The 40,735-nt window shown below is 60.6% G+C and carries 23 protein-coding genes, 1 tRNA gene and 1 pseudogene; 6 read left to right on the top strand and 19 right to left on the bottom strand.

Translation table 11 applies throughout. The annotated features are described in order from the left end of the window. Positions 1-196 precede the first annotated feature (196 nt). On the bottom strand, positions 197-1,642 hold the full coding sequence (locus R3C19_25705; GenBank protein MEZ6063758.1) for a DUF1501 domain-containing protein: 1,446 nt from the start codon (positions 1,640-1,642) through the stop codon (positions 197-199). 48 nt (positions 1,643-1,690) lie between these two features. Next, a complete protein-coding gene (locus tag R3C19_25700; GenBank protein ID MEZ6063757.1) occupies positions 1,691-4,231 on the bottom strand; it encodes a peptidase MA family metallohydrolase in 2,541 nt (846 codons plus the stop codon). 411 nt (positions 4,232-4,642) lie between these two features. On the opposite strand from R3C19_25700, the gene R3C19_25695 reads away from it, so the two are divergent. Next, positions 4,643-5,158 carry a CBS domain-containing protein gene (locus R3C19_25695; protein ID MEZ6063756.1) on the top strand — a complete coding sequence of 172 codons (516 nt, stop codon included), beginning with the start codon at positions 4,643-4,645 and terminating at the stop codon, positions 5,156-5,158. A 489-nt stretch (positions 5,159-5,647) separates the two neighbouring features. Here R3C19_25695 and R3C19_25690 read toward each other — a convergent pair whose 3' ends face one another. Continuing rightward, a complete protein-coding gene (locus R3C19_25690; GenBank protein ID MEZ6063755.1) occupies positions 5,648-6,511 on the bottom strand; it encodes a uracil-DNA glycosylase in 864 nt (287 codons plus the stop codon). Positions 6,512-7,039: 528 nt separating this feature from the next. On the opposite strand from R3C19_25690, the gene R3C19_25685 reads away from it, so the two are divergent. Then, the gene (locus tag R3C19_25685; GenBank protein ID MEZ6063754.1) at positions 7,040-8,473 is read left to right on the top strand and encodes an outer membrane beta-barrel protein; all 1,434 of its coding nucleotides are present in this window, start codon (positions 7,040-7,042) and stop codon (positions 8,471-8,473) included. A gap of 248 nt (positions 8,474-8,721) precedes the next feature. Here the strand turns inward: R3C19_25685 and R3C19_25680 are convergent, their stop codons facing one another. Further along, on the bottom strand, positions 8,722-17,253 hold the full coding sequence (locus R3C19_25680; protein MEZ6063753.1) for a hypothetical protein: 8,532 nt from the start codon (positions 17,251-17,253) through the stop codon (positions 8,722-8,724). A 170-nt stretch (positions 17,254-17,423) separates the two neighbouring features. Here R3C19_25680 and R3C19_25675 point away from each other — a divergent pair, with 170 nt between their 5' ends. Next, complete coding sequence (locus R3C19_25675) at positions 17,424-18,128, top strand: sigma-70 family RNA polymerase sigma factor (GenBank protein ID MEZ6063752.1); 705 nt, start codon at positions 17,424-17,426, stop codon at positions 18,126-18,128. A 15-nt stretch (positions 18,129-18,143) separates the two neighbouring features. Further along, positions 18,144-21,716 (top strand): serine/threonine-protein kinase, encoded by a 3,573-nt coding sequence (locus R3C19_25670; GenBank protein ID MEZ6063751.1) that lies wholly within the window; start codon positions 18,144-18,146, stop codon positions 21,714-21,716. Positions 21,717-21,925: 209 nt separating this feature from the next. Here the strand turns inward: R3C19_25670 and R3C19_25665 are convergent, their stop codons facing one another. The 4 genes from R3C19_25665 to R3C19_25650 form a co-directional block, all read right to left on the bottom strand. After that, complete coding sequence (locus R3C19_25665) at positions 21,926-24,970, bottom strand: PD-(D/E)XK nuclease family protein (GenBank protein ID MEZ6063750.1); 3,045 nt, start codon at positions 24,968-24,970, stop codon at positions 21,926-21,928. A 46-nt stretch (positions 24,971-25,016) separates the two neighbouring features. Next, positions 25,017-26,294, bottom strand: coding sequence for an MFS transporter (locus tag R3C19_25660; GenBank protein MEZ6063749.1), 1,278 nt, complete (start codon positions 26,292-26,294; stop codon positions 25,017-25,019). Between the two features lie 266 nt (positions 26,295-26,560). Next, positions 26,561-28,102 carry a hypothetical protein gene (locus tag R3C19_25655; protein ID MEZ6063748.1) on the bottom strand — a complete coding sequence of 514 codons (1,542 nt, stop codon included), beginning with the start codon at positions 28,100-28,102 and terminating at the stop codon, positions 26,561-26,563. Between the two features lie 34 nt (positions 28,103-28,136). Further along, positions 28,137-29,159, bottom strand: coding sequence for a zinc-binding dehydrogenase (locus R3C19_25650; GenBank protein ID MEZ6063747.1), 1,023 nt, complete (start codon positions 29,157-29,159; stop codon positions 28,137-28,139). Between the two features lie 228 nt (positions 29,160-29,387). Here R3C19_25650 and R3C19_25645 point away from each other — a divergent pair. Both R3C19_25645 and R3C19_25640 read left to right on the top strand, forming a co-directional pair. Continuing rightward, a tRNA-Val gene (locus R3C19_25645) sits at positions 29,388-29,462 on the top strand. Positions 29,463-29,647: 185 nt separating this feature from the next. Then, positions 29,648-30,652, top strand: a complete 1,005-nt coding sequence (locus R3C19_25640; GenBank protein MEZ6063746.1) for a site-specific integrase — start codon at positions 29,648-29,650, stop codon at positions 30,650-30,652. Positions 30,653-31,051: 399 nt separating this feature from the next. Here R3C19_25640 and R3C19_25635 read toward each other — a convergent pair whose 3' ends face one another. The 11 genes and pseudogenes from R3C19_25635 to R3C19_25585 form a co-directional block, all read right to left on the bottom strand. Then, complete coding sequence (locus R3C19_25635; protein ID MEZ6063745.1) at positions 31,052-31,453, bottom strand: hypothetical protein; 402 nt, start codon at positions 31,451-31,453, stop codon at positions 31,052-31,054. A 6-nt stretch (positions 31,454-31,459) separates the two neighbouring features. Continuing rightward, positions 31,460-34,312 carry a MobF family relaxase gene (gene mobF, locus R3C19_25630; protein MEZ6063744.1) on the bottom strand — a complete coding sequence of 951 codons (2,853 nt, stop codon included), beginning with the start codon at positions 34,310-34,312 and terminating at the stop codon, positions 31,460-31,462. Between the two features lie 134 nt (positions 34,313-34,446). After that, a complete protein-coding gene (locus R3C19_25625; GenBank protein ID MEZ6063743.1) occupies positions 34,447-34,947 on the bottom strand; it encodes a hypothetical protein in 501 nt (166 codons plus the stop codon). A 129-nt stretch (positions 34,948-35,076) separates the two neighbouring features. Then, positions 35,077-35,328, bottom strand: coding sequence for a hypothetical protein (locus R3C19_25620; GenBank protein ID MEZ6063742.1), 252 nt, complete (start codon positions 35,326-35,328; stop codon positions 35,077-35,079). Between the two features lie 141 nt (positions 35,329-35,469). Next, the gene (locus R3C19_25615; protein ID MEZ6063741.1) at positions 35,470-35,889 is read right to left on the bottom strand and encodes a hypothetical protein; all 420 of its coding nucleotides are present in this window, start codon (positions 35,887-35,889) and stop codon (positions 35,470-35,472) included. Further along, positions 35,889-36,251 carry a hypothetical protein gene (locus R3C19_25610; GenBank protein MEZ6063740.1) on the bottom strand — a complete coding sequence of 121 codons (363 nt, stop codon included), beginning with the start codon at positions 36,249-36,251 and terminating at the stop codon, positions 35,889-35,891. Before R3C19_25610 ends, R3C19_25615 begins: the two co-directional genes overlap by 1 nt. Positions 36,252-36,305: 54 nt before the next feature. Continuing rightward, positions 36,306-36,824: pseudogene (locus R3C19_25605) on the bottom strand (type IV secretory system conjugative DNA transfer family protein). A 305-nt stretch (positions 36,825-37,129) separates the two neighbouring features. Further along, positions 37,130-37,450 carry a hypothetical protein gene (locus tag R3C19_25600; protein ID MEZ6063739.1) on the bottom strand — a complete coding sequence of 107 codons (321 nt, stop codon included), beginning with the start codon at positions 37,448-37,450 and terminating at the stop codon, positions 37,130-37,132. A gap of 25 nt (positions 37,451-37,475) precedes the next feature. Beyond that, complete coding sequence (locus R3C19_25595) at positions 37,476-37,994, bottom strand: hypothetical protein (GenBank protein MEZ6063738.1); 519 nt, start codon at positions 37,992-37,994, stop codon at positions 37,476-37,478. Between the two features lie 179 nt (positions 37,995-38,173). Beyond that, complete coding sequence (locus tag R3C19_25590) at positions 38,174-39,424, bottom strand: hypothetical protein (protein ID MEZ6063737.1); 1,251 nt, start codon at positions 39,422-39,424, stop codon at positions 38,174-38,176. A 30-nt stretch (positions 39,425-39,454) separates the two neighbouring features. Then, on the bottom strand, positions 39,455-40,597 hold the full coding sequence (locus R3C19_25585) for a hypothetical protein (protein MEZ6063736.1): 1,143 nt from the start codon (positions 40,595-40,597) through the stop codon (positions 39,455-39,457). Positions 40,598-40,735 lie beyond the last annotated feature (138 nt).

The following is a 40,735-nucleotide window of genomic DNA, read 5'->3' as shown; positions in this document are numbered from 1 at the left end:
GAATTCGAAGAGAACGCCGCGTCCACATTGCGAGGAATCGTTCGACGTTGATCCAACCGATGTCGTCTTTGAACGGTTGCCGGTTCCATCCCGGGAAGATCAGGACAATCGGTTGACGGAACGGCCTCAGGAACGTGTTGTCACGTGATTCCGGCGCCGGAACCTGTTTGATCGGCAATCCGCGTCGCCGGCACCGTCAGGCCAGAATTTTCTGCACCACGTTTCCCGCCACGTCAGTCAGACGGAAGTTGCGGCCCTGGAATCGGAACGTCAGCTTCTCGTGGTCAATTCCCAGCAGATGCAGCAGCGTGGCATGGAAATCGTTGACGTGGAAGACGTCTTCCACGGCTTCGTAGCCCAGTTCGTCGGTGGCTCCGTGAGTCATGCCGCCCCGGATGCCGCCGCCGGCCATCCACATACTGAATCCGCGAATATGGTGGTCGCGGCCGCTGCCCTGAGCCATCGGTGTGCGGCCGAATTCGCCTCCCCAGATCACCAGCGTGTCCTTCAGCATGTCTCGCTGCTTCAGGTCCTTGATGAGTGCTGCAGCACCCTGGTCGACTTCGCCGGCGGTTCCTTCGATCGCTTTCTTCACGCCGCCGTGGTGATCCCAGGCCCGGTGATACAGTTGCACAAATCGCACGCCTCGCTCGGCCAGTCGGCGAGCCAGCAGGCAATTGGACGCGAACGAACCATCGGCACCGTTTGTTCCGTACATGTCCAGCACGTGTTGCGGTTCACCGGACATGTCCATCAGTTCCGGAACACTGGATTGCATCCGGAATGCCGTCTCGTAAGCCTGAATGCGAGTCGCGATTTCGGGATCGTGAGTGATCTGTGACTGCAGTTGGTTCAGTCGCGTGACGGCGCTGATGGTCTGCTGCTGCTGGTCCTGACTGAAGCCGGGCGGATTGCGGACGTACAGCACGGGGTCTCCGGCGGAATGGAATTCGACTCCCTGAAAACGGCTGGGCAGAAATCCGCTGTGCCACTGGCGAGCGGCGATGGGCTGAGCCTGACCGAACTTCCCCAGCGACGTCAGCACCACGTATCCCGGCAGGTCATCTGATTCGGTGCCGAGCCCGTAGTTGATCCACGCTCCCATCGACGGGCGACCGGGAACGGTGCTGCCGGTGTTCATGTATGTGTGAGCGGGGTCGTGATTGATCGCTTCGGTCCGCAGCGAATTGATGATGCAGATTTCATCGGCGACGCTGCCAATGTTTGGAAACTTCGAGCAGATCATCTGGCCGGAGTCGCCGTACTTTTCGAAGGGATGCTGCGGTCCCAGGCACTTCAGCTCTTTGGCGTCCTGCAGTTGAGCGATCGGCTTGCCTTTGGTGAACGATTCGGGAATGGGCTGGCCGTCCATTTCGGCGAGTTTGGGTTTGTAATCGAGTGTTTCCAGGTGCGACGGACCTCCGGCCATGCACAGATGGATGATCCGTCGGGCCTTCGCGGGGAAGTGCAGCGGCTGGATGACTCCGTTCCACCGACCTGACTGTTCCGGTTCAGCGCTGCGGGTCGTCTGTCCGAACAGCGCTGCCAGGATTCCTGCTCCGAGTCCCAGGCCGGAGGCGTTCAGGAATGTCCGGCGCTGCAGCCGTGTGATGAATTCGTCTTGCCGATCGAAAGGAATCATGTCGGGAGTCCGTTTGGGAGGTTGGTCCTGGATTTCGTTGGGTCGGAATCAGCGCTTACTATTTCCGGGGAACTCCATTTCTCGGTCGGTCAGTTCCAGAAGCATTCGGTGTGCCTCCCGGTAGCGCGGAGCCTGCTCAAGTGCCAGCAGGATATGTCGTCGGGCGAGCTGTGGTTCATTTTGGCGCAGCAGGCCCGCCATCTGGAAGTGAGTTTTCGGAGCGTCAGCGGGTTCCAGGCTCAGAAGTCCCTGCAGGCAGCGGAGAGCCATGTCGCGATCGTCCGACGCGGAGGCTGCCGTCGCGATCAGCCGAAGGGCGACCGGCTGCATCGGGTCGATGGACATCAGCAGTCGTCCGGTTGCGACGGCTGCGGGCCAGTCTTCCTGCTTCGTCTGAATCGCCAGCAACTGCATGGCGGCGTCCAGATCGTCTCCCGAAACTTCCAGGTGCTGTTTCAGCAGGCTCGCCTGTTCCTGAACACGGTCCGTGCGACGATACAGTTCCGCCAGCAGACGTCGCGCGCTGCCGGAGCCGGCGTCTTCCGGGAACAGCTCGATCAGCCGCTGCAGATTCTGCTCCGCGTCGGAATACTCCTTTTCTCGCAGTTGCTGAGCGGCGAGGGACATTCCCAGGAAATAGTTCCGCGGATTTGTAGAGGCCGCGAGTTTCAGTTCATCGGCTGTCAGTTCCGTGACTTCGAAATCGAATTCCACGTCCGGCGCGAATGATCGGGCGAGTTCCGTCAGGTAATCGTCAAATGCGGCATCCAGTTCCGCCAGACCATCGGCGCGGCGTTCCAGGGAGTCGTTGATCAGCATTCCGTTGCTGAGATCGGAAAGGATGCCCGTCAGGGTTTCTGTTCCAAACTGCTGAACCAGAAATTCGACGACCATTGACGATTCGTAGTAGGCGAAGTTGAGATCCTCGCCCGATTCCGCGTTCAGAAAGGCACTGCTGAGTTCGCTGACCGGCGTGATGTTACCTTCCAGGATTCGGTCCCGAAATTCGTGAGACATGGACTGTCCCCAGCGGCCATCCTTCCGCCGTTCTTCGTAGACGGAAATGCCTTCGCTGAGCCATCGGGGAATTCGGTTGCCCGTCATTTGCAGCGTGATGACATGACAGAATTCGTGCCACAACACGGATTCCCAGTTTGTCGGACTTCCGCGCTGCGACGTCGGGCTGTTTGCGGTAATCACCTTTCCAAAACACACTCCCAGAAATCCGGCGACATCGGGAATCCCGAACGTCCGTACCGCAAAGTCGGCCGGGCGATCAAAGATTTCCACGACCGTTTTTTCGGCAGGTGTATAGCCGTAGCGAGCGGTCATCTCGGCGTGGACTTCGTTCAGCAACTGCAGTACGCGGTCTCCATAGACGGCGGCTTCGTCGGCATTCATGCGGACCACGAATCGGTCATTTTCCAGCGTCGCAAAGCGGTGTAGCGAATCCTTCAACTGCAGCAGGTTGAAGACAGTGGTGCTGTAGCCGTCCTGTTCGTGAGCCGCTTCGGCCAGCGTCCAGCCGGCGTCTTCCTGGCCAAGCCGCAGCAGATCCTGAGAGAGCTGAATTCGGGATGGCAGGTGATTCGGATCCCGTTGCAGTGCCTGCTGCTGATAGGCGGCTCCTTCCGCGAAGCGATACTTTCGCGAAAGCCGCTCACCGATTTGATGATCGACCTCCGGACTCTTCGGGCTGAATGCCAGTGCCAGACTGCGGCTGCGTGCTTCGTCGATGGGTCGATTCAGCAGGTGATGAATTACCGCCTGCTGGGCGTGAGCAATCGGATGCCACGGATTGAAACTCAGAACTCGCTGCAGCAGTTCTTCAGCGGCGTCGTAGTCTTCGGCGTCGATGCGCTGGTCACAGATCCGCAGCAGCGCATCGGCATGGTTCGGGTTGATTTCCAGAACAGCCTGCAGCAGTTCCGCCGAACGTTCGGCATCGGCACTTCGAACAGCCTCCGACAGCGCGAACAATACGTCGGGATTGTCGGCGAAGTCCTGAGCGGCCGGTGTCAGGATTTCCGCGGCCAGGGCAAAGTCGCCTTTCTGCAACGCAAGCCGTCCGGACGCCAGTGAGCCATCCGGTCGCGTGGCGTAGTTTCGTCGAGCGCGGTCGAAGAATCCTTCCAGGACGTCTTTCGGGTCGGCTCCCAGTGCGATGGCCGCATTTCCCAGAGCCACCAGGTCGTCGGCATCCGTGTACCGCCACGGCGCGGCCGAGACCATGCGATCGATCTCCGCCAGCGTCTGCCGAGACAGTTCCTGCTCACCGCTGCGCTGGTAGCAGTCGTGAGCTTCCATCCGCAAACGGACGCTCCACGAATAGCGAGACAGTCCGTCGACCGACGTCTGCAGAGCCTGTTCGTATTGCCCCACCGCTTTCTCCGCCTGGATTTTCAGCAGCGGCCATTCTTCTCCGTAGCTGCGGCGCTGAATCGCATCCGTCGCAAAGTCCAGGCACTGCTGGTATTCACCAATGCGCAGAAGTTCCTGGCACTCGGCGATTGTGGCGGCCGGAGTCGCATCCGTGTTGAATGCCAACGCGGTCATTGTCAGCAGCAACAGTCGAGGCGATCGAATCATGGCGAATCATCCGCTGTCTGTCGGAACTTCAGATGCGTGACACCTGTGCAGTGCCGCGCGTCATCGGCGTTGAAATCGGCAAGGTCATTTCCCGCAGGGAAGGGTACCAGCAATCGGGCCGCAGTGAACTGTGGAGCCCCGCACGAACCCGGCAAAGGCTGTCTGACCGGAGCGAATCCTACTGAAATCGCCGGGTCCGAAGGCGAGTCGGGCAATCCCGCGTGGTTGGCTTCAGACGGAAATCCCCCCAACCGATACGAACACTATACCGCCTGCGGACTGACGTTCGACGTTTCGGCTCATGGTGTGAGAAGCGATGCCGCGGCGTCATCGAAGCGTGGAAGCCATCGCCGATCGCCGACCCTGTGCGGGCTGATTTCCGCCGAAACCCTCCATTCGGAATGAAACATCATGCTGACGCTGCGTGTTGCCGACCTGATGCGACCCTGCCACGCGGCCGTCATTCCGATGTCGATGAAGCTGCGAGACGCTGCTGAAGCTCTGATCTTCAGCGAAGAACCGCTGCTGATCGCCGTTGACGATGCGAACCGGTTTGCAGGTGTCGTGGCGGAATCCGCTGTCATCCGCAGCCTTCTGGCAACGCCATCAACGGACGTGCCGATCGAATCCATTCTTTCGCGACACGTCGAGTCCGCGAGTTGTGACGCGTCGCTGAGTTCCGTGATGCCGTTTTTTCGTGACGCGTGCCACGTTGTTGTGCCGGTCATCGACAGGACCGGTTCCGTTGTCGGACTGCTGCACCGCCGGGACGTTGTCCGGCTGCTACTCAGCGATGCCGGTGAGCAAACCGGCACCGGCGACGACGCAGCCGCGCAATCGCAGATCGGTCGGCCGGAAGTTCGTGGCCCGCACTTTTTGCAGGCCGAACCACGCCACGTTCGCGACCAGGTAAACCGCCAGACGTAGCCGCACAGATCCCGCGATCGGCGTTCTGACAACTTTGTGCGATCAACGCGCGGTCTACCCCTCCCCGAACTTGCTCCGCTCGTTCGACCCCTCCCCAATGGCCTTCGGCCGGGAGGGGCGGAACGGAAGCTGCGCTTCCGGGCGCGGCGTCGCGCACCCACCTATTCCGCCGCGGCGTCTGCGCACCCACCTCTCCCAGGCGAAGCCGGCCGGGAGAGGTCGGGCGAGCGGAGCGATGCCCGGGAGAGGGGCCGATCCCGCGATCGGCGTTCTGACAACTTTGTGCGATCAACGCGTGGTTGCCCCTCCCCGAACTTGCTCCGCTCGTTCGACCCCTCCCCAATGGCCTTCGGCCGGGAGGGGAATTTTGGTGTGCCTCGGCGAGCGAAGGCCTGAACGGCGTGCATTCTGCGACCACTGCACGGGACCGTGAAGGGGCGGTTGCTCTTAGACCTTCGCAACGTTTACAAGCTGGCGTTCGTTCGACGACTAATCGAGTGTCACGCCGAGTTCTGCCATGAACAGCTTCATGTCGGCCCACACGTCCTTCTTCGCCGATGGATTGCGGAGCAGATAGGACGGGTGATACGTACACAGCACTTTCGCGCTGCGGTACGTCAGAAACTGTCCTCGCAGTTTGCCGATCGTCCGCCGTTCGTTCAGCAGGTTTTGAGCGGCCACGGTTCCCCAGCAGATGATGTACTCCGGCTGCACAATGCTGATCTGCGCGTCCAGATATTCACGGCAGTTCGCCGCTTCCTGGGGCAGGGGATTGCGATTTCCCGGCGGCCGGCATCGCAGGATGTTACAGATGTAGATGTCTTTGCGTTTCAGTTTGCTGGCTTCGATGATCTTGTCCAGAAGCTGACCGGCCCGGCCGACGAACGGTTCGCCCTGCTTGTCTTCGTCCGCGCCGGGCGCTTCTCCGACGAACATGATTCGTGCGTTCGGGTCACCGACGCCGAATACCGTCTGAGTTCGCGTGTTCGCCAGTTCCGAGCATCGGCGGCATCCGCTGACCAGTGCCGACAGTTCGCACAAAGCCGCACCTTTCTGGTCTTTCGTTTTTAGCGATTGAGCCAGAATGGCCTTTGTTTCTTCCAGCATTTCGGGAACCTGAGCGGATTCGGGAAGCAGTTCTCCGGGTGACCGCAGAGTTTTCGGCGCGGTCGGAACGGGCTGTTGCGTTGCCGGAGTTCCAGCGCTGCGGGGGGCCGCGGACCTGGAAGTCACGCCGCCGCGGCGCGCGCCGGTTTCCGCTGTCCGAGCAGGCAGCTTTACCGTCGGAATATGGCTGATTCCGGCGGATTTCAGCAGTTGCAGATACTGTCGCACCGGGCGGTCAGAAGTCATGGACCAGCAGTGATGGCAAACGTCGGGGAAGCGGTCAGCGCCGTGAAATCGGACGCCTTGCAGGTATAGCGGTTTTGACGTCGGATGCAATTCCGCGCTGAACTTCGGTGGTGTCGGACCTTCGTGATAACGCTTCCTTCGTCGCTCAGCGAACCGGCGAATTCTGCCGATCGATCCGCGGTTCTGTGCATTGTCAGCGATTGCGCAAGACAGCGGATCTGATCGCATTGCACGCGACCGTGCGATTGCCGGGATCGCAGGGAGTTTTCGACCGGGTTTGAATGGAAACAACCCGAAGTTGCTACGCAAAAGTTCGCCGACATTCGATTCGTCCGCCGATAGGAAATGTGTCTGTAGTGACGAAGCCGCGTGGTGCGGCTTCGGATTTCCGCCGTCGCTTACCCGGATTGCAGTGACTCCGCCGGTGACTGACGGCAGAACTGACCGATGGCCGCATCTTCATTTTCCGCCGGGGAGGGCGGATTGAGTTGCGGTACAGGGATGAATGCGAAGGATTGAATAATGGTCATGCGATCATGGAGATCGCTCCTTGCGGGAGTTGCCGTCTCTGTCGGCATGGGAGCAGCACCGACTGCTTTCGCCGGCGGCGGAGGATGCACACCGTGCGGAGACATGTGTGCCCCGTCATGCCAGCACTGCGAACAGATCTTCGCCGATGCCGGACAACGGCTGACGGACCAACTGGCATCGATGAGCTGTTGCGGTACCTGCGGTGACGCGGCCTGCGGCGGTTGTGGAACGACGCAGTGTTTCACCGCTGATGATCTGTGCAGCAGCGCTGCCTGCGGCGACCCCGGCTGCGCAGAATCCGGCTGCGGTGAAGGCTGCGACGGCGGAAACGGAAAGGGCTGCGGCCTGTTCGGCGAATGCGGCGACGGCATCGAATTCGGCGGCTGGACGCAGTTCGGCTACCAGTCGGGGCCGGATGGAGCGTTCAGCGGCAACGGCGCGTTCAATAACGTCAATTTCGGACCCGGCGCCGGACTGAACAATTCCAATGAATGGAACAACTTTCAGTTGAACCAGCAGGGCCTGTACATCAACAAGACGGCTGACGGCAGCAACGGCATTGGATTTGGATTCCGTGCCGAAATGATCTACGGCGTGGATGGCAACGAAGCTCAGTCGTTCGGCAACAATCCCGGACGGTATGACTTCAATGCACGCTGGAATCACGGAATCTACGAATGGGCTCTGCCGCAGTTGTATGCGGAAGTGGCTGCCGGAGATTTGTCCGTAAAGCTGGGACACTTCTATACGCTGATCGGCTACGAAGTCATCCCGTCGGGCGGCAATTTCTTCCTGAGCCGTCAGTTGACGTTCTACAACAGTGAGCCGTTTACTCACACCGGCGCTTTGGCAACGTACACGGCCAGTGACGAACTGCAGGTGATGGGTGGCTGGACGCTGGGCATGGACACCGGCTTTGATCAGTTCGCGGGAGGCAGCAGCTTCCTCGGCGGATTCATCTACACGATGTCCGAAGCCACCACGTTCACCTACATGATGACGGTCGGAAACCTCGGGTGGCGAGGCAACGGTGCAATCAACAGCGTGATCCTGACGCATGACTGGTCCGACAAGTGGTCCAGCGTGCATCAGTTTGACGTGCTGGGCAGTGATGCATCTACGCGGTTTGGTTCCAATTTCGCTGCCAACGGCGTCGCGGATAACTCCACCGGCCTGATCAACTACCTGTTCTATACCATCAACGACAAGTTGAAGGCCGGTGTCCGACAGGAGTGGTATAAGGCCGACGGGATTTCCTACAACACGATGACCTACGGCGTGAACATCACTCCCGTGGAAAACTTCGTCATTCGTCCGGAAGTTCGACAGATGTGGGCTCCTGGCGCCACCAACGGGGGTGCTCAGGCAGTCGGTCATTCCAGCCTGTTCAACTCAACGGTGTTTGGTGTCGACGCGATCCTGACCTATTGACGTGTACCTGGTTGCCGCAGCTTTGGGCGGCGACTTTCTGAATTCTCAGCCACGGCGGAACTCCGTTGTTCTGCCGCGGCTTTTTTCTTCGCCAATACGACGCCGCGTTGCCGCCCGGATGTTTTTTTCCGTCGGATGCAGCGATCGATAAATGTGTCCAGGCACACTTTGGCGAACGTTTCGGACGGTCTGTTCCACACGCCTCGACAGCGACCGCCGAACCTCACGCAGTCAGATGCGATCGCGGCCTACACCGTGAACGTCAGTGCTGCGGACCACAGGCCGGCCCTTCCGTCCGGGTTGATGGCGCGAACCCACCAGCGGTAGGTTCCGGCTGGCAGTGTCGGAACTGTGAATTCGGTCGACGCAAGATCGTTGACGTACAAGACTCGTGTGGCCGGGCTCGGTGCGATGCGATTGACCCAGAGTTCGTACCGGGCGGCTCCGGTGGCGGACTGCCACGTGAACGTCACCGGAACGGACACGGCCGCGCCGCCGCCTGGTGCAATCAGCGCTACTCGCGCGGGAGGCGTGCGGAAGCGATGTATCAGGCTCCACGGCCCCGACTCACCCGTCGCATCGACGGCGCGGACGCGCACCGAGTATTCCTGTCCGGTCTCCAAAGGCTGCGGCGGAGCGAACGAGGTTTGTGTCAGGCCGGTCTCATGCACGACCAGTCCGCCTGTCGAGTTGGTCACTTCCAGTTCATACCGGACCGCGCCTGCGACGCTGGTCCACGTGATTGCCGACGCTGCGGTCGCGTTGGCTGACGCTGGACCCAGAATCGCGATCTGAGCGAACGTACTGAATGTTTCCGGGCTGCTCCATGCGGCCGCGTAACCCGCGACACCCTGAGCCTGAACCCAAACGCGGTACGTTCCGGCCGGCAGAGGCTCGGCCGGAGTGAACGTGGTTGCCGTCAGGTTCTCGACGCGGATCTTCATGCTGACGTATTCCGGAGTCAGTTGCCGGACCCACAGGTCGTACGACTCGGCACCCGCGACCGGCTTCCATTCGAATGTCGGTCGACCGCTGACGACGGCTCCGATCGGCGAAACCACTTCCGTCGGCGTGATGACGTCCAGCTGCGAAGACGTCCACGAGCCGGGATAGCTATCCGGGCCGATTGCTCGCAGCCAGACGACGTACTTTCCGATCGGCAACGGTGCGGCAGGCGTAAACATCGTCTCGGCCAGGGCCTGCTCGCGAATGAACTGACTCTGCCCTGTCGTCAGGTTGTCGACCCACAGGTCATAACGAACGGCACCGGCGACCGGCGTCCATTGAACTTGCGGCAGCGGGTCGCGAGAGAACCGCGAGACCGACAACTGCGAAACCGGACGAATTCCCACCGTAAAGGCGTCGCTCCAGTCGCTGCGCAGATCGCCGGGCAGGACGCCCCGAACTCGAAACTGATGCAATCCAATCGGCAGATCGTCGATGGGTTGATGCGACGGCTCAAATTGTTCCGTCACGACGGGGTCGCTGTTGCCTGTCAGCCAGATTGATTCCAGTTCGTACGACGTCGCATTGGGATCCAGCGACCAGGTCAGTTCCGGCCGAGGATTCCGCTGATCGCCGGACGGGCCTGAAATCACCGGCGCATTCAGTGTCGCATTCGCCGATTCGATCCGGTCGAACGTTACCGGACGCCGGCCGGTCACGAAAAACGCACCGTCGTCGCTTTCCGGCCCGGCATGGAACGCGGCTCCGGGAGCGCTGACGTTTAGTGTGTCGCCGAAACCGATCGGAGCACCGCCGTCGATGAAGAAGCTCGTCGAAGTGGACGGCATGACGTGGAACGTGTCGAGTCCGTCACCGCCGAATACACTCACGCTGCCGATGTTCGACAGTCCGACCGCCTTCAATCCGCCGCCGACATCGATCATCGTGTCCGCGACCGTGACCGTATCGTCAAAGATTGTCGCGTAAATATCGAGCTGCCTGATCGGAAGCTGCGAACCGGTCGGCGGAGCGGCCCCGGAGACCGTCAGTACACCGCTCGTTAAGACATCGTAGCTGCGACCAGCGGCGGCGATATGCACTTCCGCAGACGAAGTCGGCGTGAGCGACACGCGGCTCACCGTATCCGGTGCGCCGGCGATGACCACGCTTTCGCTGCCGGCGTTCACGGCGAAGCCTTCCACTGCAGCGCTTTCGATGGTTCGCGAATCGATGATCGTGCCGGGCAAGGCCAGTCCGACCGGGCTGCCCGCCGGAGTAACCACCGACAGCAGATCGAGTCCGTCGCCGCCGTCCACGGTGAACGCGCCGTTCAGGCCGCTGGTGACGCCGAAGGTATCGTCGCCGGAGTTCCCGAATGCCGCGAAGATCTCTGTGTTGAAATGTCCGAACGTTTGGCCGTTCACCGTCAGCGTTGCCGCATCAAATGTCAGCACATCGGAATTCACCGTGCCGAAGACCTTCAGTTGATCGATGCCGCTGCTAGGATTGACAGTGACAGTCTCAAAGTCGGCCAGCTCCAGCGGTGTCGAATTGTTGAACCGCAGCCGCGATTCTCTGTAGCCCAGCGGAGTCAGTTCCACCGCGTCGTTCAGTCGCGGTGAGCCGGATTCCTGCTCTTCGGCCGTTCCAATGTCACCGAACGCTTCGAAGGTATCTGTTCCCGAACGGCCGTTGACCGCGATGTGTTCGATTCCGAAGAACTCCAGCCGATTTCTGTCGAGCGACAACGTTCCTGCCGCCGCGGAGGCCGGATGAGGCTGATACGCGAACATGTCATCGCCCGCTGTTCCGGCGAGACGGATTTCATCTGCATCAGCCGGTTCAGCGCCGTGTACGACGACGACTCCGCCGACTGACAGGCCGGCCGACAGACTCGAAATGCCGAACACGTCGCTTCCGCCCAGACCGTCGAGTGTGACCGAGGACTTGCCTGCGAATTCGTATGTCTCATTTCCGTCAATCGAAACGACGCCGGTCGCCAGGCCGAAGGGATTCACCGAATTCGTGATACCGCTGTTTGGTCCGGTTGTCAGACCGATCGCGTTGTCGGCATTCGTACCGCTCACGGTCAGTGTTCCCGGTGTTGAATCGATGATTGGTTCCAGGCCGCTGAATGTCACGCGGCTGACGCCCGCCATGCTGGTCCGTTCGATGAGGCCGTCTGCCGTTCCCGGACCGGCGTCATAAACTGAGTCCACGACCTGCGTGCCGCGAAACAGCAGCGTGTCCCGACCATCACCGCCGTCGAAGAAGAGTCCGCCTGGCAGCGAAATCACACCTTCGGACTCGTCGATCATCAGAACATCGTCGCCTCCGCGCCCGTTAAATCTGAGCCCGCCGACTCCCGCGAACCGGACTTCCGGGCCGCTGCCGACGATCCTCACACCGGTCGGATTCCAAACATTGCCGAACCGCCGTGCCGTCAACTCGTCGCTGGTCGCATCGCCGCCGCTGATGATGCCGACATCCGTCGCGCGCAGGTTCGCCGTGTAGCTGTTCGCTCCGCCCAGCGTGTTGAAGTCGAACTCGACGCTGCTGTGTCCGTTGGTGCTTTCGATCGTCAGGTTGTCAAGGCCGGACGCGTTGAGCGCCGTTCGCAGCAGGCCGATCAGAATCGCGTCCTGTCCGGCTGTGTTGCCAACAACTCGCAGCAGGCCGATCAGGACTCCGGTTTCGTCGACGCCGCCCGGTACGCGCGGCGTTGCGACTGTCAGGTTGTCGTTGCCGTCGCCGTCAAACACGAGATTGCCGAAGCCGGTCGTGATCAGCGAGCCGCCCAGCCCTGTGATCAACTGGGCGGTCGAACCTGGTTCCGTGGGTTCGTCTTCCGGCTGTTCCACGCGGACGTTGCCAGCCAGCGTTGAAAGATCCACCTGCAACGAACTGAGCTGATTCTGAGTACTGATTGCCAGCGTGCCGCTGAAATCTTCGAAGCGGAACTGATTGTTTCCCGATGTCAGCGTGAACGATTCCTCTCCGGGAATGAGTGTGAGATTCTCAAGCGTCGAACCCAGATCGATTCGGCTGACTTGCTGCTGACCGACAACGCCTGCACCGGAAACCACCACACGTTCGATTCGATCGAAGCTGACCGGTGGCAATGGTCCATCCGCAAACTGGCCGAACTGAACCGCATCGAGCTGCACGCTGCCGGAATCGTTTTCGGGGCCGGCAAACGGCCAGTTGACGCGAACCGGGTACGCCAGGCCGACGCCGGTAAAGAACTCGTAATCCAGGTTGTCGGCAAGGATGTTGACGAGGTCTCCGGTGGGAGACGTTGCGATTGGATCGCCGCCATCGATTTTGATCGGCACGATTCCCGGCCGAATGAAGAATCCATCGTTTCCGGCGGCTCCGTTCAACACCAGCGACTCCAGATTGGGAGTGGCGCGAAGAGGATTGAACGGCAGTGAGTCGTTACCAACCACCTGTTCGAGCTGCACAGACGCGTCGATCTCCAGCCCATTCGTCAGCACTTCGATTTCCGTCATCGTGGATTGAACAAAGGCCAGCCACGTTCGGCTTGTTTCGCGGAGCCATGTGATGGAGTCATCACCCGACGTTCCGTTGATGACGATTTGATCGTGCCCCGGATCCATCACTCCGGGACCGAGATTGAAGGCCAGGTCGGCGCGAATTCTGTCACCGCCAAACACAGTGAACACCGGCGAAGTGCCGCGCGGACTGCCCTCATGGACGACACTCACGAAGGTCTCGTGCGGCGAGAAGGTCAGCGTGTCGTCAACGTCCGGAAGGCCCTGAAAATAGACTCGCCGCACTTCGCCTTCCGGCTTCAGCAAATTGATGGTGCCTACGCCGTCGTAGAACAACGACGGATTCAGTCGCGTGAATGACGCAGGTGCCAGTGAGTATTCCAGTTGCTGGTTGCCACCAGCGTCCGTGACGACTGACAGCGAATACGCATACGGATCGTACGACGCGTTGACGATCTCCTGCGTGAAGGGGTTGACAAAGATGTTCGTTCCGTTGGTCAGATCGGCATTCGTCCGCTGCGTCACGTAATCGAGTCTGTCGTTTCCGGAATAGCCATGACCGGCTCCGAGATCACCTGGAGAAGTCTGAAGTCCGTCACCGGAGACGCGGAACTGAGGAATGATCTGATCCCGCGCGTCAGCGACGTCAATCCGAGTCTGGTCCTGACCTTCGCCCATCTGGAACTCCACTAACAATCTGTGTTGCGGATCACGGGACTGCGTCGGAAAGCGAATGTCCTGACCATTCGCGCGGATTGCCCAGGTGTCGTTCCGCCCTGCATCGGGTTCAAAACGGAAGACATCGTTTTCGTTCGTGTCCAGGAATCGCAGTGAGTCGCTTTCCTGACCGGGGTCGATGGTAATCTGTTCGACATCGACAATCGTCAGCGGCGTCGATTCGTTAAACCGCAGCCACGTCTGTTCAACAACCGTGCCGTTGCCGACGTTCGAAGGATTCGGTGTCGAGTCCGACCGGATTTGCACCAGATCGTCTCGACTGGCCGAACTGATACTGCCGCGTCCATGCTGCGCTGCTGTGTAGCTGATCGCGGTTTGCGGGCTGCTGTTGTTCGCGTCGGCTTCGCGGGCTGCGGAGTTGAACACCGGGAACACGACAATTTCGTAGTCGCTTTCACCGTCCGCGCTGCCGTTGGTGACTTCCAGATAGTAGATGCCGGATTCCAGCGGCATCGAAAGTAGTGACGTCGACGCCGCACCGGGAATGTTCGAGCCGCTCAGAATCTCCGTTTCGCCGTCAGCACCCAGCAGTCGCAGCCGCGCGGCGGTGAACTCGCCGTTGCCGTTTGGATCGTTGTTGACGATCACACCGACTCGCCCGCTCTGATCGATCGTCACTGCGACTTCGCCGCCGAGGACACGACCGCTTTGGTCGATGGTGACTGCGATTTCGCCATTGATCACGCGACCGCTTTGGTCGATGGTGACGGAAATTGGTCCTCTGAGGACACGGCCGCTCTGGTCAATGGTGACCGACACCTGCCCGCCGGTGACAGTCCCGGCAACGCGCCCGCTCTGATCGATGGTGACGGAAATCCGGCCGCCGATGAGCTGTCCGTTGTCATCAACAGTCAGCACAACGGCACCGGCTCCGCCCAGCGACAGGCTGATGTCTCCGCCGCCGACGATCTCATCGCTGTTGTTGATGTTGACGGAGATGTCACCGTTCAGGATCGGATTCGTGACGCGATCGCTGTTGTTGATGTTCACTGCGATCAGATCGACGTCGCCACTGCCGGCAACGACCTGACCGGTTCGCGCAATGCGACCACTCTGATCGATCGTCACCGCGATCGGATCGACGTCGCCGACGGCATTGTTCGGTTCCGCCTCCGGCTGGAACTCGCTGAGTCCGACCACTCCGCCGATCAGGTCAAACTCGCCGATGTTCTGTCCGTCACTGCTGCCGACGGTGAACGTCACGTCGAACAGACCGTCAGGAACCGCCGCACCCGCGATGACGGCCGCGTGGAATGGTGCGTCGTCGTTGTTGCCCGCATCCGCGAACGGATGGAGTCCGCCGGCGCCGCTCGCAGCCAGTGATGGATCCGCTCCGCCGGCGCCCTCCGATGCGAAGGCTGCCGCGAAGATTTTCGCGGCCTCCGAATCCGGAACCGTCGTCGTAAACGACCGTGTCGACGTGCCGGAGTTTCCAATCGTTGTGATCGCGTCACTGCCGGTCCCGCCGGCCACCGTCACGTCTTCGATTCCGAAGAACAGCAGGCCGCCGCCGAGTCCCGTGATCACGCCCGCGTCCGGCAGTTCCGGGTGTGGCAGATACCCGAAGATGTCATCGCCCGGTGTGCCGGACACAATAAGTTCGTCGCCGTCGGCCGGATCGCCGCCCTGCACGACGACGATTCCGCCCGGCACCAGGCCGCTGGCCAGATTCGAGATCCCGAACACGTCCTGCCCCGCCAGTCCGTCGATCGTAACCACCGACTTGTTCGCGAATTCATACGTTTCGAAACCATCGATCGCCGCGATACCGGTCGCAGCCCCGGTTGAATTCACCGCGTTCATGACGCCGCTGTTCGGCCCATTCGCAAGATTGACCGCGTTGTCGGCATTGGTACCGAAGAGTGTCAGCGTGCCCGGCGTCGCGTCAAAGATCGGTTCCAGTCCGGTGAAGGATACCAGGCTTGTTGCGCCGGGACCGATGCGTTCGATGAACCCGCCACTGGCTTCCGGGCCAACGCGGTACGTCGCCGCGACGTTGATCGTCCCGGCAAAACGAAGCGAGTCCTGCCTGTCGCCGCCGTTGAACTGAATTCCGCCGGGGACATTGATTAGACCGTTCGATTCATCGATGGTCAGCGAATCGGTACCGGCAAGCGTGTTGATGACGACCGCCGACGTCAGAGCAATCGGCTGCGACATCAACAGAGCGTTCGAGTCGGCGTCGATGAGTTCAACCGTGTCCCGCGCCGCGTTGAGCCGCAGAATCAGGTTCTCGTTTGCTGCCGTTCCGGAAAATTCCAGCGGGGCAGCCGCACCACCGCCCGACGGCTGATTCAGCAGGCTCAGCGTTTCGATCCCGGAATAACCGACTGTCCCGGTGCCGCCTGCAAAGCTGACGTCGATCATGCCGTCACCCGCAGCGCTGGTGTTGTGCGTGAACGCGGTGTTCGCGAGGTCGACTTCAAGCGTATCCCCGGACGCGCCGACATCCGGCGCGAGAGCTTCAACCAGGCGGGTTATTCCGCTGAGTGCATCGATGCGAAGCGTGTCCGGAAACGGCGAGCCGACAAAGTTCTCAATCGACCCGCTGAACTGAAACGTGCCGCCACCGGAACCGAATGACTGGGCCGCCGTGTCATCCAGATCGACTGTCACGCCCGTGCCGTCACCGTGATCGTAGGACAGCAGGCTGAATGTGTCGGAACCATCACCGGAAGCTTCGTCAAACGTGTCGGTGCCCTGAGCTCGGCCGCCGAGCACCAGATAGGTGTCGTCGCCGAACCCGCCAACAAGCGTGTCGTCAGAACCTTCAAGACCGAACAACGTGTCGTTCCCGTTTCCGCCGATCACGATGCCGCCGGCGTTCAGGGTGTTGTCCAGATCGTTGCCGATCAGAGTGTTGCCGCCGAAGTTCAGGCACGCGTTTTCGATAGCCGCCGAACTCCCCAGCGTCAGTGTCAGCAGCGACGTCGCGTCGCTGAACACGGTCTGAGCCGCGCCGGTGCTCAGGTCGAGAATCGCGCCGCCGGCGTCCGTGAAGACGCACACGAAATCGATTCCGCCGCCGGATTCATCAATCACGTCATTGTGGGACGTGCCCGCAGTGACAAAGAATTCATACTGGTCGTCCCCTGCGCCGCCCGTCAGCAGGTCGTTGCCGTCACCGCCGTCGATCGAGTCCTGGAAGGGTGAACCGATCACGAAGTCATCGCCGGCTCCCGCCGCAAGTCGCAGTGACAGTACGGGTGAGCTGAATCCGTCTGCGGCTGTCACACCCGACATGTCGATCGTGTTCGCGAAATCTCCGATTGCCGTCACTTCGATGAAGTCAACTGCCGACGCGGAAACGGCTCCCGAATCCGGATCACTGCCATTGATCTTGACGTCGCCGCCGCTGCCAGTGACGACGATGTTGTCCGCAGCGTCTGCTGTAACGGTGAGCGTTCCGCCGGCGAAAACGGACGTGACGGCCAGAAGAGTTCTGTCTTCCAGTTGCTGAGCCGCAGGAAGCGAGGACCAGCGGGCGATCCGGGCTCGTCTGGTGCGTCGCGGCCTTCGGGCGGTCGCTGAAAGACAGAGCGGAACGCGTTGAAGCAGAGTTCGCAGGGAGCATCGAATCATGACGGCACCTTTTGGAAAACCGGAGTGGCGTGGGAAGGGCGAATCCGGGCTGCCGGCGGTTGTCAGGACGACCGCCACGGTGCTGTACTGCGAAGGCTCGTTCCGTTCGTACCGCCCGTGCGGCAAAATCTCCAAAAACCTGCGTACGAATTTCCTTCCAATCGCAGATCATGAAGAAGGACACGACACTGACTCACATTGCCGCCGCCGGAATCGACATGACCGGTTCTCAACCACCTGAACAGGATCCTGACCTGGGCGTGCTGTTCGCCGAACACCGCGACCGGCTGCGGCGAATGGTGCAGCTTCGGATGGATCGGCGACTGCAGGGCCGCGTCGATCCGTCGGACGTGATCCAGGATGCATACATGGATGCGACGCGACGGTTTGACGAGTACCGGTCTCGCCCCGACGTGAGTGCGTTCGTCTGGCTGCGATTCCTGACGACTCAGCGACTGGCGCAACTGCACCGGCACCATCTGGGAGTCCGGGCCCGGGACGCCGGGCGCGAAGTTTCCATCTTTGCAGGAGCCGGCCCGGAAGCGTCGTCCGTGGTGCTGGCCGAAAAACTGGTCGGCCGGCTGACGTCTCCAAGCAGCGTGCTGAATCGCGTCGAAATGCGGCAGCAGGTTCTGGACGCGCTGAACCGGATGGACGAAAACGATCGTGAAATACTGGCCCTGCGCCACTTCGAACAACTGGACAACGCGGAGACGGCTCAGGTCCTGCAAATCGCCAAACAGGCCGCCTACAAGCGATACGTGCGGGCGATCAGACGACTGAAGGAACTGCTGGACAAGCCCGGCGGCTGGCCCGGTTGCGGCATCCGCGACGACGGAGCAGCCGGTCGCAGCGACGCATTGAACCAGAGCTGAGACAGGTGGTTTTCGATGAGTTCCAGCCATGAAGACGAACTCGGCCGGCTGATGGACGAGTTCCTTGAACGCCGACGTCGCGGCGAGTATCCGTCACTGTCGGAATTCGTGCAGCGCCATCCGGAACTGGAAGACGACATCCGCGAACTGTTTCCGGCGGTGGCGCGACTGGAACAGGCGGAACTGTCACAGCCGGCCGTCGAGGGCGGTGCCATGCTGATGCCCGATGGCAGTGAACTCCGGCGGCTGGGCGACTTTCGAATCGAGCGCGAAATCGGTCGCGGCGGGATGGGTGTCGTCTACGAAGCCATTCAGGAATCGCTCGGACGGACAGTCGCACTCAAAGTTCTGGTCGGCATGGCGGCGCTCGACAGTCAGCGGCGGCAGCGTTTTCTGCGCGAATCACGAACGGCCGCCATGCTGCACCATTCGAACATCGTGCCGGTCTTCGGCGTCGGAGAACACAATGGCATTCTGTTCTATGCCATGCAGTTCATCGAAGGCCGGCCGCTGGACATGGTCCTGGAAGAACTCCGTCGCATTCGCGAACCGCAGTTATTTCGACCGGCCACTGATTCGCTGACCCGGTCGGTCGCGGCCGCATTTGATTCGGTCGCGTCCGACGCCGACGCAAACAGCAACCGATCCTCCGGGCCGGGTGTTCCGCCGCCGATATCTGTCGGCGAAGAGGCGACTGCCAGCGAATTCCACTTGCCGGCGTGTACCGGTTCCGCGGACGACAGCCGGACCGGCAGCAGTCTGACGGATCCGACCGGGCACGGAGTGCAGTACTTTCGCAACGTCGCACAGCTTGGAAGTCAGGCGGCCGACGCGATGGCCTACGCTCACGCGCGGGGCGTTCTGCACCGCGACATCAAGCCGGCGAATCTGCTGCTGGATTTGCAGGGCATCATCTGGATCGCCGACTTCGGCCTGGCGCGCACCTCCGACGACAGCCTGACTCAGCCAGGTGATCTGATCGGCACCCTTCGCTACATGGCGCCAGAGCGGTTTCACGGTGACTCGTCGGAACAAAGCGACATTTACAGTCTCGGCCTGACGTTGTACGAACTGCTGACGCTGCGGCCTGCATTCGTCGAGACGGAAAAGGCGCAACTGACTCGCACCGTCACTCAGACGTCGCCGCCGTTGCCGCGGAACATTGATCCCCGCATTCCGCGCGATCTGGAAACGATTGTGCTGAAAGCCATCGCGCGCGAACCTGCGTCTCGGTATCGAACCGCCGTCGACCTGGCCGAAGACTTGCGGCGGTTTCTGGCGGATCGTCCGATTGTCGCTCGACGAACAACGCTTCGGGAACGCATGTGGCTGTGGTGTCGGCGCAGCCCGGCGGTGGCCTCGCTGGTCGGAGTTGTTGCTCTGCTGTTGATCGTGCTGACAATCACATCAGGTACGGCCGCATTTCGTCTGCGTCGGCAAAACGTCGCCATGAACGAAAGCCTGACGCGCGCGACAGCGGCCGAGGCCAGCGAACGCACGGCTCGCGAACTCGCCGACCGGCGACTGTTTGACGCCTACCTGGCTCAGGCTCGCGCCGGGCGCTGGAGCGATCGGCCGGGAAGGAAATTCGACAGCCTGGAAGCCATCCGCAAAGCCGCTGAAATGCTGCCGAGTCTCGCTCTCGGCGAATCCGCAGTTCGGGAGTTGCGCGACGAAGCCATTGGCAGCCTGGTACTGGTGGATGTTCGGCCGGATATTCGCTGGCCCGAAGACGCGCCGCCCGGAGCCTCTGTTCGCCATACGGCTTTCGATCAACGGCTCGAACGAACAGCACGACTCGATCCGGACGGGGAAATCGTCGTTCGACGTCTGTCTGATCAGGCCGAATTGCTGCGACTTCCCGGCATGTGGCTGGACGAACACAGGACACCGCACATTCAGTTCAGCCCGGACGACGAATACCTCGCGGCCTCCGGCCAGACCGCGGACGCCGGTGTCCGCCTGCGCGTGTGGAACGTGAAGGATCGCACACTGCTGCTTGACGAAGCGCAGGACGTCTGGACGTTCGGATATCAGTATGCGTTCTCCGCCGACAGCCGGATGATGGCGATCCAGCGATCAGCGCGGCAGGTTGACATCTTCGAACTGCCTTCCGGAAAAACGATCCATCAGCTCGCCGTTTCGATGCTGAACTGCGTGGCGTTCCATCCGAACGGAAGACAACTGGCCGTTGTCACGGGATCGGGCGGCAGTGAGGTTTCGATCGTGTCGCTGGAATCCGGCGAAGTCGAATACGTGCTGCCGCATCCGCAGGGAGTTCCTCACATCACTTTCAGCGAAGACGGCAGGCTGCTTTCCGCCGCCTGCTTCGATCGAAACGTCTATGTCTGGGACACTGCCAGGCTTGACCAGCCGTGGGCAGTCTGCCGCGGACATCTCAGCAATGCCATTGCATCCGCCTTCAGCGCCGACGGTGCGCTGTTAATGTCGACGTCATACGACGGAACAACGCGACTTTGGAATCCGCGCCACGGGCGTCAGCTTGTCGCGGTCAGCGGTCGGGGAGTGAAGTTCAGTCGTGATGGCCGCTGGCTGGGCTTCAGTGATCCGGCGGCCGGATATGGACGCTTTGAAGTTTCCACCGGCAGCGAATGCCGGCTGCTGAGTACCACGCCGCCGCATGACAGCGTGGTCGCTGCGGGTTTCAGCCCGGACGGAAGGTTTGTCGCAGCGGCATCGAAAGCCAGCGGCGTCGACGTCTGGGAAGCCGCCACGGGAAGCGACGTCGCTCGCTTTCGGGGCGAACAGGGAACGTCATCCGTTTCGTTCACCGGCGATGGCCAATCGCTGATCACAGCCAGCGGCTACCTGGATGCCAGCATTGATCGCTGGTCCGTTGATGCGCTTGCGGCAGGCCGGATGACTGATCTGTTGGCGGGAAGGGAATCTCTGGCCCGCGCGACTTCGTTTCCGATCGAAGTCGCTGTCAGCCGGAATGGCCGGCGAATGGCCGCCAGTCTCGCGCCGGATGTAATTCATGCTTATGACCCTGCGGACCCGACGAATCCGGTCCGCATGAAACCGGTTCCGTCGTACAGCTGGTTCGTCGCCATCAGCCCGGATGGCCGCCGGGTCGCCGCCAGCGAAAAACGGAACCCCGATGTTCCCGTCTGGGATGCTGAAAGCGGTGACCTGCTGGTTCATCTGCGGACGACGGATTCGCTGGGCGGATTGGTCTCGTTCAGTCCTGACAACCGCTGGCTGATTGTGTCGGAGTTTGGTCGCTTCGTGTTTTATGACACGCAGACCTGGCAGGAATGCCGTCGGCTGCCAGGGGCTGGTCCGGTGTGCTATGGCCGTCTGGCGTTTACACCCGACATGAGCCTCTGCGCAGCGCTCAGCCAGCACGCGGTCACGCTGTACGATCCCGCCACGTTTCAGGACGTCGCGACGCTCAGCACATCGCAGTCCGAACAGCTCGCGACCGGCTATCCCGAAGGTACCGGCGGGCTGAGCTTCAGTCCGTCGGGGGACCAGCTTGCGGTGGGCACGATGCAGGGCACCGTGCAGCTCTGGGATGTGAAGGTCATTCGCGCCCGTCTGAAGGCGCTCGGACTGGATTGGTAGGCGGAGTCTGTTCGCGCCTGCTGCCGTGGCAGGAACCGCGCCGCGACATTCCGAGTGACAGGTCGAAAAGTTCACGTCCGAACGCGGCAGTTCGTGCATCCCGGGGCACGTTGATGTTTTTCGGGCGCGAGACCGGCGCGAGTCGGCTTCTATAGGGCGGAAGGGAGTTCGATTCTCCGGCGCGCGATTCGACTTTGCGGGCAAGCAAGTCAGACGTCGGCCGCGCCTGGACGCCGTCCGGACCAGTTTGTCAGCCAGGGAATACTGCGATCGATGACGGTTTCCTGGCACACGCGGGAATACTGCGTCGCAGTCTGATCGCGACCGAATTCAACGCGATCGATCTTCAGGTCCACAATGTCGGCCGCAACGGCGGATGCGACATCGTATGCGGCTGCCAGATCCTCGGCGGACCAGTCTGCAATGCTGAGGCCGACGGCGGAAAGGTCGCCGGGAAGGTGGATGTACCCGAGTTCGATCTCGCCGTCGACGTCGTGTGATCGGACCAGCAGTCGATACAGCGGCAATTGAAGGTCGACCCATTCACCCTTCGACCGATGGGTGGCCTCCGGCTTTCTTGCGTTTTCGCTGGTCTTGTAGTCGAGCACGCGCCAGCGGCCGGTCTTCGAATGCCGGTCAATTCGGTCGACTCGCCCCTTCAGAGAAACTTTTCGGCCTCTAGAGTCGGTGAAATCCGGGTACACCAGATCAAGTTCTGTGCCCTGAATGTTCCAGCCTTCGGCGGCCATGGTTGCCTGACACGCTGCGAACTTCCGCAGTCGGTCTTCGGCCATCTCAAGCTGCACGGCGATTGTTGCGGATCGATTTCGGCCAAACTTTCGGCGGGCGAGTCGCCTGAGTTCGTCGAGCAGAAACTGTTCGATGGATTCCGCCGTCGCGCCATGAACGAACTGCGATTTGCCAAACGCACTCAGCACATCATGAATCAGGCTGCCGAATGCCGCGGCGCTGAGTTCTCGCGTTTCGTCGTCGACCGACTTCAGGTGCAGTTCGTGCCTGAGAAAATATCGGTACGGACAATCCAGATAGTCTCGAAACGCGGTCACCGCGATCTGCTTCGGCGGTGGGGGAATCACCGGAGGTTCCGGCACGGCAAACCCGCTGCGGCGCGGTGTTGTTTCGTCGGTTGCCGGAACATCCCGGCGCGGATTCGGGTTTGGCGCTTGGGACTTGTCATCGACGGCAGCCGCTTCGTTCAACGGGGTTTCCGCGTTGTCGTTACCGTAAAACCAGCGCACACGCTTCGGCAGGTCCTGTGGTTCAACGGCGAACCACAGCCGGCTGGGAGTCAGCGGGTTGCCATCAGAGTCGGTGCGGCCCGCGATGAATGTGATCCGGTCGCGGCTGTGCATCAGAGCGGTCAGGGCATACGCGTCACGAGCGTACCGGCGATGGTTGTCGATCAGCCCGAGTCGGACGCGCAGACTGTTGGGCAGAAACACGTCGGACGTGATTGATTCGGGAATGAAGCCCTCGTTGAATCCGGTCAGGATCAATTCCGGAGCGTCGTCCATGGGAAGTTCCAGCCAGCCCAGCAGATCGATGGCCTCATCGTCCGTTTCCGGAGGAACGGCGACATCCTCAATTTGACGCAACAGAAGCTGAATCGCCTGGCCTGGCGTACACCGCGGCATCACGGCATCGGGGATTCGATGCAGGGCGTCACAGCATTCTGACAACGCCGAACAGCATTCCGTGATGGATTCGTCACGGTGGGTCGATTCGCCGTACTGATAGTCGCCATAGATTTCCGCCACCAACAGCAGCATGCCGTCGGCCCATTCGGACAACGGCCGCCTGCGAGCCAGCAGGCTGTGCAGTGAGTCGGCCGCTGCGTCATTCTGGTCATCAAACGCCAACTGCCGCTGTCGGCCCTTGTTCGTTGCGGAAGATTTTGCCGGCGAACTGTTGCGACTGATGCGCGGTCGCTGAGACATCGGCAGCAGATTCGCCAGCAGCGAATCGACGGCGCCGCAGATTGCCGTGACTACGTTGCGTGTTTCCCTGGACCCGAGAATGACGCCGGGAGTCATCGGAAGATGATCGGCCAGGTACGCGTCGAATCGAGCCAGCCAGTCGGTCGTCGCGAACGCTGTGGAACGTCTTGATTCAAGATGACGGCTGATCCACGGATCCATGTCGGGATGTCGCAACAGTTCGGCCATCGTTGCGAAGTCCGGCGGCAGACCTCCGCGAGCCGTCGCCAGGTGCGCAGCGATTGCGTCGAGCAGTCGCCAGGGCCGGCTGGAACCGACCTCGCTGCCGACCGGCCAGCGTCCCGAAACTCCGGCGTCGGCCAGTCCCTGCAGGATCACCGGGACGAGCGCCTCATTCGCAACGCCGACCACAACATCATCGGCTCGCCGGATTCGGTCCTTCGCGGAAAGTTCGCTGACGACTGCCGCAGCCTGCTCGGCGGGCCTGTCAACGATCCGTGTGGCTTCCAGCGGGATATTCAGCCTGCGATGTTCCCAGGCGTCAGGCTTCAGACAGCCAAAGTCGTCGAACGCATCCGCTTCGGAATCCGGTGCGTGGATCAGCGCTGTGACGCGATCAGCCACCTGAGCCAGCATCTGTTTCACGATCCGGTTCATGTCCACAGTGCCGATCAGCACGACATCGAAAGCCGCCGCACATTCGTGCATTTCCACGGCAACCAGTCGAGCCGCCTGGCGGTCCCACAACTGCAGGTCGTCCATCTGAGTCAGGTATTCAGCCTGAATCCGCCGCAGCGCCTTCCAGCGATCCGCTTCGGAGTGATTGCCCATCTGCGAGAGCTGAGCAAACACTTCGTCGAACTCCATGCCGTCCGCCGCCAGCTCGACGTGCTGCTTGCGAAGCGACTCACACAGCGCCAGCCACGCTGTGACTGTTTCGTCGTCGGGGATGGCGGGCAGGGCAGCGTGCAGTTCTCTTGAAGGAATCGAACTGAGAGCCTTTTTCCAGACGAGCAACTGAGTCAGATCGTCGGCGAGCTGTCGTTTCTGCTGATACAGCATCTCCGGCAGCTTTTGAAACGTCACCATTTTCGGCGGGCGAAACGCGGGCCACCGGTCTTCGCACTGTTCCACCAGAATCTCCAGCATCCTCCGCGCGGCTCGGCGCCCGGTAAACACTGCCACGACACCGCTCAGATCCAGTTCGTCGCCGACGGCGTACTTCTGAATCAAATACTCCGCCGCTGCGGGCAGCACCGGCCGATTCCAGTCAATGAAGTGGCGGGAGATGGACATGAAGAGTTCCGTTCGTCCGTTCCGTGACTCGAAGGAGCGGTCAAACTTACGAGAATGATCCGTGCCGCGGTTCGACCATTGTCAGCGTCAGCAGCCAGCCGGTGAATACGAGAAACGATATTCCGCAGAACGGAATTGCGTAGCCGATTCGTTCCACCAGTTCACCGATCAGCGGAGACAGCACGATCGGCGGTGCCATGCACAGCACCACCGTACTGACGTAGATCGGGTGGTTGACTCGCTCCGTGATTTCCAGAACGTAGTTCATCTGCATTCGAAACGTCACCGGGACGACTCCCAGCCACGCGAACGTGATCCAGTAGTATCCGGCGTCCACCAAAGACGCCAGCGTCAGCGGCAACAGCGGCGCAAACACGGCCGAAAAGAACAGGCACCGCAGCGCGCTGCGAGTTCCGCGACTGTCTGCCAGTCGGCCGCTGACCCAACTGAACGCCGCTGCTCCCAGATTCTGGGCAATCACCCAGATCATCAGCATGTCGCCGCGATAGCCGGCCTGCTGCCGTCCCAGCCGCTGATAGTGCGGGAACAACAATTGTGAGCACACGAAGAGGGCCGCCGCCAGGCACAGTCGCCGCAGTGTCGGATCAACCCGCAGCCGGACAACGGAATCCCGCAGGTGACGGCGCCGTACCGCTTGTGGCTTAACGAAATCAGGTGTTTCCTGCAGAAGACACGCCAACAGCGCAGCGAAACAGAACATCGTCCCGGTGAACAGAAAGATCCGACTGAAATGCGGCGGCTGGTGTTCGGTCCACGGTTTCATCAGGAGCCACGCTGTCGTCACAGCCAGTACCGATCCTGCTGTTCCGGCCAGTGCGATCAACCGGCCACGGCGATCCGGCTGAACGAGCTTGCCGATGATCGTGCTGTACGTCGCCTGATTGACGCCGTGAATGCAGAAGAACGCTCCGTAAGCGGCCAGAAAAAACGCCGGATACCACGTTGGCCGGTCGCCGTCGACGATCAGCAGTGACGCGCCCAGCAGCAGAAACGGCAGGCTCATCATCAGCAGGGTCAGCGTTACCCAGCGAGCCTTCCGCGGCGCTTCGCTGATTCTGTCTGACAGCAGCAGCGGAGTGATCGACTGCCCGAACCGATTCAGCGGCGGCAGCATTCCGCGAATCCAGCCGTGCGGCGTAATGCTGTCCAGAAACGCGGGCATGATGACGCTCTCCGTCTTGAAGATCCATCCCGTCCGGAACAGCATCTGTTGAGCAATCAGCACCGCCAGATTGCGAGACTCGCGCAGCTCACCGGCATCCTGACTCGGCGCGGCGTCGGTCGCGTCTTTCACCGAGTGCATGGAACTGTTGCTGACAGATTGTCCGTCCGAGTCAGCCATTTTCCTGAGGAAACTTCAAGAACGGGAACTCCCTGGCAACGACCATCGTTACCGCGATTCCGAAACTGCAGGGCTCGTCGCGGAACAGACCGCTGACTGAATGCGGAACCGGAATTGCCCCGGAGGGTGCATACCCTGGCGGCTCGTGTGACCAACCGCAAGCGGGCATCCCGTGCTTCGCCACATCAGCGAACAGCGGATTACGAACGCCCGCTCACCGGCGCAGGTCAATCCGGACACACAACGACGTGCCACGGGAACTCCGAAAACAATGCCGCCTGGCGTCGTGTGTCAACAAACAGGCAGACGTCATCCTGCGCGAGTTGCCGCAGGTTCAGCGATCCGACAAGCCGCCACTCGCGCTCATCGCTCCAGTGAATCGAACCGGAGCGATTTGAAGCAGGCTGAAAGAACACCTGCTGCGACTCCGCGAGTTCCAGCCTTTGCGACTCGTCACCGTAGATCACCGGCCGAGCGCCGAGTTCTCGCAGTGCGGTCCGCCGGACGGCGACACCGCACGGTTCGAAATCAAAGCGATGACGGTGCCTTCGAAAGACGCGTCGCTGTCGAAACTCCGTCAGCGGAACGGCTGTGAAGGACACAACGTCCGCGGTGCCGCGCACGGAATGTCGAGACGCCGCCAGTTTGCCGGTCGAAGCGATTCGCAGCAGTGCCGCAAGGGCCGACCGGTTCGAGCTGTCGCAGCCAAGGATCAGCTCGTCCAGGTAATCCTCTTCGTTCTGGTCGGGCCACGGGCCGAAACCCGGCCGGGTCCAGTGCGCGAGCCACTGATCCGGCTGTTCCAGCGGACCATCGCTTTGTGTGCAAGTTTTCGCAGCCTTCGCGGGCTTTGCATCCGGCGGAGCGACATCAAAGGTCGCCGCCGGCACCGTCAGCCCGCTGACAATCCAGGGGACGGCTCCCTGTTCGACCAGAGACTTTGATACGGATGAAGGCACGCCGGGCGAGGAAGCCATCAGCGTCACCGTACCGTCGTCCGGTTGTGCGCAGAGCTTACGTTGCAGGAGTTGTTCGATGTTGCCGCCTGCTCGGCATGACACGACGACGGTCCGCTGCCCCGCCAGTACCAGAGCCCGATCGCCGACAGCCCCCGCCGCTATTCCTGGATGCTCACGCTCCGCGGAAACGCCGTTCTGAGATACCAGGCACGAATCCGAATCGGTGGTTCCCGTCAGACACGGCGAAATGACAGCCCGCCAGCCGTGATTTCCTGGATCGCGTTCGCCGCGACAGGCAGCATCTGTCTGGTTGTCCGCCGACCGATGCTTGCCAATCGATCGCAACAGCCACTTCGCCAATTCCCGGTGCGAACACTCGTCGTTCGAATTCGAAGGCACCTCCAGTCGCAGCAGAGGCACATCGAACAGTTCGGCCGCGCGGCAAGTGGCCGCGAATGCGGTCGTTCCCGACGCAACGCACAGGCACTCACCTTCGCGAGTTCGCAGGACCGCGGTTCTCAGAAGATCATACCACCAGCGAAATCGGTCGTGCCGCAGTCCGAGCCGCGAAGAAATCACCGCCACTCGTTTCAGCCAGCAGATTCCGTCAGGCCAGAACACCAGCCGATGCCCGAGCCACTGCCGAAATACAGCCTCAGGCACGCCGGGAAATGTCGTCGTGACGAAAGGCGTCGAACCCGAGTGAAGAGCACCGTCTGCATGTGTAGATGGCTTGTCCCGCTTCCGAAGCGCGGCGTCTACGATGTTGTTTGCGGAGGCTTCGTCGATGTTGTCGGGAATCTCCCACACGCCGACTCCCTTTCGCTCGAACAGAATTCGGGTGCTAGCGGGGCGCCGAGCGTCCCTGCCATGCCGGAAACTCCACCAGCACCTTCAATGCTCCATCGCGCCGATCTCGAAATAAATCGAACGCCTGCTGCAGTTCCTGCAACGGGAACCGGTGAGTCAACAGTGGAGAAAGGTCGACTCGCCCTTCGGCCAGCCACTGCATCGCCAGCGGGAATGTTCGTTCGAAATCCGGATGCAGGCTGGTCAGAATTCTCAGGTTCTTCAGCATCGCTGCCTTCAGATCAATACCGTTGACGGTCGCCGGCGGGACACCAAAGAACAGTACATCACCGTGCTCCTTCGTCAGCGCGACGGCATCGTCAAATGCCTGAGCCTTATGTCCAACGGCCTCGACCACAACATCGGGCAATCCTCCGTCCAGAATCCCGCGCACCTGCTCAACCGCATCCCGGCCCCGCGACGCGACCACATCGGTCGCGCCCATCTTCCGGCCGAAATCCGCCCGATCGGCGACGGGATCGATCGCGATGATTCGCCGCGCTCCCAGATTTCGCAAACCGGCTACGAACATCTGTCCGATCGGACCGGCTCCCAGCACGGCAACGTCGCGATCGATCATGTTCGGCAGCTTCTTCAGAGCCCACACGACGGTACCAAACGGTTGCGCCATCAGCGCGATTTCGTCACTAAGCCGCTCATCCAACGCCACCGCGCGACGCTCCGACAAGACGTATCGCTCGTACAATCCGCGCTGTCCCACCGGAACCGCCAGCACCCGAGTACCCGGCTTCCAGCGGCTGCCGTTGGTATCCACCACGGTACCCACCATTTCGTGCAGCGACATTCCGGGCGGCTGCGGATATTCAATCGTGTGGCCCTCGAAGTCTCCGTCGAAGAATGGCAGATCGGAACCGCACAGACACGTCAGTTCCGGCTGGAAGACAATCATCGGATCGTCGCTCCGTCCATTTCCCGCACCGGCGACCGGCGGCAACCGCGGTTCCTCGATATCGACAAAATCCACCGTTCTTGCCGACGTAAACTGTCCTGCCAGCATGCAGCGAACTCCCTGCAGACGTCACGTGTCAGTATTCCACCGCAGACCCGCGCTTCGGGTGACAACGAGCGGAAGCCGTGCGGCAATTTAGCGGTCACACGAAAAGCAGAAAACCGTGCCCGCCCGACGATTTGCCCGCCACGGAGATGATCGTCGTACCAGCCGCCGGGAATTTCGCCTCAACCGCAATTGAAATCGGGGGTCGGTATCAGTAACTTTCCGTCGACCGGACGATTAGCTCAGTTTGGTTAGAGCGCCACGTTGACATCGTGGAGGTCACTGGTTCGAGTCCAGTATCGTCCATTCCGCAAGTCGGCTCGAAACGTGCATTTACGACAATCGCGTGTTCCGGCTTGCGATGCTCCGGCTTTGAATTGCAGAGTTGATTGCAGAGAAAAGAGCCTCACCTGTGCATTGCAGTGCAGCAGGTGAGGCCAAGCGAACCTTTCAGTCCGCCTTCACAGGTTCCCTGGATTGGAGAGTTCGTTATGAAACAGCCAAAGCCGTTTTTCCGTAGATTCACGAAGTCGTGGTACGTCCAGATCGGCAGACGCCAGATCAACCTCGGGCGAGACAAGAAACTCGCCTGGGAGAAATACCACGAATTGATGGCGAAGCAAGATTGTGTCGCGGAGCAGCTCGCGACCGTGGCACAGCTCTTCGACACCTACCTTGAGTGGTGTTTGACGCGGCGTTCGCAGGGTACTTACCGGAACAATCGCCTGTACCTGCGGTCTTTCATCAAGTGTGTCGGCACGCGGCTCGCCATTGCAAAACTCCGGCCCCACCACGTCACCAAGTGGATGGACGATCATCCGGACTGGTCCGACACGACTCGCAACGACGCGATTTCCATCGCACAGCGTCCGTTCAACTGGGCAGTCAGGCAGGGGAGACTCGACCGCAATCCGATCGCCTGTCTGGAGGACAAACCACCTCGCCAGAGACGCGAAGTCGTCTACACACCGGACCAATGGCAGCAGGTCATGGCTCGCATCCGAGACGAGCAGTTTCGGAATCTGATGGCGTTTCTGTGGGAGACCGGTTGTCGGCCGCAGGAAGCAAGACTGTTGGAAGCAAGGCATGTCGATCTCCGAAACGGAGTTGCCGTCTTTCCACCAAGTGAAGCCAAGGGCAAAAAACATCCGAGGGTGCTCTTTCTTAATGACACAGCACTGGAACTGGTAAGGCCGCTGTGTACTGCGAATCCCACGGGAAGCGTGTTTCTCAACACTCGAGGGCGGCCCTGGACGAAAGACGCAGTGAAATGCCGGCTGAATCGGCTAAAGAAGAAAGTCGGGATGCCGGTGCTCTGTGCCTACGGAATCAGACATTCGTTCGCGACCGAGGGGTTGAAGAACGGCGTTGACTCCATCAGTCTTGCCGCATTGATGGGACACTCGGACGTTTCCATGATTGCCCGGACTTACCAGCATCTGGCACGGCATCCGGACTTTCTGAGGGAACAGGCTGGCAAGGCTAAAGGTGCTTGAATCGCTGCAGGCGAACCGTCTCGGGTTCTGACCTGACACGCATGCTCTCGACAAAATCGACGAGCTGGCTTTCACTGATTCGAATGCTTGATCCGAAACGGTGATGTTCGAGGTCACCGTTTCGGATTGCCTTGTAAACCGCTCCGGCAGAGAGGTTGAGCTGCACTGAAACTTGCTTGACGGTGAGCATATCGAGCCTCGTTCGGTACGCAGACGAGATCCATCCCCGGCATTCACTGGGGAGTCACAGACTGCCTGACAGCTTTCGCAGAACGCGATTGCCGCAGACCTTCCCGTGGCCGGTCCGGACCACATCTCAGGATGTGTTGCCAAAAGACATTTCGTTTGCTCGGACATCCTGCCCATCAGACGATCCGTTTTCCCATTGCCCCCGGCGGGTCAGGCTGGGGGTGGGAGGGTTTCGATGGTGATGCTGTCGATGGTTGGGGAGTTTTCGGAGCGCGTGAGGTCTCGGGGGTCGGATTCTTCGAGGCGGCGGATGCGGCCGAGGCTCAGCAGGGTGGTGAGTTCCGTGAGATTGCGGCCCGTGATGCCGACTCGGTAGCGGTCCATGCCGTACAGGCCCAGTTCGATGAAGCCGGCGTCGCGGGTGCGGATTTCTCGCAGGTCGGCGTAGGCAAAGCTGATGATCCGGCCGTCGAGCAGCCGGAGCTGGAACATCATTGGCACCGGTTCGCCGGGATTGAGTTTCTGCCACGCCTCCGTCGCTGAAGACGGCGGCAGGGGATTCGACTGGGGCAGGTAGTGGACGGCGGCGGACCATTCTTCGGTTTTGGACATGACGAATTAGCTCCCGCTGAAACCGGGTGAAGGACCGTGACGGAACGAATGCCGGAAGCGGCGAGTCGGCCGCAGTTGTGGCCCGTGTTGCTGCCACCAGCGTCGAATGCGTTCCCGCAGAGTTCGCTGCTGATGCTGAACCCGCTGTTGTCGCTGGACTCGCTGCTGCTGCGGAACCTGCTGACGGACCGGAACGGACTCCTGAATCAGTTCCGTCGCCGACATCTGACGACCGGCGGTGGCGATGGCCCGGCGGACTCGGGCTTTGTCGTCGACGTAGATGGCGACGTCGCGGCTGCCGCGTGACACGGTCACGTAAAACTGCCGGGCGTTGATCGCGGGCAGGGACTCCGAACCCATCGCGGCGATCGCCACGTCGCGGGTGTGGCCCTGAGCACTGTGGCTGGTCACGACGTAGCCGAAATCGAGGTGGCCATAGTCGGCGGCGATCGTCATGCCGCTGGCCAGGACCAGATTGCCGGAACGGTCGACGCGTTTAATTTCGTCCAGCCGGCCGTTGCTGATCCGACGCTTTCGGTCCGTGGCTGTGCCGCCGAGCGTAAAGCGAACCTTGTCGCCGGCGGAAAGACGGATGCTGCCTTCGCTATAGACTTCAAAGCGGTCCGGGGCGTCGAACGGAATCGGCTTCGACGGTCCGCCGGCCACCGGCCGCAGTTCCGGGGCGGCGTCCTGTGACCGGACGACGTGGTATCGCTGGCCGCGAACGAAGCCGCCCTTGCAGTTCTGGTGAAACTGGACGATCAGGTTGTCGCCGTGATAGCTGGACGCCTGAGACTTTTCCGCATCGGACAGGTTCAGGCTTCGCAGTTGCGTCACCGCAGTTTCTTTGGTGTCGAGGGAGCCACGGTCGCGAAGTTTCTGACGGACGCACTCGGTCACCGCGTTGCCTTCAGAGTGCGTGGGAGCCACGATCAGCGTCGAACGACCCTGCTTCGCACTTTCCAGATAGTGGTCGGCCAGTTGTTCGTGGCGATTCTCGCCGGAGATCTCCTTAATCTTTCCCAGCCGGTCGAGCATGTCGTACCCGGCCAGCAGTCCCGTCATGCCGGTGGTCTGGTCGATGACTTCGTTGCCGCGGCTGATCATCGCCACGGCATCCCTGTAGCGGCCCTGTTGCCGCTGAATGGTTTCGATCCGGGCCATGTTGAGTCCGGCTTCTCGTTCGAGCAGTCTGAGGGCTTCGCCACGACGAACGCTCGCGTGCTGCCGGGTATCACCGGACAGCACGATCCGGCAATTCTGTTGCTTCGCGACGGTGAAGATGCCGTTCATGGATCGCACATCGAGCAGCCCGGCTTCGTCGATCCACAGCACCTGGTTCTTCACCTGAGCCTGCAGCTGCGTGTTGCGAAGCAGGTGTTCGACGGTCTGAGCGTCGGAAAACCCGTTCTCCTGCAAAACTTCTTTGGCTCCGTTGCTGGGTGCGAAGGCGTAGACCTTCCGGCCGCGTGCGGCGATGGCATCGGCCGCTTCTGCCATCAACGCCGACTTGCCGGTTCCGGCTCCGCCCGTAACACCTGTGACAGTATCCCGCGACGTCAGCACGTGCTTCACGGCGTGCTTCTGCTGATCGTTCAGCCAATCGCGGTTGAACTCGATCTCACCGGTTTCCAGGGCTTGCCGCGTGCCGCGACCGTCGCGGCCGAAAGCGATGAGCCGGCGTTCCGCTTCCAGAACGTCGGCGGTTGTGACGAAGGTCCGGTTGGCACCTTCGACGTCTTTCGTTCGCTGGATGGCGTCGCAACGGTCTAACGCCGCGTCCGCGTCTTCCGGAAGCAGCTTCAGGCCGTGTTCCAGGGCGGTCCCGACAACCTGATGCCGTTCGACCGTCGACTGCGAATAGAGATGATGGTCCAGAGCGAACCTGATCGCTTCATCGGCCGTCATCGCCTGCTGTTGCGACGGCTGTTCCCGCTGCTTCAACCGGGCGAAGACGGCTTTCTCGTCGTCCGTCAGCCGATCGAACCACTGCTGGTGCAGAGTTTCCAGCCCGATGTTGTCCTGCTTGCGTTCCCGCGTGGCTTTGCCCAGCTTTCCTTTCTCGGCGGCGTCGGTGATGCCGTGCTTTCGGGCGTGATCTTCAATCTGTACCGTGCGGGAACTGAATCCTTCGATCGTTGAACGTTCGATACCGGCGATCTCCCAGCCGGACTTGATCTTGTTGCTCTGGAAGAAGCGAACCTTCTCGACCGGGTAGCCGAGTGCATCCAGCTTCGACGCTAGCCGGGCTTCGAAGCGGGCCTGCAGGGCCTTTCGCTGCCGGATGATTTCTTCAAACTCGCCCGCATAGAACCGGCCGTCGTGTTCGGTGGTATTGATGATGAAGCAGTGCATATGGACGTGGGGATCGACAACACCATCGACGGGCCGGCCCGTCTTGTGTTCGAAGCCGGCATAGATCAGGTTGCCGGTTTGAGTTCTCTGCTTTGTGCCCGCGTGCTCCCCCTGCCGCACGCGTCGATGCATCAGCGGCTCCACATCGCGAGTCATGGTTTCGTGGACGGCTTCCCGAAACGTTTCAAGCACGGCTTCGTCTTTCGTGATGGCCCACAACAGAGACACGCTCTTGGGAGGGGCGAACGTCAGGTCTACTCCGGGACGGCGGTCGCTGCGGTTTCTTTGCGTCAGTTTCTTTCCGGTGAAGGGATGATTGCCTTCCAGCAGGGCCACGAAATGGGCTTTGGTAACTTCCGCGAGATCGCCGAGACCAAGACGATCCGCAGCCAGACCCCGCCATTGAGCGACAACGCGTTGGCCGAGGTAGTAATCGCCACGCACGAGGTTCTCGAAGTATTTCTTCGTGCCGGGGATGCTGGTGGCTTGCGTCGCGGTGAGCATGGTGAATCAGGACGGTTCAGTGACGTGGAAATGACCCGAAAACGGGCCGAGGTACGAATTTCAGAAGTTGTTTCAGGCTTGTCTCCTATGCAGAGCCATAGGCTGAATCAGCGTGCCGGAAACGCGCCGGCCGATCAATGGCTTCGGCGGCGCGAATGGGATTCATCCACAGCCAATTGACCCGACGCTGACACGGCTGCTGTTGACCTATCCGGCGTCGCTGCTGTTGGAATAGAACGGGCAATGGAAACAACTCCGTCCGGCTCGACGTGGAACAGTTCGCTTTGCAGCGCTTCTTTGAAGCGGAGGGTAAAGCCGCTCAGGCTGAAGTTCTGATCGTCGCCCAATCGGCTGGCGACCAGTCCTTCGAGATCGTCTTTGGACAGCGGGCCGTTTTCCGACAGGATGTCTTTGCAGGCGGCTATTACGTCGTTCTTGCGGGCACAGGGCTTCGCCGCTTTGCGTTTGGCTTTGCCGCCGGGCTTTTGCGTTCCGTTCAAAGCGGCCCGCGCCGCTTCGAGTTGTTCTTTGGTCTGCTGCAGCTCGGCCAGCCTCGCTTTCAGTTCGGCACACTGAGCGTCAATCGGAGTAAGCTGGCGTTCAATCGCTTCAAGGGCTTCTTTAACTGCGTTCATGGTTTCAATCCTGTGGCTATGGCGGAATTGATCGAAACGGGTGGGAAAGAAAGCAGGGCAGGGGGCGGAGAAACTCGCGCCGCCCTGCGATATCGATCCACAAAGCGGCGCGAATTCGGTTCTTTGGTTCTATGGCGTCCAGCGGTTCGTGAAGTAGGCCACGATGCACTGGAAGGCTGCGTCCCAGTCGAGGCCCTGAAGTTCCATTTCTTCCAGCGCGTAGCCCGACACGTCCAATAGCGTGATGCCGTCCATGACTTTGATGAAGTGGGCTTCCTCCCACATGTCGGCCGACATGGTGACCATGCGAGTCGTGCCGTCGGGCATCGGAACTTCGCGGGTTGTGCCTTCGGTAAACTGGTGCAGTTGCTGTTTAGTCATATTTGGTCCTCCTCTGTGCTGTTTCTTTATTGGTAGCACATCCAGGAATCCGGCGCAAACTTTGTGGATGCCAAAGCCGCGCGGTGTGGCGCTTTCAGCACACGGAGCCGGCGGCTTCAGCAGTACCACGGTTCTGTTCGACTACATCTTCAGCCCGGCTGAGCGGTTGAAGTCCACTTTGGCTTTGCCCTGGCTGGCGGCCAGTCCGAACTGCTGTGCCACGTTCTTCTCCCGCTTCGCCTGATCCAGCTTTGCCTGGATCGCTTTGATTTCGTGCATGATCTTTCGATCGCGGTCCGGGTCGTGGTTGCCGGGCGAGTTTCCGACGGGCGTCGGTGACAGGTTCGGACTCGGCCGTGACAGCTTCTTTTTCAGGATCTCGATCTGGTAAACCGACGGCGGCATCGCGTCGTTCGACGCCGGCCGGGCGGCTCGGTTGAACTTCTGTGTCAGCGTTTCCTGCGGAGGCGGCGGAGTGGCCGACTTCTTTACCGGCGGCGGCATGTGATTGGGTGGTCCGCCGGTACCACCGGTTACGGCGAGGGGCACGTCTCTGGGCATCAGTTCGGCTTTCTGAAGGACAGGTATTCGGAAAGCCGGTCACGCAGACGTTCCACGTCGACACAGTCTTTCCAGGGAATGAACAAAATGAACGGCAGCCGGTCGGAGTACACGCCGTTGCGGACATACTGCCACCCGGTCACGGAGATGTACCAGGCATCCGTCTTGTCGCCGGCTTTGGGAATTCCGCCGCCCGGCCGTTCGATGTAGCTATAGGTGGTCTGCACGTGCGGAATCCCGACCATCCAACTCATGACGATGAACGCGATCGCGAACAGCAGCAGGTTTCGCAGCTTTCGCTTCAGCCAGCGCCAATAGCGATGCTGCGGGTTCGACGGATCAAATCGAAGGAAGGCATACATGATCTTGCTCCTTGCTGTGGCATGGCACGGATTCCCAAGTCGACGTGTGCTTTCTCAGCCGTTGTAATACGGGTTACGTCCGGTGACGCGACGCCATTCAGAACGCTGCCAATAGGGCACTTTGGTCGCCTTGATCACTGGCAGGTTGGATGTGACGATCAGCAGTTCTTCCGGCTTCATGCGGCGGATTTCGTCCGGATACATGAGCGGCCGGGTCTTGTTGAGCGGCTGACGGTCTGATCGGGAATGGCGTCACTGAGCCGGCTGCGGTCGGTCAGCGACGCGTCTTCGAGCGACACGCGTTCCCCGTGGCTTTGCTCAGCATGTCGAGTGCTCTGGCTCGCGGGCACCGCACACAACCAGCACGTCACCGGCGGCGACAATCTGCTTCATGCCGGACCGCGTATAGATCGATTCAGACTGGCCGCCGAGAAGGTCCCGCCAAAAAGCGACTACCTTTAGGTTATATTTCCGATATTCATTAAGTGTTGTTAAAAAATTGCCGAGGTACCCACAGCTCGCCACTTCGTCCAAAATCGCAGTGACTCGTCGGGGCCGCGGATCCGCTGCCACGGCTTCGAAGATGCTCGCAAATCGTCAGATTGAGGCTTTGCTGGTGAGTTCTCGCCCGGTCTCGCGGATAGATGATGAACACCGTCGCCGGACGGCCGTCATTCTTCAGTGTTCGCGGATCGAAGGTAGTCCTCCCTGGCCGAATGCCGGCCCATTTCAGAACCACGTGCATGGATGGAAAGGAAGGATCTCCGCGACCCTCAGATAACCCGCAAATTGTTCCGGAGCTCGCTGCAGTGTGCCCAGCAGACTATGGGCGGTTTCGGCCAGCACGCCGCCAAACGCGTCGGAGTGCGTCGCTTCGATCAGCGTTCTTCAAGAGCGGCCCGACCTTCCATAAGCATCGATCGCATCATGGCCAGCGTTGGCTTTCTTCCGTGTGACGCTGCATAGAGCGGGAAGAATTCCGTGAGGTCGCGGCCCCTGTTACGGAAGAACAGACTCTTCTCATCCATCGCGGTCGGCGGTTTGCCGGGAATCAGCAGTTCCATTTTCCGCTGCATGAAGCCGCGTATGGAACTCGCCGGTGCCTGCGGATCGAAGTCCCAGAACAGATCGAAGCCCGCATCGACAATCGGAACGCCCCAATCGCTCCGATGTTTCGACGCCCACGGACAGATCGTCACGACGTTGTGATGACGCCGGAGAAACTTATGCGTCAGACAGTACAATTCCTGACGGGTCGTTGACGATTCGCGAGTGACCCAGATCGGTCAGTAAAGTCGGCACCGCGATGCACATCGATTTCATGCAGCCGGGAGGCCCGCAGACATTCACACAGCAATCGCCGTCATACCGCAGGTCGCGATGACGAAACCGCCCGACACGCTGCGATCCAAGGAAGATGCCCTTTTTCGCGAACATCCTCCTTCGCGGGATTTCTTGCGGGGGTTGCAAACCTGCATCCCCGTGCCGCTTGGCGGATTCTTTGAACCCGTGGTGCTTTGCCCGCTCATCATGAATCTTCCCCTGATCGTCGAGACCGCGGATCGCCGTTCTTACCGCGATAAGTCCAACAATCAGGCACGCGGGCAACGCCCATTCCACGCCGGTCTGCCGGCCCAGCCCGTGCAGGTAGTACGCCAGGTAACCAAGTCCCGCCGCCATCGCGGCACTCAGGATCGGCGGCCGAAAACTCTGTGACCGCTTGTGTTCAGTGGACGGTTGCATTTCGAAACTCCCTTGAACGATGAATGGAAACAGTGAGGAATGAATTGCGTTCGGCCCGCAGACTGCGTTCACTGGGTGGTTCATCGGTGAACGGCATCCGAACCGCAGCACCGCCGGTATGGCGATGCTCACGGCTCAGACAGTCCGGGCAATGAAGGACAAGAACTGAAGACGGGATGTCAGAACGCCCGCAGATCGAGTTTGTTCCATGCCACTGACGGCAGGATCTCGATCGTCTTGTCCTTCCGTTCTCCGTTGTAAACCAGAATGACTCGCACAACCGCCGGCTGCGAAGACCGGTACACGTTGATCCAGACCGTCAGGTCCTCCAGTCGGTTATGGTTGATCGTTTGCCATTCCATGCTCCGGTAGTCGGCGTCCGGATTGCTGATGGAATGACTGGAGTGCAGCACGTCCCGGTACAGTTCCCCGAATGCCGTCTTCTTGTGGGAATAGCACATCTTTTCCCGGTGGCCCGCAGACTCCGTCCACAGGTCGAGGTCGCAGTCTCCGTCCTGGCTTGTCCACTCAATGGCGAGCGCGATCGTTCCGATGTCCTGCTCAGCCGCCGACAGGACCGCTTCGGCATCCGCACTTTCATTGGATCGTGACGCGGTTTGCTGCACAGCCGGCTTGGCGACGACGTTGAACGTCTTCATCACGGCAGGTTCATCACGGAGTTCCACCGTATCCGTGAACTGCGGGTTCTCAAAAACGAAAGCCATGCCGACGTCGCTCGAAACCCGGACCAGCGTTGCGTTTTGCCGCTGCAACAGCAGCCGGTTGAACCGCGTCACCTCATCTTCGTACTGGGAATGCAGGCCCCATTGGGATTGCAGTACGCACCACGAAATCAATGTCCCATTCGGATATCTGCCGTCCAAATTGAAGGGCGAATACTCCTCCGTCAGCATTCCGTCGCTGGGAAACCGGCCGTCCCTCATGTTCTGGTCGGAGTAGCGTGGTTCGCTGTACAGCGGCGAACCGAAGATGACAACGCGGGTCGAAAACGACGTCTTTTTCCCGGCGGAAATCGCCGCCGCCAGATCGGGCAGCCGCACACGCGGCACGACGGCCGTGTTGACTGTTTCCGGAGCGAACACGTGACGGATGTCCGGCAGAATGCTCTTGACGGCAGGATCGCGAAGCCGAAGTTTCGCATCTCCCTGCGGCACCCTGAACGAACAAACGGTTTCATGCGATGGCGCACGAATCAGGGTCACCACATCATCCGGTGCGGCCCGTTTCCCGATCAGATTCTGGAATTCCCGGCCGACTTCCATCAGCCCGTCTTTCGGCAGGCCCTCACTGGGAATCACTACGAACCATTCGTGGTTCGGCATCTGCTGCGTCGGCTGTTCAGTGTCTGTGGAGCAACCACAGATGACGGCAACAACAGCGATCGCCGTCAGTTTCAGTTTGCGTTTCATCACAAGTCTCCTCTGCAAAAAAAGGAGGGGTCAGGAAGTGGATTCGCGATCCAGCAGCTGCGCCCGTGCTGCGGTCAGCCGCCGTTTCAGTTGATCGAAGTCGTCGCAGCACTGCTTCTCGAATGATGCACACTCGTTCGACAGTTCCTGCAGTACGCGTTTCGCCTCGGACAGATCGGCGTGGACGCCTTCAATCGCTTCATTGAGCTCCGTCACCTGCTGCTTCGCGGCCTGACAGACCGGGTTCGGCGACGATTTGAAGTCGTAGAAATGTTCCAGCGTCTTCTTCAGGAATTTGCCGATCATCAGCACCGTCACGGCCAGCCCCATCATGCCGAACATGTACAGCACCCAGTAATCCGGTACCCACGAGCTGCGTTCCGCGAACAGATCGACCTCCCCGTGGCTGCCGCCGATCGTCATCGAGAAGAAAATGATCACGACGAGCGACAGGGGGATCGCAACAATGCTCAACACCGATTCAAATGTGCGGCGACCCGCTTCCTGCAGCGTGGCGTCCAGAAATTTCAGGCTGACAAACGGCGTTGCGACGACGACGAAGACGGAAAACAAGGCTGCCAGCGCGCTCTTCGCAAACCCCATCCCGGCCGTCATCAGCAGACCGACGGAATTGTTGAGTTCTGACACCAGGGCCATCACGAAGAAGACGACCCAAAACACCAGCGCTAGCAGGTGAGGCACCATTTGCCAGCTGCGGACACAGACGGGCCGTTGTTCCCACCGAGTGACCGTCGGCGAAATGAAACGCAGTGCCCGCAGATACCACTTCCGCTGCTTCTGCAGCCACGCGAGGTCGCGTTCGGCCTGTTCAATAACGAAGTTGGCTCGCAACCGTTTGGCATTCCGGATCACGTCACGATCAGCGATGTTGGCCGCTTCCGTTCTGATTTTCACGGCCGCTTTGGGATCGTCGACGAGTGACACCAGCCACTTGTGAGAACACGTGAGCGGACGCGGCTGCCCCGATATCCACTTCAGAAAACGTTTTGACAGCCGGCGATGGCCATTGCAGTCCCGGTCATACATCTGATCCGGCGAAATCCAAGCCAGATACTCGGCGTTTGTCAGGTTCGGCGTCGACACTTCTCGTTCGACGCCGTTCGTGTTGTTCTGAGCTGCCTGAGCGTGGTTGTTGGTGGTGGACTCGGGCATTGAAAGCTGCTCCTTGAGATGAGAACTGGAGGGAAAGCAGGTGGGTTACAGGGTTGGGTCGTATGCGGGCCGTGCTGTGGACGTACCGGTAGCGGTCCCGGCTGGGCTGGGTTTTCGAAAAAAGGGAGTCAGCGGGGA

The sequence above is a fragment of the Planctomycetaceae bacterium genome, assembly GCA_041398785.1.
Taxonomy (GTDB): Bacteria; Planctomycetota; Planctomycetia; order Planctomycetales; family Planctomycetaceae; genus JAWKUA01.
The sequence above is the reverse complement of the archived record's forward strand: the minus strand, read 5'-3'. Positions and strand labels throughout refer to the sequence as shown.

What these genes read in the sequence shown, in the direction of transcription:
- R3C19_25705 (MEZ6063758.1), bottom strand. Translation starts at nt 1,642, where the DNA reads ATGATTCCTTTCGATCGGCAAGACGAATTCATCACACGGCTGCAGCGC.
- R3C19_25700 (MEZ6063757.1), bottom strand. Translation starts at nt 4,231, where the DNA reads ATGATTCGATCGCCTCGACTGTTGCTGCTGACAATGACCGCGTTGGCA.
- R3C19_25695 (MEZ6063756.1), top strand. Translation starts at nt 4,643, where the DNA reads ATGCTGACGCTGCGTGTTGCCGACCTGATGCGACCCTGCCACGCGGCC.
- R3C19_25690 (MEZ6063755.1), bottom strand. Translation starts at nt 6,511, where the DNA reads ATGACTTCTGACCGCCCGGTGCGACAGTATCTGCAACTGCTGAAATCC.
- R3C19_25685 (MEZ6063754.1), top strand. Translation starts at nt 7,040, where the DNA reads ATGCGATCATGGAGATCGCTCCTTGCGGGAGTTGCCGTCTCTGTCGGC.
- R3C19_25680 (MEZ6063753.1), bottom strand. Translation starts at nt 17,253, where the DNA reads ATGATTCGATGCTCCCTGCGAACTCTGCTTCAACGCGTTCCGCTCTGT.
- R3C19_25675 (MEZ6063752.1), top strand. Translation starts at nt 17,424, where the DNA reads ATGAAGAAGGACACGACACTGACTCACATTGCCGCCGCCGGAATCGAC.
- R3C19_25670 (MEZ6063751.1), top strand. Translation starts at nt 18,144, where the DNA reads ATGAGTTCCAGCCATGAAGACGAACTCGGCCGGCTGATGGACGAGTTC.
- R3C19_25665 (MEZ6063750.1), bottom strand. Translation starts at nt 24,970, where the DNA reads ATGTCCATCTCCCGCCACTTCATTGACTGGAATCGGCCGGTGCTGCCC.
- R3C19_25660 (MEZ6063749.1), bottom strand. Translation starts at nt 26,294, where the DNA reads ATGCACTCGGTGAAAGACGCGACCGACGCCGCGCCGAGTCAGGATGCC.
- R3C19_25650 (MEZ6063747.1), bottom strand. Translation starts at nt 29,159, where the DNA reads ATGCTGGCAGGACAGTTTACGTCGGCAAGAACGGTGGATTTTGTCGAT.
- R3C19_25640 (MEZ6063746.1), top strand. Translation starts at nt 29,648, where the DNA reads ATGAAACAGCCAAAGCCGTTTTTCCGTAGATTCACGAAGTCGTGGTAC.
- R3C19_25635 (MEZ6063745.1), bottom strand. Translation starts at nt 31,453, where the DNA reads ATGTCCAAAACCGAAGAATGGTCCGCCGCCGTCCACTACCTGCCCCAG.
- mobF (MEZ6063744.1), bottom strand. Translation starts at nt 34,312, where the DNA reads ATGCTCACCGCGACGCAAGCCACCAGCATCCCCGGCACGAAGAAATAC.
- R3C19_25625 (MEZ6063743.1), bottom strand. Translation starts at nt 34,947, where the DNA reads ATGAACGCAGTTAAAGAAGCCCTTGAAGCGATTGAACGCCAGCTTACT.
- R3C19_25620 (MEZ6063742.1), bottom strand. Translation starts at nt 35,328, where the DNA reads ATGACTAAACAGCAACTGCACCAGTTTACCGAAGGCACAACCCGCGAA.
- R3C19_25615 (MEZ6063741.1), bottom strand. Translation starts at nt 35,889, where the DNA reads ATGCCCAGAGACGTGCCCCTCGCCGTAACCGGTGGTACCGGCGGACCA.
- R3C19_25610 (MEZ6063740.1), bottom strand. Translation starts at nt 36,251, where the DNA reads ATGTATGCCTTCCTTCGATTTGATCCGTCGAACCCGCAGCATCGCTAT.
- R3C19_25595 (MEZ6063738.1), bottom strand. Translation starts at nt 37,994, where the DNA reads ATGCAACCGTCCACTGAACACAAGCGGTCACAGAGTTTTCGGCCGCCG.
- R3C19_25590 (MEZ6063737.1), bottom strand. Translation starts at nt 39,424, where the DNA reads ATGAAACGCAAACTGAAACTGACGGCGATCGCTGTTGTTGCCGTCATC.
- R3C19_25585 (MEZ6063736.1), bottom strand. Translation starts at nt 40,597, where the DNA reads ATGCCCGAGTCCACCACCAACAACCACGCTCAGGCAGCTCAGAACAAC.